This is a genomic window from Paraburkholderia metrosideri (assembly GCF_904848625.1).
Classification (GTDB): Bacteria; Pseudomonadota; Gammaproteobacteria; order Burkholderiales; family Burkholderiaceae; genus Paraburkholderia; species Paraburkholderia metrosideri.
This window is the reverse complement of sequence record NZ_CAJHCP010000012.1, coordinates 57,424-115,094: the sequence shown is the minus strand read 5'-3', so window position 1 is coordinate 115,094 and position 57,671 is coordinate 57,424. Positions and strand designations below refer to the sequence as shown.

The following is a 57,671-nucleotide window of genomic DNA, read 5'->3' as shown; positions in this document are numbered from 1 at the left end:
GCCTACGCGCCGTTTCCGCTCCATCCGTTACTCGACGAAACCGCGGAAGAAGTCCGCTCCGGTCTCGCCCGCTCACGCGGCGTGGAAGTGGCGGTCGATTCGCAACTTGCCACCGAACAACTCAATGGCGATCGCGAACGTCTCGCGGCCGCGCTCTGGGTCATGCTTGCATTTGCGGTCGAAGCGAGCGCTGAAGGCGCAGCTGTCAAGCTGACCGCGCACGTGGAAACCGGCGCGTGGCACGCTACCGTCGCATATGATTCAAACGAAGCCGCGCTGAACGATCCGGCGCTGCCTCATCTACTCGAAGCATTTGCGCGTAAGCAGGCAGGCGAGCCGCGCGAAGCGAAGCGGATCGCGTGGGTCTTCGCGTTGTGCAAACGGGTTGCGGAAGCGCACGGCGGCAGTTTCGAGCAAAGCGATACCAGCGGCGGTGAACCAGTCACGCTCACGTTGCGCGTGCCACTGAGCGCAGTCGCGCCGAAGTGAACGCACGCACGCCTGCCGTGCGCGCTTAACTTTTCATCAAGCTTTCACCCTCTATACTGACAACTTTTGTTGCCGGAGCCTTTTGCTTTGATCCAGGTTGTCGCTCTCATTGGTGCGTTGCTTCTCGTTGCCCTCAACGGCTTTTTTGTCGCCGCTGAATTCGGCCTGGTCAAACTCCGGCAGACGCGAGTGCAAAGCCTCGCCACGCGGTACGGTTTGCGCGGACGTTTGCTCGCGAAGGTCCACGGGCGTCTCGACGCTTATCTGTCCGCGTGTCAGTTGGGTATTACGCTCGCGTCGCTCGGGCTTGGCTGGATCGGCGAGCCTGCCTTTGCCGAGTTGATCACGCCGCTGTTCAAGCTGGCCGGCGTGGAATCGGAGCGGTTGATTCACGGCATTTCGCTGTTCTTTGCGTTCTCGTGCATCTCCTTCCTGCACATCGTGGTCGGCGAATTGGCGCCGAAGTCGCTGGCCCTTCGCGAGGCGGAGAAAGTATCGCTGTGGGCCGCGATGCCGCTGTACGGTTTTTACTGGGCGATGTATCCGTTCATCTGGGTGCTGAATTCGAGTGCCAACGCGGTATTGAGAATGGCGGGATTAGACGCCGATCACGGCCACGACTCGCATTACTCAACCGAAGAACTCAAGCTGATTCTGCGTGGCCGGCGCGCGCAAGTCGCGACCGAGATTGGTTCGCCCGAAGACGCTTATAGCCAGGACGAGTGGAACACGATCGCGCATTCGTTGGACTTCTCGCGCATGACGGTGTCGGATCTGATGCGTCCGGCGTTTGAGATGGTCGGCTTGCGGCGCGATCTGCCGTTGCGCGACAACATGCACATCGTCGCGCAGCACCGCTTTAGCCGCTATCCGCTGTTCGACGATGCGTCCGGTGAGCGCGTGACCGGCATGATCCATTTGAAGGATCTGCTGCTCGCGCGTCAGGCGGGCAGTACGCTCGACGATCTGTCGAAATACGCGCGGCCCGTACAGTACGTGAAGCCGGAAATGCCGGCCCTCGAACTGTTCCGGCGCTTCCGCACGGGCGCGCCGCATCTCGCGCTGGTCGGTCACAAGAATGCGAAGCCAATCGGCTTTCTGACGCTCGACAATCTGCTTGGCGCACTGGTCGGGCAGATTCACGACGAGTTCCGTCAGGGTGACGCCGACTGGACGCGCATGGACGACGGCACGTTGATGGGCAAGGGCAGCTTGCCGGTCGTGTCGCTGGAACGCGCGTTGGGGATCGATATCGACGAAGGTAAAGCAGAGTCGGTTGGCGGGCTGGTGATTCAGGCGTTGAACGATTTGCCTTCCGAGGGGCAGCGGGTGGAGTTCGATCGTTTCGACGTGGTGGTCAAGAAAATGAAGGGGCCGCGCATCGTACTCGTGCGTGTGTATCCGCGAATGTTTGATGATGAAGGCGGTTGAAGTACACGTTTGAAGTCCACGCAGCCAGCAAGAAAAGAGCACGCGACCCACGCGTGCTCTTTTTGCTTAAAAGTCCGCCAGGACGAACCCTCAGCTACGCGGCACCCCATCCTCTACCAGTACCGCAATCGGCATGGCCGCCAGCGCATCGCGCAGATACAGCAGGCCGTTTTCGTCAACCTTCGGCGCGGCGGGACTCAACCAGTCGAACAACGCCCGGGACGATAAATCGGACGGCATTTCCACCGCGGTATCCGCCCACTTCGCGGCATCCACTAGCGGCAGGTCGCCGTCGTCGCCGAGCAGGCCAGCCGCCAGGCGACTTGCCACCACCACCGCCCACGCATTGCCATGCCGCCGCGCAAACGCGATCACGCTCGACGCATGTGGGCCGCGCACCGTCAGCGGCAAATACGTGCTTTGGCTCAGCAACTCCGGCAAATGCTCGCGCAACGCGAGCACACGTTGCACGACGGCGAGCTTCACTTGGCCGTCGTGCCAGCTGGGCAGAAACTCCGACGGCGGCGTCTGAACCAGCAAGCTCTCACGTTTTGCGAAATCGACAGGACGGCGATTGTCGGGGTCGACCAGACTGAAGTCCCACAATTCGGTGCCCTGGTAGAGATCGGGAATCCCAGGTGACGCGAGTCGCAATACAGTTTGCTGCAAGCTGTTCAGCGCCCCCGCACGGCCGATTCGCGCGACAAAAGCGGCCAGCTCCTTCAGGAATCCATCGCGGCGCTGCGGCGCAAGAATGTCGAACAGGAAATCACGACAGCCCGTTTCGTAGGCCTCGTCGGGCGCTAGCCAGTTGGTTTGCAGTTTCGCTTCCCTGAGCGCCTTCAATTGCCATTGCGCGACGCGCTCGGCCAGTTCCTTGACGCCTGCTTCATCGTCCGGTTGCAGGTCGGGCGGCCAGCATCCCACCAACGTCTGATACAGCATCGCTTCGGCGGCCGCACCGGGCGCCCAGTCGTCGCTGCGATCCTGACCTACGCTGCTGAGCGGCTTGCCATCGAGTGCCCGCCGCTGCGGCGCATTCAGCGTCGACCACGCGCGCAACGTCGCGCTCCAATCGTCCGCGATTTCGCTCAGTACCGCGAGCCGCGCACGCACGTCTTCGCCGCGCTTGTGATCGTGCGTGGCCGTAGCGAGCAATGCATGCGGAAACCGTTGCGACCGTTCCAGATTTGCCGCATGAAATTGCTCAACCGACAACGCGAATTCGCCCGGATCAGAGCCGACCTCATTGCGCGACAACAGCCGCCCATAGCGATAGCACGCGGTATCTTCGACCGCCTTCGCGGCGACCGGCGCGGTCAGTTGCGAAAACAGCGTTTGCGCGGTGCGGCGCGACGAGCCCGCATGAGGCGGCGGCCCGCCGCCTTGACCTTGCTGCTGCGGCGGCGCGCCGGTTCGCGTGCCGGGTACTTCTTCAGCACTGCCGCCAAGCCACGCATTCACGCGATCGAGCACGACATGGTCCGCGCGCGACAGCGCTACTTGCGCGCCCGCCAAAGCCTGGTCGAAGTAAATGTTGTCGGTGGCACTGCGCAAACCGTTCTGCGGATAAATCCGGTACACCGGAAAATGCACGACAAGTTCGGTGAGCACGCGGCGCAAGGTCGTGAAAGTGAAGTCGCGTGTGGTCAGCGAATCGCGTGCAATGCGATGCAGCGCCCGCGCCGCGCGGTCCAGTTCCGCCGACAGGTTTTCCGCGAGAATCTTGCGGCGAGCTGCCAGCGCTTCGTCGGCGAAACGTGGGCTGCGACCGGTCAACTCAGCCCACGTGCGCGCGAGCGGTTCCGCGCCGGCAGGGTCGTGCAGCAGCGCGCCCACGTCGCTCATGAAGTCGTAGCCGGTGGTGCCGTCAACCGGCCAGTCATCGCGCAGCGGCTCGCCCCGGCCCAGAATCTTCTCGACCACCACATACGGCGCACTGTCGCGCAATTCGGTGAGCCGTTGCCGCAGGCGCTGACAGTATTCGCGCGGCTCAGCGAGTCCGTCGACGTGATCGATCCGCAGGCCGTCCACCACGCCTTCCTGATAAAGGCGGAAAGCCAGCGCATGCACCGCGTCGAAAACTTCGGGCCGCTCCACGCGCACGCCGGCCAGTGTCGAGATATCGAAGAAGCGCCGCCAGTTCACTTCATCGGATGCGGTGCGCCACCACGCCAGCCGGAAGTGCTGCCGTTCGATCAGCCGATGCAAGCGGTCACGCGTCACCGGATCTTCCGGCGCGTACGCCTCCAGCACGATCTCGATTGCCGAATTGCCGTTTTGCGCGACAAACTCACGCAATGCGTTGCGCGCCTCGGCGGCACGCGGTTGATCGGTGGGCTGCGTCGTCAGTCCCTGGAAGCGCTCGGCAAGCGCGCTGAGGTCGGCGCGATCCGCGCTTTGCAGGATCGACGCGTAATCGATCGGGCAAATGGGGAACACATGCGGCCCATAGCCGATGAAAAAGCGGCCGGTGTCCGACGCAAAATGCAGCGCGATGCGGCCCGCCGCGAGTTCCTCGCCATAGGGCGCGCCGAGTGTGGGTTGCAGCACCTTGCCGCGCAGTGCGGGGTCGGGCGAATGCCAGTCCACATCGAAATGGCGTGCATACGCGCTATGACGGCCCCATTCGAGAATGTCGAGCCACCACGCGTTGCTCGATCCGCCGACACCCATATGGTTCGGCACCATGTCGACGATCAGTCCCATGTTGTGCGCACGCAGTTTGTCGACGAGGCGCTTGAGGCCCGCCTCGCCGCCACATTCGGCACTCACCTGGGTGTAGTCGACGGTGTCGTAGCCGTGCATCGAGCCCGGCTCGGCGGTCGTGATCGGCGATGCATACACATGACTGATGCCGAGCGCGGCGAAGTAATCGACGTGCTTCGCGGCGTCGTCGAACGTAAAGCCACGGTGGAACTGTAGGCGAAGCGTGGAGCGCGGGACGGTCATGGCGTATCAGGCTCCGAAGAAGCGTTGGAAGAAGGGGGCGAAATAGGGGGCGCAATCCGCGGGGCAATCCGCGGGGCACTGCGCGCGCGGTCGACCGCCAGCAGGCGGTCGCAGAACGTATCGTCAGCGAACAATTCGTCGACCGGCAGGCTCAGCCGGCGCCGCCAGTTCGGATGCTCATCGATCGAACCGGGCAGATTCGGCTGGTCGACCAGCGCGAGCAGGTCTTCAAGCGGAAACGTGACGAGCGGGCCAGGCGTCGCCGCCACGAAGGCCAGCGCTTCGTCCACGGGCGCGCTTTCGGCGGGCGGTGCAGTGACGCCTGACGCGGCCACGCCGGCTTGCTGAAACGCGTGCCACAGTTTGGCGCGATCCTTCGCGCGTTCCTCCTGCGCGGCTTCCTCGGGGTCGCGGCCATCGGCGCGCGCCATCGTCTGCCCGATCTTGTTGCGCCACGTGATGTCGCTGCCGCGCCACCAGCCGGCCACGGTGGGCAGATCGTGGGTGGTGGTGGTGCCGACCGCGTTGCGGTCCCACTCGTACGGTGGCTTGAAGCCGTCGCCGTCTTGTGCGCCTTCGAACCACAGCACACGAATTCCGGCGATGCCGTGTTCGTCGAGTCGCTCGCGAAAACCCGGCGGCACGGTGCCGAGATCTTCGCCAATCACGATCGAGCGATGCCGCCACGATTCGAGCGCGATCAACCGCAACAGGTCTTCGAGCGGATAGCGCAAATACGCGCCGTTGCGCGCGCTTTCACCTTCGGGCACGAGCCACAGCCGCCGCAAGCCGAGAATGTGATCGATGCGGATGCCGCCCGCATGCGCGAACGCCGCGCGCAGCATGTCGATGAACGCGGAAAAGCCCTGCGTGCGCATCGCGCGCGGCGAGAAGGTGGTGAGGCCCCATGCCTGTCCGGCCTGGTTGAAGAGGTCGGGAGGCGCGCCGACGGATACGCCTTGCAGCATGTCGTCGCGATACGACCACGCGTGGCTGCCCGCGCTGTCGCAACCCACCGCGAGATCGGCGATCAGGCCGACCGCCATGCCGGCGTCGTGCGCGGCCTGTTGCGCGTGCGATAAACCCTTCGCGGCGAGCCATTGCAGGAATAGATGGAAATCGACTTCGTAGCGATGGGCTTCGGCAAACGCTTCGACTTCCGGGCTGCGCGGATCGCGCAATGCGTCGGGCCAGTCGCGCCAATGTCCGTGGCCGCCTTCCTGCGAAAGCTGCGCGGCTTGCAGCGCTTCGAATCGCGCGTGGTCCTCGAGTGCGCGTCCGGCACGTTCGCAGAAGCCATGAAATTCCAGCGCGCGCGGCGTGTGCTGGAGGCGTTCGTTTTGGCTGAAATGCTCGTACAGCGTGCGCAAGACCTTCAGCTTTAGCATGACCGCATTCGGCCAGTCGATCAGCTTCAGATCTTCCAGTTGCGACCAGGCGTCGGCGGCTTGCGCGGCGTTGAGCGCATCGCGCGCGGCGTCCGCGCCGAACACCGCAGCCGGATCGATATGGGTGACGTTCAACCACAACCGCGACGACGGCGAATAAGGGCTGAAGCGATTCGGCTCTGCGCTGAACATCGCGTGAGTCGGGCTGACGGCGAGCGCGTGCGCGCCGCGTTTGCCACTTTCCGTTGCCACCTGGGCAAGTGCCGAGTAATCGCCGATGCCGCCGTCGCCGGTGCGACGCAGTCCGTACAGCTGCGCGGCGACGCCCCACAGCGGCGGCGTTTTCTTCGTGTCGTCCGGATGCAGCGTGCGCCACGCGTCATCGGCGGTGTAGCAGCGGCGTGGCGCGACGGCCAGCGTCACCCGTTGCTCGTTGATCACGAGCGTGTGATAGCCGGGTTCGTCGATCGGCGCGAGCAACGCTTCTTCGCCTTTGGGCGCCGTAAAGCGGCCATCGATGATCGAACCGCTTTCCAGTTCGATCCGGTAATGGCTGCCGGACTTCACTGCCGCGGCAGGCAGCGCGATGCCGCGCCCGATCTCGGCCGTCATCAGCGGAGGCATTTTCCGGCCCGACAGTTCGGCCTCCAGAGCAGCCGCGCTTTGCCGGATCTGGGTAGCGTTGCCGCAGGGCAAGCCCATCCGGTCGAGCAGAACGGCAAGTGTGCTGTCGGGCACATGCTGCGTGGTGTGATGCGCGTCCTGCCACTCCACCTCGAAGCCGGCACGGGTGGCAAGAGTCACGATCGTTTCGTTGGGGCGTCGGGTTGTCACGCGTGGCGCTCCTGTTTTCCTGCGATGCGCGCATCGTGGCCGATCGCGTAGTCGCTGACGTCGCCGGTTAGCCACGCGACGAACGTGTCCGGCGGTAGCGTGCCAGCGGCGACCTGTTCGCGCACGCGCGGCGGCGTTTCGAAAATCACCTTGCCAGCGGGTATCTGTTCCAAAGCGACGTTTTCCTTCGACAGATTCAACGCCACCGACAGCGTCTCTCCATCACCCAGTTTCCAGCGTGCGACCAGTGCGTTGGCATCGCCGCCATTGGCCGCGCCGAGCACGCTCGCGCCCAGCGCCTTGCCGTGCTTCAGGCGCGGTGTGATCAGCTTCGCGCGCACGGCGAGCGCGGACTTGTAGAAGTGCATCCAGTCGAGGCGGTCTTTCGCTTGTGCGTCGTCGTTGGCCGCCGCCGCTTCGCCTGGTGCGGGCGGCGATGACGCATTAAACGTCCCGACATCGTTCGGATCGGGAATCTGCGCGCGTTTCTTCTCATCGCTGAACGAAGAAAAGCGCGCGAATTCACGGCGGCGTCCTTCGCGTACGGCGTTGGCTAAATCACCGGTGTAGTCGGTGAAGAAGAGGAAGGGCTGGGTCGAACCGTATTGCTCGTCCATGAAAAGCAGTGGGATTTGCGGCGACAACAGCAGCAGACCGGTGGCTGCGCGCAATGCCTGATCCGATGTCAGTTTGCGCAGGCGTTCGCCAAATGCACGATTGCCTATCTGATCGTGGTTCTGCAAAAACATCACGAACGACGTCGGCGATAAATGTCCGCTCGATTCACCGCGCGGCGCACCGTCGTGAATCGGCGATGGATCGCCCTGATACGCAAAGCCTTCCGACAACACGCGTGCAAGCCGGCGAACCGGCTGATCTTCGTACGCGTGGTAGTAGCCCTCTGTTTCGCCAGTGAGCAGAACGTGCAGCGTGTTGTGGGCGTCGTCGTTCCATTGCGCGTCGAAATGCGTGTCCAGCAGGCTCGCGCTGTTGTGCTCGTTCTCCAGCACCAGATGCACATGCCGCCCATGCTGCACGGCCGCGCGGATATGGTGGGACAATTTGCGCAGCCATTCGTGATTGTCGATTGCATGCACCGCGTCGAAGCGCAACCCGTCGATCCGGTACTCGTTGATCCAGTAGACGGCGTTATCGGTGAAGAAATCGCTCACTTCATTGCGATTGAAATCGATTGCCGGACCCCACGGCGTATGCGTGCCGTCGCGGAAAAACGAACTCGCATACGCGTGCAGATAGTTGCCGTCCGGGCCGAAGTGGTTGTAGACCACATCGAGAAACACCATCAGGCCGAGACCGTGCGCGGCGTCGATCAGTGCTTTGAGTTCTTCGGGGCGGCCATAGGCGGAATCGGGGGCGTAGGGCAGCACGCCGTCATAACCCCAGTTGTGCTTGCCGGGGAAGTCGTTCAACGGCATCAATTCGATCGCCGTGACGCCGAGCGCGGCGAGTTCGGGCAAACGCTTCTGCACGCCTGCATAACCGCCCATCGCGCCGACATGCAACTCGTACAGCACTGTTTCTTCCCACGGCCTGCCGTGCCAGCTCGTGTGTTCCCACCGATACGCCCGCGGGTCGATCACCTCGCTCGGCCCATGCACGTCCTGCGGCTGGAAGCGCGACGCCGGGTCCGGCACCAACTGCTCGCCGTCGAGCCGGAAGCGATACAACGTGCCCGCGCCGCAGTCGACGGTTGCTTCGAACCAGCCGTTGCCGGTCGGCGTCATGTCGTGCGCGCCCTGCGCAGCACCGCTCTCGACGGCGATCTGCACGCTCTTGCACGACGGCGCCCAGAAGCGGAACCGCGTGCGTGGTTTGGTGCCCGCCGCGCCGAGCAACTGCGCGCTGAACGGCAAACAATGCGCGTGATGATGCGCATGAGGATCAATCGGACTTTCGGACATGATTCTTCACCATTCGAATGTGCTGTCGAGCCGCGTTTTACACGTACCTTGTGCCAATGATTCCGCACGTGCGATACGTCACGCGCCGCATGCTGTTCGTACCGCGAAGCGACAACGCCAACCGCCGCGCTGCGCGTTGCGCCGTTCAAGTGCTCGGCGACGTATCGCTACTGGGCGGATGCGCACCGGGATCGGGCGGCAGCGCGGTCAGCAGCCGTGGCCCGTGCTGAGCGCCGGCCGCCCATCCAGCCTGCCAATCTGCCTCACCGACCGGTTGCGCGGCCAGCATCACAAGGCCGTGCGCGGCCACTTCAACGTCTGCCGCCGCCAGCCGATGCGGCGTGTTGACTGACTCAGCCGTGTCTAACAGCACATGCCATTCCAGGTGCGGCGCAGGCGGTATAAAACGTAGCGTTTCCTCGTTGGCGTTGAGCATCATTAACAATACTTCGGTTTCGCCATTCAAGCCTGGTCCCGCGCGACGCAAGGTAAACGCGCGTCCTTCGGGGTCCTGCCATGCCTCGATGGTCAGCGGATCGCCGTGTTCGTCGAACCAGCCGACATCGAATAAACCGGGCAATACTTCGCGGTCGCCGAACAGAAAGCGCGTTTCGCGCAGGAGCGGATGCTGCTTGCGCAGCGCGATGACCCGTGCGACGAAGTCGGTCATCTGACGGCCATCGGGCGAAGCGGCGTGCTCCCAGTTGATCCACGAAATTTCGTTGTCCTGGCAGTACGCGTTGTTGTTGCCGTTTTGCGTACGCAGCGATTCGTCGCCCGCCAGCATCATCGGCGTGCCGAGCGCCATCAGCAGCGTGGCGATCAGCGAGCGGGCCACACGCTTGCGCGTGGCGAGAATCGCGGGATCGTCAGTCGGGCCTTCGGCGCCCCAGTTGCGGCTGCAATTCTCGTTGTGCCCGTCGTTGTTATCTTCACGATTTGCTTCGTTGTGCTTCTGCTCGTACGCCGTCACATCCGCTAACGTAAATCCGTCATGTGACGTGACGAAGTTGATCGATGCCCACGGCTTTCTGAAACGCCGGTTGAACAGATCCGCCGAGCCGGTCAGACGCGCAGCGAGATCGGGCCGCAAGCCGGCGTCGCCGCGCCAGAAACGGCGCACGGTGTCGCGAAAACGGTCGTTCCATTCGCTGAATCCCGGCGGATGATTGCCGAGCTGATAACCGCCAGGCCCAATGTCCCATGGCTCGGAAATCAGCTTGCGTTGCGACAGCACGGGGTCCTGGCGCAACGCGTCGAAGAAACCGGAGCCGGGATCGAAACCATGTTGCTCGCGGCCGAGCGTCACGCCGAGGTCGAAACGGAAGCCGTCGATATTGAAAGCAGTCGACCAGTAACGCAGCGAATCCATCACCATCTGCAAGACACGCGGATGCGGCAGGTTCAGCGTATCGCCGCAACCGGTGTCGTTGATATGGTGACGTTCGTCGCCGGGAATCAGGCGGTAATAGCTGGCGTTGTCGAGTCCGCGCCACGAAACCGTGGGGCCCATCTCGCTGCCTTCGCAGGTGTGGTTGTAGACCACGTCGAGAAATACCTCGATGCCGGCAGCGTGCAGCTGACGCACGGCGATCCGCATTTCGTCGAGCCTATGCGTACTCAGATACGACGGTTCGGGCGCAAAAAACGCGGCGGTGTTGTAGCCCCAGTAATTGCGCAGCCCGCGCTCCACCAGAAAGCGATCGTTCAGAAACGCGTGAACGGGCAGCAATTCGACCGCAGTCACACCCAGCTTCAGCAAATGCTCGATGAATTCCGGCGACGCCAGCGCCGCAAACGTGCCGCGTTCGTGCTGACGCAAATCGGCGCGTAACATCGACGCGCCGCGCACATGCGTTTCGTAAATGACGGTCTCGCCCCACGGTACATTCGGGCGTTTATCGTGCGACCAGTCGAACGCTTCGTCGATCACGACGCATTTGGGCATCGCGGGCGCGGAATCGCGCCGGTCGATCGAAAGATCCGCGCGATTCGAATGCACGCGGTAGCCGAACAGCGCATCCGACCAGCGAAACTGTCCGACGAGCTTGCGCGCGTACGGATCGAGCAAGAGCTTGTGCGGATTGAAGCGGTGCCCCTGATGCGGCTGATACGGCCCGTGCGCGCGAAATCCATAAGCGGTGCCCGGATGCGCGTTGGGCAGGTAGCCGTGCCAGACTTCATCGGTACATTCGGGCAGCGTATAGCGTCTGATTTCCTTGCGGCCCGTGGGATCGAACAGGCAAAGCTCGATTTTCTGCGCGTTCGCCGAGAACACGGCGAAGTTGACGCCCAGGCCATCCCAGCTGGCACCGAGCGGATACGGCGAGCCCGGCAACAGCCGGTCGGGCATTGCATGCGACATGATTCCCCTTCCTGTTCTAGTTTGTGAACGCTCTCTTGGGTCTTCATGCAGCGGGCGCGCGGAGCCAAGGCCGCGCGCCCGCTTTTACGGCGCTTTTCTCGACCTCTGGCTCATTCGGCGCGCAATACAATGGTTGCGAGCGGTGGCAGCACCAGCGACGCCGAATGCGGTCTACCGTGACTCGACATTTCGTCGGTATGAATCGGGCCGCCGTTGCCCATATTCGAGCCGCCGTACACGCCTGCGTCGGTGTTCAGCACTTCGGCCCAGCGTCCACCGCGCGGCATGCCGATGCGATAGCCGACACGCGGCACGGGCGTCATATTGCAGACAATCACGAGTTCCTGGCCTGCGCCGTCGGTGCGTCGATACGCGTACACGCTGTTGCCGCTGTCATCGCCAACCAGCCATTCAAAGCCGCCTGGCTCACTGTCCAGCAGATGCAGCGCCGGCTCCCTGCTGTACAGATGGTTCAGATCGCGAACCAGCTTCTGCACGCCATGGTGGTTCGGATCGTCGAGCAGATGCCAATGCGGCGACGTGTCATGGTTGAATTCCGCCATCTGGCCGAATTCGCCGCCCATGAACAGCAGCTTCTTTCCCGGATGCGTCCACATGAAGCCGAAATACGCGCGCAGATTGGCAAAGCGTTGCCACGTGTCGCCCGGCATCTTGCCGAGCAGCGAGCCTTTGCCGTGCACTACTTCATCGTGTGACAGCGGCAGCACGAAACGCTCTGAATACGCGTACACCATCCCGAACGTCATCATGTGGTGATGGTATTGACGATAGACCGGGTCTTCTTCCATGTAGTGCAACGTGTCGTGCATCCAGCCCATGTTCCACTTGAACTGGAAGCCGAGCCCACCGTCCTGCACAGATGCCGTGACCCCCGGCCACGCGGTCGATTCTTCGGCAATCGTGATCGCACCCGGCACGCCCGGCACATAGCCGACTTCGTGATTCAGCCGCTTGAGGAACGCGATCGATTCGAGGTTTTCCCGTCCGCCGTAAATGTTCGGGACCCACTGATCGGCGGCGCGTGAATAGTCGCGATACAGCATCGACGCCACCGCATCCACCCGCAAACCGTCAACGTGATAGCGCTTCAGCCACGCCAGCCCCGATGCGACCAGGAACGCGCTCACCTCGTTGCGGCCGAGGTTGTAGATCATCGTGTTCCAGTCCTGGTGATAGCCTTCGCGCGGGTCTGCGTGCTCATAGAGCGGCGTGCCGTCGAAGTCGATCAGACCGTGGGCGTCGTTTGGAAAGTGCGCAGGTACCCAGTCGAGAATCACGCCGATTCCGGCCTCGTGCGCGCGGTCGACGAACCGCGCGAACTGTTCGGGCTTGCCGAAGCGCGCGGACGGCGCGAACTGCCCCAACGGCTGATAACCCCACGATCCGCCGAACGGATGTTCTGCGATCGGCATGAACTCGACGTGCGTGAAGCCCATGCTTTTCACGTACGGAATCAAGCGATCGGCGAGCTCTTCCCAATTGAGACCGCGCTGACCTTCTTCGGCGATACGCAGCCACGACTCCGCGTGCACTTCGTAGATCGTGATCGGCGAGCGAGCGGTCTGTTTCGCGGCGCGCGACTGAATCCAGTCGTGGTCGGTCCACGGAAACTGCTCGATCTCATCGACATGCGCGACCACGGACGCCGTGCCTGGCGGCTTTTCTGTTTGCATCGCACACGGGTCGGCCTTCAGCGGCAGCGGGTGGCCGTCGCGCGACAGCAACTCGTACTTGTAGCGCGTGCCTGCACCGACGCGCGGCACGAACAATTCCCACACGCCTGCCTGATGACGCAGCCGCATCGGATGACGCCGCCCGTCCCACGCATTGAAGTCGCCGACCACCGACACGCGTCGCGCATTCGGTGCCCATACGGCAAAGCGCACGCCTGGCACGCCATCCACTTCCATCGGACGCGAGCCGAGCAGTTCCAGCACCGCGTACGGGTCGCCGCCCGCCAGGCGGCCCAACGGTTCATCGCCGAGAACGGGGCCGAATGAATAGGTATCCTCGACTTCCTGAATCACGCCATGCCAGTCGATCCGCAGACGATAAGGCGCCGCCGACGTCACGCGGCCCGCGAACAGTCCTGGTCGCAATTGCTCGAGCTCGCCGAGCGTTGCGCCGTCGGTACGCGAAATCACCGTGACATGGGCAGCGTTCGGCAACAACGCACGCACCACTGGACCGATGTCCGTCTGATGCAGCCCAAGCTGCGAGAACGGATCGGGGTGACGCGCTTCGACTAGCGCGTCGATCTCGACAGGGTGGAGGCCAACGGCCGGATCATGCTCACTCATAATCGCCCTCAGCCGGGTTAGGCGGTGTGGCGGCGCCGGGCGCCGGGGTTGAAGGATCTTGCGACGATGCCCCAGTCGTGCCGCTCGCGCCTGTATCGCCGAGCAGACGGCTGGCGAGCGCAGCGAGGCCGCGCACCGGCAAGCTGAGCCACGTCGGACGATTGGCCGCTTCGTAGCGGATTTCGTACGCAGCCTTTTCGATCAGGAACAGATCGAGCAATGCCTGTTCCGCCTCTGGGGCGACCAGCGGTGTCGGTGATTCCGCGACGGCGGCGCGGTACTGACCCAGGAACGCCTCGGTGGCATGCACGCGGAAGCGCTCGAACAGCGCGCGCTTGCGATCCGCTGTCTGCTGCGTGGCGGCTTCTGTGGCGGATTGCGCCGCCGCGCTTGCATACGACAGCGATCGCATCAGGCCAGCCACGTCGCGCAACGGGCTCGATTTCTGCCGACGCTCTTCGAGCGAACGCGCCGGCTCGCCTTCGAAGTCGATCAGATACGCGTCGCCCTGTGCAACCAGGATCTGGCCGAGATGGAAGTCACCGTGAATGCGGATGCGCAGTGCTTCGGAGTCGCTCGACACGAGTTGGTCGACGACAGCCACCAGCGCCTCGCGACGGTCGATCAGGCTCTGCGCAAGCGCGCGGGTATCGGGATCGCTGATCTGTTCGATGCGCGGAGCGAGCAGATCGAGCGCGCTGGCCAGCATCGACTGCGTGCCGCTCACCCATGCCTTCACCTGCACGGCATCGGCCGGTTCGGGTGAGAACGCGGGGTCGTCGGTCGGCGACGCGAGTGCGACGTGCAACTCGCCCAGCCGTCTGCCGATGATGCCGGCCAGTTCGCTATAGCCTTCCATCAGAATCGCTTCTTTCTCGCGATCCGGCGCCGATGTCGCTTTTTCCGTATCGACCGCAATCGCGAGCTCGTCGACCGAGCGGCGCAGATAGTCGAGCGACCAGTTCCATGCATCGCCCTGATTGTCGATGAAGCCTTGCAGAATGCACAGCGTATGCGGCACGCCTTCAGGATCGACGCGCACGACTTCGCCATACAGCGGCGCGGTGTTCGCGTAACCGAGGTTCGTCAGATAGCGGCTGATTTCCGCTTCCGGATGAATGCCGCTCACGAGGCGGCGCACCAGCTTCAGCACGGCAGCGTCGGCGATGATCAGCGAACTGTTGCTCTGTTCCGCCGCGAGCCAGCGAATCTCCGGACGGTCGCCGAGTTTGTCCAGTTCGGCGAAACGTTCGGTTGGAAGGAACTTGATTTCGCTCTTCTGCACGGTCGGTACGACCGCGCGTTCGCGCAGTTTGCGCATCACGTTATGGGCGAAGATCGGCAGCGCGAACGCGTCGGTCAGATGACCGACATTGCGGCCGCGCCGCACGCGTGCCAACGCCAACTGTATAAACAGCGGCGTGGTGGTCTCGCCACCCCACGTGATCGCGATTGGAACGACGTAACGCTCGGTATGGTCGCCCACGTCCGCTTCGATTTCGGTGAACGCAAAGCCGCCATTCGGGATCGTGGTTAGCGCGGCAAGCCGCACCGCATGCATCTTCTGATCTTTCGACGCAAACCAGCGGCGCCGGCTGAGCCACGAAGGCAACACTTCCGATTCGAGCAGACGGACGTTCTCCGGCGTCGGCCCGGCTTGCCCTTCGCGAATCACGATCGTCGCGAATTCCGGCAGCGGTTCCGAATGCGCCTGAGCCCAGGTTGGACGCTGGCCACCCGGGCACAGCATGAACCACAGAAAGCCGTACGGCGGGAACGTCAGTAGATAGGTCAGTTGGCCGATCGCGGGGAATACGGAGTCGGCGGTCATTTCAATCGGCACCGAGCCGTTGAATTCGGACAGATCGAGTTCGACTGCCTGCGGCGCGCGCGACAGATTCGCGACGCAGAGGATCGGCGGCTCGCCCGGCATTTCCCGCAGATACGCGAGGATCTTGCGGTTTTCCGGCTTCAGGAAGCGGATCGTGCCGCGCCCGAACGTTTGCTTCGCGCGACGCGTGGCGAGCATGCGGCGCGTCCAGTTCAGCAGCGAATGCGGATCGCGGCTTTGCGCTTCGACATTAACCGCGTCGAAGCCGTATAGCGAGCCCATTACCGGCGGCAGCACCAGTTGCTCAGGATCGGCGCGCGAGAAACCGCCGTTACGATCCGACGACCACTGCATCGGCGTGCGCACACCGTCACGGTCGCCAAGGTGGATGTTGTCGCCCATGCCGAGTTCGTCGCCGTAGTAGATCACGGGCGTGCCGGGCATCGACAGCAGCAGCGAATTGATCAACTCGATGCGGCGGCGGTCACGCTCCATCAACGGTGCGAGGCGGCGGCGAATGCCGAGATTCAGCCGCGCGCGACGATCGCTTGCATAGGTATTCCACAAGTAATCGCGCTCGGAGTCCGTGACCATTTCGAGCGTGAGTTCGTCGTGATTGCGCAGGAAAATCGCCCATTGATTCGTCGAGGCGAGGTCCGGCGTTTGCCGCATGATGTCGGTGATCGGGAAACGGTCTTCGCTCGCAATCGACATATAGATGCGCGGCATCAACGGGAAGTGGAACGCCATATGGCATTCATCTTCGTCGCCGAAATATTCCTTCACGTCTTCCGGCCACTGGTTCGCTTCGGCGAGCAGCATCCGGTTCGGATATTCGGCGTCGATGGTCGCGCGAATCTTCTTCAGGATCGCGTGCGTTTCCGGCAGGTTCTCGTTATTGGTGCCCTCACGTTCGACCAGATATGGCACCGCGTCGAGCCGTAGCCCGTCAATGCCCATATCGAGCCAGAAGCGCATCACCTGAAGCACTTCTTTCAGCACCGCGGGATTGTCGAAGTTCAGATCAGGCTGGTGTGAATAGAAACGGTGCCAGTAGTAAGCGCCCGCGACAGGGTCATGCGACCAGTTCGACGGCTCCGAATCGATAAAGATGATCCGCGTTTCCTCGTACTTCTGATCGGTATCGGACCACACATAAAAATTGCGATGGTTCGAGCCCGGCTTCGCGCGCCGCGCGCGCTGAAACCACGGGTGTTGATCCGATGTGTGATTGATGACCAGCTCGGTGATCACGCGAATTCCGCGCGCATGCGCTTCCTGAATGAAGCGCTTCACGTCGGACAGCTGACCGTAGTCCGGATGCACGTTGCGATAGTCGGCGATGTCGTAACCATCGTCGCGCCGTGGCGACGGATAGAACGGCAGCAACCAGATCGCATTCACGCCGAGCTCGGCGATGTAGTCGAGCTTCGCAATCAGGCCGGGAAAATCGCCGACGCCGTCGTTATTCGCATCGAAGAACGATTTGATGTGCACCTGATAGATGATCGCGTCCTTGTACCAGAGCGGATCGTCGCTCAGCGCCGCAGGCTTGCCGCGCCGGTTCGAGCGCGGCTTGGCGGTATTGCCGGGAGCGTTGCCCACCGGCGACTGCACGGTGGTTTGGGCTGGATCGTCACGCTTCATATCGCACCTTCCGTAGGGGTTGGGTTGCCAGCGTCGGCGTGAAGAGCGCTGTCGGTGTCGCTGTCGCTTTCATCGGGACGTTCGGCGGGCAAACCGCCGAGCGGCGCGATGTGCCAGATCGAGAACGGCTGACCGGACCCGAGTTGAATGTGCTGCCTGCGGCCATGCCATTCGAAGCGCGCGCCGGTCATCTGATCGGTCACTTCCAGCGCTCCGTGATCGTGAAGATTCCATTTCTGGAAAGTCTCCCACGACAATTCAATATCCGCGCCCTGTTCGTTGAACGCGTCGAGATTGATTGCGACGACGATGACGTTGTCGCGTGCCTCGGTCGCTTTCTCGAAGACCAGGACGTGGTCATTGTGCGCCATCAGGAACGTGAGGCCGAGATGCGTTTGCAGCGCCGGGTTCGCACGGCGAATCCGGTTCAACGCAGTAATCTCACCCGTGATGTTGCCGGGCCGGTTCCAGTCCCACGCGCGCAGCTGATACTTCTCGGAGTCGAGATACTCCTCGCTATTGGGCAGCGCGGCCGCCTCGCACAATTCGAAACCGCTGTACACGCCCCACAAACCGGCGAGTGTCGAAGCCAACGCAGCGCGAATCAGAAAGCCCGAGCGTCCCTGCGATTGCAGATGCCGTGGGTTGATATCGGGCGTATTGACGAAAAAGTTCGGTCGATAGAAATCACGCGCACTGCTTTGCGTCAGTTCGCTCATGTACTCGATGAAGTCGCGCTTCGACTCGCGCCACGTGAAATACGTGTATGACTGCGAGAAGCCGATTTTGCCAAGCCGGTTCATCATGCGCGGACGCGTAAATGCTTCGGCGAGGAAAATCGTATCGGGAAAGCGCGAGCGCACATCGCCGATCACCCATTCCCAGAACGGCAACGGCTTCGTATGCGGATTGTCGATGCGGAAAATATGCACGCCAGCGTCGATCCAGAACAGGAACACGTCACGCAGTGCGAGCCACAGGTCGGGCTTGGCGTCGTGTGCGTAGAAGTCGGGGTTGACGATGTCCTGATACTTCTTCGGCGGATTTTCCGCGTAACGCAGGGTGCCGTCGGGACGCCACGCAAACCAGGTCGGATGCTCCTTCAGCCACGGATGATCCGGCGAACACTGCACCGCGAAGTCGAGTGCGATTTCCAGGCCATGCTGATGCGCGGCGGCGAGCATCGCTTTGAAGTCGTCGAGCGTGCCGAGTTGCGGATGCACGGCCGTGTGTCCACCTTCCACGCCGCCGATCGCGTACGGGCTGCCGACATCGCCTGGATGCGCGGTCAGCGTGTTATTGCGGCCTTTGCGATTGGCGACGCCGATAGGGTGAATCGGCGGGAAATACAGCACGTCGAAACCCATGTCGCGGATGCGCGGCAGTTTCGTGATCACATCGGCAAAGGTGCCGTGACGCGATTCGTCGTCGCTCATCGAACGCGGGAAGATTTCATACCAGCTTGCGAAACGTGCCGCGGTACGCTCGGCGTCGATCCGATAAATCACAGGATCGCGGCTCAGGAACGGCCGATGGCGCGCGGCGGTCATCGCCTTTGCGGTCGTCGGCGCAAGTAGCAGCGCGAGCTTGGTCGCGGCGTCGGCCTTCGTGAACACCTTGACGATGTGTTCGAGCGGCTCGGTGACCGCGCCTTCCACCGTCTCGACTTCGGCGAGCACCAGTGCGAACAGATGCGACGCTTCGTCCAGTTCCAGTTCGACGGTCTGGCCCGCCTTCAGCTTCTTTTGCACATGCTCGACGAGCGATGCGAAATCGTCGCGCCAGGCCATCACGGTGAACTCGTGGCGGCCCATGCGTTCCAGCGGAATCCGCGCCTTCCAGATATCGAGGCCGGCGGGCTGCGCGGGAGCCATCAACACTTCGTGCCACGCGGTTTCGTCGGCAGCTCGCCAGATCACGGCGGCGGCGATCTTGTCGTGACCTTCAGCAAAGATCGCCGCGCTGATCTCGGCATGCTCGCCGACGCTGCGCTTGACAGGAAAGCGGCCGTTATCGAACGACGGCATCACGCTTTCAATCGCCACGCGTGGCGCGGCAATCGCTTCGACCACGGTCTTGCGGCCACTGCGCTTGCTATTCGCTTTGTCGATGGGAGGCGCGAGCCGGATTGGCTTGTCCGCGAGCGCGCGGAACAGGCGCACCGCGCCAGGGCCGAGTGTGAACGGCGTCAACGTGGCAGGCGCTGTGTGGCCTGGCGCATCCAGCGGCACGAAGCGCGTGAAGTTGCCAGGCACGCCTGCGAGAAAGCGCGCAGGATCGACGCGCACCGGCGCGCCGAGTTCGGGATTGATGGCGATCAGGATCGACTCGTCCGCAACGCGCAGGTCGGCCTGGTCAGCGCGCAACAGGACCGCGGCGGGTGCACCGGGACCGCTGAGCGGGCGCAATTCACCGTTCGCGTGCAGCGTCTTCACCTGGCTCGCGACTTCGTTCACATGCGTGATCGCGCCGGTGAGATCGAATTTTTTCGCCTGGACCGCCAGCGCGAATTGCGACGCGTCGCCGCGCGTTTGCGACATCGGTTCGGCGACGCCGTATTCGAAACCCATCGGCATCATCCAGCCGGTGCCGATGACCGCCGAGGTGAACAACGCGCGCCGATACGCGCGCTCGACGAGCGTGGAATCGTGGACATCGGTCAGTTCCGCGACGAGGCGGGTGTCAAAAGGCGCTTCGGGGAAGGCAATCGGCGCACCGATGCGCGCGAGTGCGGCATGTTCTTCCACCATCCAGCTCGAGCGGAAGTCCCACCAGCGCACCGACGAGAACACGCTGTCGAAACCCGCGCTTTCCAGTCCGGGCAGATCGCCACGAGACAGACCTGGCGTCGCGGCGAGAAAGCGCACGTGAGGATGCTTCGCGCGTACCGCTTCGAAGAGTTGCCGCCAGACTTCGGCGGGTACGCGGTGCGGCGAATCGAACCTGAAGCCGCCGATGCCCGCATCAGCGAGCGCGAGCAACTGCTGCGTCCACCAGTCGACTAACGCGGTGCGGCTACCGGTATCGTTGAAATTGGCATACGCGACGTTGTCCTCGCGATGCACATGACGCGGATCGAGCCGCGACTCCTCCGATTCGGGCGGATGGAACCAGTCCGCATGCTCGCTGTAGAGCGCGCCATCGGCGGCCATCCGGTCGATCACCAGATCGGCCAGCACGGTCAAACCGCTTTGCGTGGCTGCGCTCGTCAGCGTCTGAATCGCCTCTGGCGCCGACTGCTGCGCCTCGAACACGGGATGCAGCCCGGCGTGATTGCCGACCACCTGCCCGTGGCCCGCCTGTCCGGGCTCGAACAGCCCGCTAATCAATGCATGATCGAAGCCTAGCGAAGCCGCATGAGCGAACTGCGCCGGCCATGCATCGAGTGGCCCCACGAGGAGTGAATGAAAAAAGTAAATCCGCGGCGCGTACCCGTTTGGAGATTCCATCGGTCGTTTCCAGATTTGTCCTGCTGCGGTGTGGATGCAATTGGCATGCGATCACAGCGCTCATTGGGCTTCCAGAGCCGTAGGCGCGCGACGCCGAAGCGAACGCGCGCACTGGTCAATGTAGTGCAAAGATCGTCACGCCGCTGGCCAGTCGCCAATGCTTTGACGCCAGACATCGGCTGCATGCGGCTCGCTGGAACTATCCGCAACACGCAGCAAACGGTGTGCCAGTTGGCCTGGCGCGGGATCGACGGAGGGGTGAAGCGGGTGCCCCGCAGCAGGATGCGCGGCGCCGACGGGAATGGGAGGGAGCGTGGGATTCACGCGCGCCGCATGTAAAACGGTCGGGGATTGTCCGGGTTTTACATGGCGCGCGGGAAGGGGTGTTGTTGTTACCGCAAAAGGCGAACTCGCGGCGGCCTGCTGATTGTGTCAGCCGCATTCATTTCATCTGTCAGCTGGGTTACGAGCCCAGCAATCCCGCTGCGATGTTCACGCATAAGCCGAGCACCGCGACGTTGAAATAGAACGACAGGATGGATTGCGCGAGTGTGGCGCGGCGAATCGTGCGCGACCGCAGCACAACGTCCGACGTCTGCGAGGCCACTGCAATCGTGAACGAGTAATACAGGAAGTCCCAATAGTTCGGTTTGAGCCCGTGATCGGGGAACAGCAACGCGGTTTCTTTTGCGTCGGTGTCGTAGTAGAGCCGCGCGTAATGCAGCGTGAAAATGGTCGGGATCAGAAACCATGCGCCGATCAGCGTGGCGCCGGTCAGCAGATAGTGCAACGCGCTCGACGTACCGCCGCCGCCTTTCGCCGACGCCAGTTCCAGCACGATCGCAGCAATGCTCGCGATGGTCGCCACGCAGATCACGAACAGCACGACGCCCGCGTTTTCGTCGTCGCGCACAGCGTATTCGCGGACCACGTGTTCGTCGGCGATGGCCATGTGTATCCAGATCATCGCCAGATAGCTCCAGATAGCCGCGTCCCAGCCGATCAGCACGCGCGCCATAGGCCGCGTGTGCGCGGGAATCAGCAACGTGACCACGATGCCGATTGCAAGGCCGATCACCGTGCGGGGTCGATTGCGGAGAACCTGGGGATAATATTTGATGAGCATGGAATCCAAAGTAGGGCCGTCAGTGTCGCGGATTCTACTCGCGCTTCAACGATTGTTTGTCGATCGGCCGAGTTGTCGGCGCGAGTCTTTCGCGGCTTCTTGCGTGCGGCTTTCAGTGGAGCTTCGCGTTTGCCATCGGCTTCCTTTCCGTTTCGTTTCGGCGCGCGATGCGAGCGGCAAGAGTGACTATCAAGCGATGGGTTGCTGGTGAGGCTTCCCCGAAATGCGCCACTTTTGCATCGTTTCTGGTCATTTCCGCCCAACCAGGCGCCTGGATACGATAGGCACCGCGCATACGGCACCACGTCGACCGAACTATCATGAGGAAATGGCTACCGTCTCCGTCAACCCTGTCGAGCATCATGCCGCCAACGCAAACGGCCGCGACTTCGTGGTCGGCGATCTGCATGGCTGCATGGATGCATTGCGTTACCTGCTACGCGTGATCGCATTCGATCCGACTCGTGACCGGCTGTTTTCGGTCGGCGATCTGGTGGATCGCGGCGAGCATTCCGAGCAGGCGCTGGCGCTGCTCGACAAGCCCTGGTTCTATTGCGTCCTCGGCAATCACGAGGACACGCTGTGCGCGGTCGCGGAGGGACGCTTGCGGCGCCAGTGGTGGTATGGAATCGGCGGCATGTGGGCGATGGATTTGCCCGATGAGCGATTGAAGCACTACGCGGAAAGGCTGCGGACGTTGCCACTCGTGCGTGTGGTGGGCAACGGCAAGGAGCGCTTCAATATTCTGCATGCCGAATTCTTCGGCTCGGACGCGGATCTCGATGCAGGGAATTTCTCGGACACGACCCGTCAGCAGATGCTGTGGGGCCGCGATCTGGCGTTAGGCAACAGCGATCCGCAGCGCCAACGCGGACTCTCGCTGACCTATTGCGGTCATACGCCGATGCCCGATATCAAGCAGATTGGCTCGCAGGTGTTTATCGACACCGGTGCCTTCAGCCCGGATGGCAAGCTGACTATCGTGCAGCCTCAAGCGTTGCGGCGCTGGTCGATTTCAGTCGACGAAGCGCGTGCGGAAGGCGCGGCGGCGCTGGCTTTGCCCTGATTGCGCCTGCCGTCGCCCTTCGCCCGTCGCTCAACCGACCTGGTTGAGTTCAAACACCATATCAACGCTCGTGCCGTTCCAGTTGTATTCCAGATAGGCCGCGTGATGGCAGTCGTGCAGCAGCGTCGTGCGGAACGCGGCAAGACATTCGCCTTCGCCGTCTCTCACCGACTGATAAACGATGCCCGGCGCACCCGCATCCCGTACCGCACGGCCGAGCGACTGGCCGGCCAGATAATCGTCCGGTGACAACACGGCGAGATCGAGCGAAGGGTCGTGGCGAATATCGACCACCCTGCCTTGCGCGACCACCGTGTAAAGCCGCATCTGCTGACGCATGGGCGGCTCGGCGGTTGCCTCCAGAAACTTGCCGGTGTGATAGCGCGTTTCGGCGATCGCCGTGGCGCGCGAACGGGCGCAATAGAACACGCCGTACGTGCCATCGGAAAAACGGCTGCCAAGCGGATTCAGATGCGTCAACGCGGCCATGATCGGGCCGTAACCCGGACCAAAACGACGTTCCTCGCGCGGCACCAGATCGAGTTCGCCGACTTCGGTTCGCAGGCGGTCGTTGGTCATCGCCTCAAGTGCGTACAGCGCGTCGAAATCTTCGGGCGATGCGACGCGATCGAATAAATTCACCGCCGGAAAGCGTGTGGGAATCACCCGATAAGCGGGCGACCAGTCGAGCGGCGCAACGGGCCAGCGGTCCTGCCAATGCGGTTTTGTCACGCCCAGCCGCCTCGCATTGCGTCGAGATATTGGCGCACGGCCACGAGATCGCTGATGTTGCCCGCCAGCATGCGGTCGAGCGCGCGACGGCCGCCGAACGGCGGCGCGCTATTGGGGCGCTTGACCCAGACGTCGGCGGCATTGGGTTGCGGCAGCAGGATTTGCAGCGCCTTGTAGATGCCGAGCAACAGCGATAGGCGCTCCAGCGTGTCGCGCCCAAGGCGGGCCGTTTCAGGCGACGACTTCCATTTGAAGTAAGTGGAGCGGCCCGGTGAGCCGAGCAGCACGATCTGCTCTTCCGCGTTCAGGTCCCAGTCGCGCGCGATGTTGAAGAAAGCGCGCAGACCCGCTGCGGACATTTCCGTTAGCGAGGGTGCTGCAGCGGGCCGTGGAATCGGCGCCTCAGGCGTGGAAAGGCGGGCAGCGTGAGCCATGATCTGATTAGTCCTAATTTGTACTTGTTGAAGATATTAGTCCAAATATAGATTTATGCAAGAGAATATAATCCCGGCTCGTCAAGAAGCCGAAAGGTCAGGAGAAGCAGGTGATGTGGGTTCGAGCAGTAGCGGCGGCGCTGGCCGTCTGGTGTGCATCCGGCGCGGCAATGGCTGCGGGGTATACGGAAGAGTGGAATCCACCGGAGGCGAGCGGACATGCAGCGGGGAAGCTCGCCAAGAAGAAGCCGGCGGCGGTTAAGGCTAAGCCTCAGACCGGCGCGGGTCTCAAACCGGATCCGAAGCATGCGGCCGGCGGGCCGCATAAGGCGGTGAGGGCTGCCTCGACGACGCGACACGGCGGCGAGAAAACGGCGATGCGCGGCGGCGTGCAAAAAGTGTCGTCGACGGGGACGAAGCACGGCGTCAGGCAAGCGGGCGTGGGCCTGAGTGCGAATGCGGGCAAGGCCAGGCCGAAAACTGCTGTGATGGCGCAGGCGAAAAAGCCGCGCACCCAGCCGCACACCCAACTCGTTCACGCGAAAGTGGCGCAAGGCAAGGTCGTGCGCGCCGATCTCGCGCATCCAGCTCGTCCGCACGCAGTTAGCGTCGTGGCGAAAAGCGGTGCGGTGAAGCCGGCGGGGGCTCACCTGAACGCGAACACGCCGGTTGCATCCGCTAACTTCAACGGCGGCTCAGCGAATGCGTCGACGAACCCCGCTACCGCGAGCAGCGGTTCATTGCCGCCGATCATCCACTGATCAACGCTGACGCCAGCGTCATTGCTGGGTATTGCCGCCGAGCGGTGCTTTGAAACCGCGCGGCGGTCTATCCAGAATTCCGGCCTTTCGCGCTGACCGCGGGTTGGCGGTCAAACCGTGCCATTGCGGTTTTGGGCGATGTCGCCGCAGGAGCGGCGCAAGGTCGAACCGACCTGCCACGCCGCGTCACTGCGACGCCAACCCATTCGTCACCAGCTTCAACGTCTCCACCGACTGTCTGTCGCGCACTCGCGAATGCAGTGTCACGCGGGACTCCGGCATCGTCGGCAGACCTAGCCGCGCGCCGACATCGACGAGCCCGCGCGGGGCCACCCGACGCGCCAGTGGCGACACCGCCAACCCGGCCGCCACCGCCGCGCCGACAGCCGCAACCCCGCCGCCGACGAACACCTCCTGCCAGCCAATCCCGGTCTCAGTGAGGGTCCGCAGTGCGATATCGCGGACATTGCATGGCGGGCTCAGCAGCGCCAGCGGCAAAGGCTCCCCGACCCTTGGCAACCACGCCGGCGTCGCGAGCCAGACAAGCGGCTCGCTGAACAGTACTTGGGTGTCGTCACGCGCAGGTTCGTCGGCGCCATACCGGATGATCACCGCATCGAGCCGGCGCTCGTCGAATTGCGCAAGCAGCGTGGCCGACGAGCCAAGATGCAACTCGACCACCAGCCGCGGATCGTGCGCATTGAGCCGGCCGAGCAACTGCGGCAAATCCGGCCCCGCGACGTGTTCGCTCAACCCCAGCGCGAGCCGCCGACGCTCCACCGACAACGACCCCAACGCGCGCTCATGCGCATTCAGCAGCTCGCGCGCCGCGCCGAGAAAAGCATTGCCGTCGACGGAAAGCCGCACGACGCGCGGCGTGCGCTCCAGCAATTGCTTGCCCAGATGCGCTTCCAGCCGTTTCAGCTTGAGGCTGACGGCCGATTGCGTGGTGTCAAGCGCGTCGGCGGCGCGCGTGAAACTGCTCAGGTCGGCGACCAGCACGAAGGCTCGCACAGCATCGAGATCGAGTACTTTCATTTCGATTGAATATAGATGAAATAGTCAGTGATGTCTGTTTATTATGAATGAGCGCGCCTAAGCTGTGTTTCACCAACCCAGCAAAACGAAGGAGTTTCATCATGCCGCTCACCCGAATTTCACTGCGCGCGGGCCAATCCGCCGAGTACCGGAAGGCGTTGACCGAGGGTATTCAGCGTTCGCTAGTAGAGATTTTCAATGTGCCGAAGGACGACATCTTCATGCTGATCACCGAGCATGAGGCCGCCAATCTGATCTACGACCGGCAGTACCTGAATATCGAGCGGAGCGACGATTTCGTGGCGATCCAGCTCGCGGTGACCAATTCGCGCACGCTTGAGCAGAAGAAGGCGCTGTATAAGCGGATCGTCGATGAACTGGCGGAATCGCCGGGGGTGCGACGAGAGGATGTGTTCATCAATCTCGTTGAGGTCGCGAAGGAGAACTGGTCGTTTGGAAATGGCATAGCGCAGTACGCGCTATGAGCGTGATGACGGTGGTGTCGTGAACGCTTTGCCGGAAAGCCGGCGTTGGGTCGATTGATCGCCATTGCAACTGCATCTTCAATCGACCCGGCCAGCAACGCTCAGCCTCGATGACTCAAGCGCTCAGGCAATCGTATCGATCACGCCACCATCCACGCGCAACGCTGCGCCGGTCGTCGCCGACGCTTGCGGCGAGCAAACGTACACGACCATATTCGCCACTTCTTCGGTACTCGCGGCCCGCTGAATGATCGAGCTACTGCGATGCTCGCGCACGAACTCGGTGGCGACCTGTTCGACGGTCTTGCCTTGCTCCTTCGCGGTGTCTTCGACCATCGCGCGGAATCCGTCCGACAACGTCGGCCCGGGCAAAACCGAATTCACCGTCACGCCGCTGCCCGCCACCTGCTTTGCGATGCCGCGCGCAATGCTCAACTGCGCGGTCTTCGAGAAACCGTATGCAAGCATGTCAGGCGGAATGTTCAACGCCGATTCCGACGAGATGAATACGACACGGCCCCATTGGCGCTCCACCATTCCTTTGAGGTAATGCCGCGTGAGCCGCACGCCCGACATCACGTTGACCTGGAAATAGCGCTCCCAATCGTCGTCTTCGGTGGAGAAGAGGTCGCCGGGTCCGAAAATGCCCAGGCTGTTGACCAGAATGTCGGCTTGCGGCACGGCCTTCGCCAGCGCCTCGCAGCCTTCGGGTGAGCCGAGGTCGCCGGCGAATCCCTGCAGCTTCGCTTGCGGCGCAGTTTTTAGGATAGTGTCGATGGCACGGTCGACCGCATCCTGCTTGCGGCCGTTGATCACCGTCTGCGCGCCGGACGCGGCAATGCCGGTGGCAATGGCGAGGCCGATACCGGCCGTGGATGCGCTGACAATCGCGGTCTTGCCCGTTAGATCGATATTCACTGTGCTGCTCCTTGTTGATGTTGCGGGGCCCCAAGCGTGGGCGTGCCGAAAAATGTAAAGGGCGGAGTGTTCGAAAACGTTTGAAGCGTTGAACGGAAAGTATCCCATCGAAGCGCTTTTGAGGTCGGCGAGTGCACGTCTTCACGTACGCATTTGCGTGAGATGGCGTCGCTATAATGATTCGCTGCCTTTTACAAACTTTCCGCCGCCCTACGTTCAAGCTCTCTGCCATGACATCCGACAGCACCGATCATTCCCGCGAATCACTCGAACTCAGCGGCTCCGTCTGGTTTCAGTCCGGCGAACACACGCTCGGCGGTGCGTCGCGGATCGCGCTGCTGGCGGCCATCGGCGACACCGGCTCGATCACGAGCGCGGCGAAAGCCGTCGGCATCAGCTACAAAGGCGCGTGGGATGCCGTGGACACCATGAACAACCTCGCCGGCGAGCCGCTCGTCGTGCGCCTGACCGGCGGCAAAGGCGGTGGCGGCACCACGCTGACGCCGCGTGCGCTGAAGCTGATCGACACGTTTCGTGCGATCGAGCGTGAGCATCGGCGCTTTCTTGAGCGCGCGAGTGCGGCGATTGACGGCTTCGAAACGGATTGGGACCTGATCGGCCGCATCGGCGTGAAGACGAGTGCGCGCAACCAGTTCTATGGCACGGTGTCGGCGATCACACGCGGCACCGTCAACGACGAAGTGACGCTGACGCTCCCCGGCGGTCATGCAATTGTCTCTGTGCTGACGCATGAAAGCACCGAGGCGCTAGGTCTCGCTGAAGGCGTGGCAGCGTTTGCGCTGATCAAGGCGTCGTGGATCGTCCTGTTCGTCGACGATGACAACGTCGCACCGCTCAGGCTATCGGCGCGCAATCAATTGCGCGGCACGGTGCAGAGCGTGAAGCGTGGGGCGGTGAACGCGGAGGTGTCGTTGGGACTGGAAGGCGGAGCGGTTGTCACGGCGGTCGTCACCAATGCAAGCGCCGACACGCTCGGTCTCGTGGAAGGCGCAAGCGCTGTCGCCGTGTTCAAGGCGTCGAGTGTGATACTCGGCGTAAAAGACTAAGGGTGAAAGACCAGGCTTCGCGTCATGTCCCGCTGCGTGCATAACCCGTGAACGTCTGGGTTTCGCGCACACAGCCGTCGCTGACCTGTACCACCTGATCGCCGAATGCGGCGACATCGTCGGGATCGTGCGTGATCAGTACCATCGGAATATCGAGCCGCGTCTGCAGATCGAGCAATTCGCGCCGCATGCGTTGACGCAACGCGCTATCGAGTGCGGAAAAGGGTTCGTCCAGCAGCAGCAGGCGGGGTTGCGAAACGAGCGCCCGAGCCAACGCCGCGCGCTGCTTTTGTCCGCCTGAAAGCTGCGCCGGATGATTGCCCGCCACGCTTCTCAATTCCAGCGCATCGAGCCAGTAATCCACTTGCGGATGCGCGCGCCGTGCACCGGGATTGAACCAGCCCTGCCGCAAACCAAAGCCGATGTTCTGCCGCACGTTCAGATGCGGAAATAGCGCGAGGTCCTGAAACAGAAACGCGATCCGGCGTGCTTGCGGTTTCAGATCGATGTCGCGCGCGCTGTCGAAGAGCGCGTCGCCATGCAGCGTGATTGCGCCTTCATCGGGGCGCAGCAAACCGGCAATTGCCTGCAAGGTCAGACTCTTCCCCGAGCCGGACGGCCCGAACAGCACGACGCGCTGCGTGGTCGCCCGGAACGACACGTCGAGCAGAAAGCGCCGCTCCGCGCTCTCGAGGGTCTTGCGGATATCGACGGCGAGCGGCATGTCAGCGGGAAGTCAGAAGCGTGTGCTGCGGCACTAGCCGGCCCGCGAGCAGCAGGATCACGACGCACGTCACCGAGGTCACGAGCACGAGGAAATTCGCGGTACGGTCGTCGCCGGCCTGGACGGCGGCATAGACCGCGACCGAGAGCGTTTGCGTGCGTCCCGGCAGGTTACCCGCGATCATCAGCGTCGCGCCGAATTCGCCGAGCGCGCGGGCGAACGCCAGCAGGCCGCCGGCGAGAATGCCGCGTGAAGCCAGCGGCAAGGTCACGCGAAAAAACAGCGCTGCTTCGCTGACGCCCAGCGTGCGGGCGGCGCGTTCGAGTTGCGGATCGACCGCTTCGAATGCGGCGCGCGCGGACTTCAGCACGAGCGGAAAAGCCACCACCGTCGACGCAATCACCGCACCCTGCCACGTGAACACCAACTGGATATCGAAACGGTCGAGCCATGAGCCGATCAGGCCGCGTCGTCCGAGCAGCACCAGCAGGTAATAGCCGAGCACGGTGGGTGGCATCACGAGCGGCAGCGTGAGCAGCGAATCGACCAGATCGCGCGCACCGGAACGCCAGCGCGACAAACCGAAACCCGCCGCTACGCCGAACACCAGATTGAGCGCGGTCGCCCAGCCCGCCACTTTCAGCGACAGCATCAGCGGAATCCACGCGTGTTCCATGGGCTTGGGTTGCGCGCCGGAGTTAGTGTGCGGGCTTGAAACCGTACTTCGCGAGCACGGCCTGGCCAGCCGGCGACAACACGAAGTCCATGAAGGCCTGAGCGTCGGCCGCATGATGGCTGCCCTCCACCTGCGCGATCGGATAGGTGATTGGCGTTTGCGTCGGCACGTTCAGCGCGACTTTGACCTTGTCGGGCATGATCGCCGCGTCGGTGCTGAACACGAAACCGGCGTCGACTTCACCGCGCGACACGTAGTCGAGGCTTTGCCGTACGTTCGACGCCAGCACGGCTTTCGCGGACACCGCGTCCCACACGCCCGCCGCTTGTAACGCGCCCTGCGTGTAACGGCCGACCGGCACGGAGGCCGGATCGCCGAACGCTACGCGTCTCACGGTTGCGGCCGTCAGATCGTTGAGCGTGGCCGGCGCAAAACGACTGTCGGCGGGCACGATCAGCACGAGTGAATTGGCTGCGAAGTCGCGGCGCGTGGACGGCACGATCACCTTTTCGGCGGCGGCTTTGTCCATCGCTTTCTGATCTGCGGAGGCAAACACATCGGCGGGCGCGCCTTTGACGATTTGCAGCATCAGCACGTCGGACGCGCCGAAGTTCAGCAATACCCTGGTGCCCGGACGCTGCTGCTCGAACGCGTCGCTGACGGCCCTGAACGCATTGGTCAGACTGGCGGCAGCGGAGACGATCAGTTCGTCGGCGCGCGCCTGCACGCTGATGACCAGGGAGAGCGCGCTGGCAACGAACAGCGCGTGTTTCAGAAGGCGACGGGACAGGGTCATGGCGGCCTTGAGGTCCGACGTGGAACCGGACCGATGGGTTCGGTGGGCTAGAACACTATCGTAATATACGAAAAGATATAACGCACACCATGACAATTATTTAGCCGGACGCATACACTGGCTTGTGAATCAGCGGGGGAAATACGTGCGGCGTGAGGCGCGAGCCTTGAGGCGTCAGGCGTCAGGCGTCGGACGACGAGTGTGGCGCCAATGTGTTGAGCGTTTGCGATAACGGCGCGATCGACGGACGAACGTCGCGCACCGCCCGCCACTTGGCGCGGATGTAAGGGCGGTCACGCCCGGACACCTTCAGCGCGATGTCGGTCACCCAGCGCTGGGTCGGCACGTGCACGCCGTGCATCAACACTGCGAGAACCAGCATGCTGACAGTAACCGGCAGCACCGACAGACGACCCGGCTCCGCGTCCCACGCCATGCGCACGAACAGGAGCGCGGCGAGTGCGCCGACCAGACATCCGGTGACGGCTTCAGACGGCGAATGCGCGCTCAGTACGACGCGCGACAAACCGACCGCGATACCTGCAGCAAGCCCGACCAGAACCCCGATCAGCCGAACCGCGGGGCGCGCTGGCAGGAGCAGCAGGAACAGCGAGACCGGATAGACAGCAGTGGACAACATGGCATGACCGCTGACGCCGGTGAAATCCAGCTCCTTCACGCCGACTCCCCAGCCGAGAAACGCCAGCTTGGTCACAGTGACCACGCCAATCGCCGCGCCCAGCAGCACCAGCCAGCCGGCGGCCATGCGCCAGGAGTAGCCGACCGCCAGCCAGATCGCAATGGCGAACGCGAGCGGCAGCGTCATGCCTGCGCCGCCGAGGCTGGTGATGGCGTACCACAAATGGACAGGTAAATCGGGCATGGCAGGGTAGCGGTTCAGGCCGCGTGGATTCGGGTTGGCAAAAACGAGGTCGGCAATCATTCAACACGCGAGCGGCGCAAATTGCCGACGCGGAGCGAATCTGCAATCGAAGGTTAAGCGTCAGTATAGACGGGTGTTGCAGCGCGGTCTTGCGATGCGACGCGCATTTCGGGCGCCGCGTGAGGGCTAACGAACAGGTCGTGCTGCGGTTTGACGCTGGAGCCCCGCCAAGATTCGTTTCTCAGAAATTTCGACGGGTAAAGGGGGCGTGGACCTCCAGCATCGCATCTCGAATGATGTTATTGTGCATTGCACAAGATGCGCCGTTCGGCTTTCATCGGGCGGTATTTGTCCCTTTTTGCGAGGTTTTCCGCCGATGGCAAAAAGCCTATCGAAAATCTGGCTGCGTGGTCTGAAGCGGCTGCTGGCGATCCAGACCGAGCACGTTCAGAAGACCACCAAGCGTACCGCAGCGCGTCCGGCGCGGGCTGCCACCAGCAAGCCGTCCGCCAAGGCGCGTCCGCTGAAGCCGGCAGCGGCGGTGCGTGCGCCCGCCAAGCGCGAAACTCCGCGCCCAACGGCACGCGAATCGCGGGTTCGTCCGCGTGCGTCCGCGTGGGCAAGCGGCTCGTGGACCCGCTCGTTTCACTCGGCACCGGCTGCGCCGGGCCGACTGGTCAATCATCTGCAATACGGCTTGTATGTGCCGTCGGGGCATGCGCTCGAATCCATGCCGCTGGTCGTGATGCTCCATGGCTGTACCCAGTCAATCGACGAATTCGCCGAGGGCACGCGGATGAACGTGCTCGCTGACCGCTTCGGTTTTGCGGTGGTGTATCCGGAGCAATCGAAACATGCGCACTCGCACCGCTGCTGGCATTGGTACGACGCCGGCGACAGCGCGGGCGGCGCCGAGGCGCGCGCGGTTGTGTCGCTGGTAGACGCGCTGGTCGCGCAGCATGGTTTTGATCCCGAGCGCGTCTATGTTGCCGGCATTTCCGCTGGTGCTGGCCTGACGGCACTCTTAGCCGTCAATTATCCCGGGCATTTCGCCGCAGTTGCGTTGCATTCCGGTCCCGCTTTCGGTGAAGCACGTTCCGGCATTACCGCCATGGACGTGATGCGCCGCGGTGCGCGCCGCGATCCGGCCGAACTGGTCGACGAAGTGACCGATGTGGCCCTTTATCCCGGCATGCCGGCCATTGTGATTCACGGCGATGCCGACCACGTGGTCGCACCGGCCAACGCAGACCAATTGGCCGAACAATTTCTCCGTCTGAATCGTATGGTCGACGCGAATGGCGCGCGCAAATCCGGCGAAGTGCGCGAAGAGCGCAAAGGTGGAGTGGTGATGCGCGACTACGTGCGCGGTGGCCGGCGCGTAGTGCGGATTTGCCGGGTGCAGGGCTTGGCCCACGCATGGAGCGGCGGTGACGAGGCTGTGCCGTTTCATTCCGCCAAAGGTCCGGACGCCAGCGCGATGATCTGGGAATTCTTCAAGCATCAGCGTCGCACGGGCGCGGGTCAGATCGCCGAGACCGCCGCCGCAGCGGGCTCTACCGCCGGACGGTGACAGTGGAGCAACACTTCGAAATGAATAGTGGCGTAGAGCTAGGGTTTTCCCTATAATACGGGTTATCCCTTAGGAGTTAACGCCTAAATTCATTGCCGAGGTAGACCATGTACCTGCTTAGCCGCCTTTTCCTGTTTCTGACCAAATCGCCCGACCAACTCGCAAAAGAACGCGCTGACGCATTCCTCGCCGAAGCGACCGATCTGTACGATCTGGAATTCCGTATGCGCAAGCTGGATCGTGAAGCGAATGTCCGCCAGCCGTCCTGGATGAGCCAGCACTAAGCTTCAGGTAGTAGAAGTGAAAGCATCGGCGGGTCGTGAGACGCCGGTGTTTGGGCACGAGTCAGTCGCCCATGCTGTTTCGAGCGCTCAGTCGAACTGAAGCCTGCTCAAACAGGCGGATTCAATTGCCATAACGCGTGATTCAACACCGCCGCAAACGCCACCCAGGCGACGTAGGGCACCAGTAGTCCGCCAGCCCAGCGGTCCCGTCGCCAGAATGCGAATGTCAATGCGACGATCAGGACCAGCAGAATCACGATATCGACCAATGCAGTTCCGGGTCGATGCAGGCCGAAAAATAGCCACATCCACGCTGCGTTGAACAGCAGTTGAACCACCCATAAGACGATCGCCGCGCTTAGTCCGTCGCGTTTCCACACGCGCCACGCGGAAATCGCCATCAGCACGTAGAGCACGGTCCACGCCGGCGGGAACACCCAGTTCGGCGGATTAAACGCGGGTTTTTGCAAGCCCGCGTACCATGCGTCGGGCAGAAAACGGCTTCCGACAAGAGCGGCCGCCAGCGTCAATAGAAGAAAAACCAGTAACGACGGCAAACGACGCACGCTTCACCTCCTCCAGTTATTACCAATCAATTGATGTAAGCGAGCATTCACTTGCCGAATCGGGCCAGTGTGCGTGCGCGTGCTTCAGCATGGTCCACGATGGGTTCGGGGTAATCCTTGCCCAACACCACACCGAACTCCGCTAGTCGCTCCGGGCCTGCCAGCCATGGAGCGTGAATCCATTTGGCGGGCACTTTTTCAAGCTGGGGCAGATAGCGTCTGATGAAGCGTCCTTCAGCGTCGAACTTCTCGGATTGCGTGATCGGGTTGAAAATCCGGAAATATGGCTGTGCGTCGCATCCCGTCGACGCCGCCCATTGCCAGCCGCCGTTATTGGCCGAAAAGTCGAAGTCGTTCAGCAGGTCGGCAAAATAACGTTCGCCAAGGCGCCAGTCGACGCCCAGATCCTTCACCAGAAAACTCGCTGTCACCATCCGCAAACGGTTATGCATGTAGCCGGTGCGGTTCAGTTGCAGCATGGCGGCGTCGACTAAAGGGTAGCCGGTACGGCCGTCGCACCAGGCGGCGAAGGCGTCGTCGGCTTCGGGACCTCGCTCCCAGCGCAGCCGGTCGTACTCCTCCTTGAACGAGGCGCCGCTCGCCAGACGCGGATGGTGCGCCAGGATCATGAAGTAGAAATCCCGCCAGATCAGCTCCGATAGCCACGTGGCCGACCCTTTGCCGTCGGGCTGCAATGACATCTCATGCGCGATCCGCGCAAGCGTGCGGATCGAGACGGTGCCGAAGCGCAGATGCATCGACAGATAGCTCGGGCCCTTGGCGGCAGGAAAGTCACGCCGATCGGCGTAACTGTCGATGCGGCTCATGAAGTCGTCGAGCAGACTCTGCGCGCCACTCATGCCTGTCGGCATTTTCAATTCCGCGAGGTTGCTCGGCGCGAAGCCGAGTTGCTCGAGCGTCGGCAACTGACGATGCAGTTTCCGCGGCACCTCAGCCAGATGCTTCGCGTACTTTTCGACGGGATAGGGCTTCAGATCGAACGCCGTCAACTGCTTGAGCCACGCATTCTTGTACGGGGTGAATACGGTGAACGGCTTGTTCTGGCCAGTCAGCACTTCGTCGCGCTCGAAAATTACCTGATCCTTGAACGTCAGCCATTGCCGGCCGGCTTCGGCGAGTTGCGTGCTTACCTTCTCGTCGCGCTCGATCGCGACCGGCTCGTAGTCGTGATTCGTGAATACCGTGTCGATGCCGAGTTCGGTTGCCAGCTTTGGAATCAGATCAGCCGGATCGCCATACAGGACGATCAGGCCGCCGCCGTTGGCGCGTAGCGCCTCGTCCAGTTCGTTCAGTGCCGCAAGAATGAGTTCGATTCGCCGGTCCTGCACCTGTTGATCTGGATGACGGGTTTGCCAGGTATCCAGCAACGGCTGCAGGATGGTCGTATCGAACACGAACACGCACCAGACACGCTCGCAATGCTTGAGTGCGTAGTAAAGCGCGGCGTTGTCCGTGTGGCGAAGATCGCGGCGGAACCAGACCAGACCGGTGTCGAAAGAATCGTTCAGGCGTCGGACGCGTGTCATTAGGATGTAAGTCGAAGATGAGGCGGTGCTATGCGAATGGCAAAGGGCAAAGCGCAAAGGTCAACTGCCGCCACGCGGCGGCACACGACCTGCGTCGCAGATTACATGCCGCGCCTGCAAAACGGAACAGCGCCCGTTCCTGATGAAGCAGGGACGGGCGCTGTTCACGGTGACGCGGTAATGCCACGCCGCCTTTTGCAGGCGAGTGCAAATTCGTCGGCGCTTCGCCGACGCCGCGGCTTACGCAACTTGCAAACGAACTTCAACGTTGTTCCGGGTCGCGTTCGAATACGGGCAGACCTGATGCGCCGCGTCGACCAGTTCCTTGGCCGCGTCGGCGGCGAGGCCCGGCAGCGAGACGCGCAGATCGATGTCGAGCGCGAAGCCGCCCTTATCGTTCGGGCCGATGCCGACGTCTGCGCTCACTTGCGTGTCGGCCGGCAAAGTCTGCTTGCGCTGGCCGGCGACAAACTTCATCGCGCTCAGAAAACACGCCGAATAACCAGCGGCGAAGAGCTGTTCCGGATTCGTGCCCGCGGCGCCGGTGCCGCCCAGTTCACGCGGTGCCGCCAGTTTGACGTCCAGCGCATTGTCCGACGACACAGCACGGCCATCGCGGCCACCGGTACTCGTTGCGGTTGCTTTGTAGAGGATGTTCATGGTGTTGCTCCTTAATCTGGATTATCAGGATTTGCATGCTCGCCGCCGTTAGGGCCGCCTTTCTGGCGGAGTGCTGTTGAAGCGGCATGTCGTTAAGATAGTGCACAAATCATTTGTGTGCAAACTAATTTTTAAATGAACCCGATAGCGGTCTATTCGCAGGCGGTTCCTTCAGTCGTCCGTTTGCTCCATGTAATCGTTGAGCGTTGCGCGCAGGCGGGTCAGATCGTCACGCAGACGCAGCAGGAATTCCGGCGTCTGCTGGGTCGCGCAAAAAATTTCCGCAGGCACTTCGCGCGCCTGGCGTTTGAGAGCCGTGCCGGCTTTGGTGAGGCGGATATAGACGAGGCGCTCATCGTCGACGCCACGTACGCGCTCCAGCAGACCTTGCGCCTCCAGTCGTTTGAGCAACGGCGTGACGGTCGCCGGGTCGAGATTCAGGCGCGCGGCCATCTCCTTGACGGTGACGTCATCGGCTTCCCACAGCACCAGCATAGTCAGATATTGCGGATACGTGAGTCCCAATTTTTCGAGCAATGGCTTGTACGCCTTGGTCATGGCCAGCGACGTCGAATAAAGGGCGAAGCAGAGTTGCTCGTCGAGCGTGAAGGGTAAGGTAGCGGGGCGCTGGGTCATGATGCATCTCGTATAGAAGAGCGTGCAAATGGATTGCGCGCAAACCATTGTGCCGCAAATCGATGCGGATTGACGAGCGTGCAGCGAACCAGGGCGAGAGACGGCGGAAGCCGGCGGAGGCCGCAAGAGCAGACGAGGAGTAAAGGCGGACGCCAGAGCAGCGTCCGCCCAGGCCGCAACTCAGGCCGCCGGTGTAGTCGGCAGATCCGGTGCTTCGGGCGACTGCACGCCGAAGCAACCGCGATAAGTCGCGTAAAACGAGCAATACAGCATGGTCGTAACGATCATGGTCGCCGGCATCAGGATCGCGAACGCAAAGTCTCCGGCGCCCAACGCCTGCATCAGCGTGGAGAGGCCGAGCGATACCGTCATTGCAACCGCGAACCACAGTGCGCCGAACACGATAAATGCGCCACGATTGCGCCAGCAACTGACGATGCTGAAGAACATCGCCTTGACAGGCGGCACGTCATGCCATGCAGCGAGAATCGGCGAAAACCAGAAAATCATTGCCACTGGAATGTAGAACACGAAGGCCGTGATGACCGCCAGCGGAATATTGCTGTTGGCAATCGCATCCTGGTCCATCGTCGCGCCGCCGAGCATGACCTTCAGCAGCAAGCCGCCGTCAGCGAGCGCCGACCCGGCCAGCACCAGGCCCATCGCGACGACGTAAAGCACCCCGAGCACCAGCAGGCGTTTGGCGACGACCGGTCCGTAAGAGTGAAAACCGTCTACCAGAATGGTCGGGAACACCGGTTTGCCCGCAATCGTATTGCGGCACGCTGCCATGAAGCCGACCGCGACGCCCGGAATGAACGCCAGCGGCAACACGCCGCCAATGACCGGAATCTGCGCGACGAGCGTCATCACCAGCAGATAGGTGAAGAACAGCGTCAGGAACGCGAGCGGATTCTTGCGGAACAGCCAGATACCCTGGCGGAACCACACATAGCCGGTTTTCGCGGGGACTTCGATCAGTTGCATGAGGTATGAATGCCTGGATGTGGAACGCCGGACAGGCGTTCGCGCAAAATGCGCTCGAAATGGCCCGGGTCGTGCGGTTTGAGCAGCTCGGCCGCACGCGGCAGGTGAAAATCATACAGACGCGAGACCCAGAAGCGGTACGCGCCGGCTCGCAGCATATCGCCCCAGTGACGATTTTCTTCAGCGGTGAACGGGCGCACGGTCTGGTATGCGCGCAGCATCGCTTCGGTGCGCGCTTCGTCCAGCTTGCCCGTGGCGAGGTCGACGCACCAGTCGTTGACCGTCACCGCGACGTCGAACAGCCACTTGTCGCAACCGGCGAAATAGAAATCGAAGAAGCCGCCGAGGCGCACTTCGTGGCCCGATTCCGGCGCAGCATGCGCGAACATCGCATTGTCGCGGAACAGGTCAGCGTGGCACGGGCCTTCGGGCAAGGCGGCGTAATCGGCAGAGGCGAAAAAGGCTTCCTGATACGCGAGTTCGGACGACAACAGATCGCGTTGCGCGCCTTCCAGAAACGGCAGCACGGTCGGCACGGTTTCACGCCACCACGGCAGACTGCGCAGATTCGGTTGATAACCGGTGTAATCGCGCCCCGCCAGATGCATGCGCGCCAGCATTTGCCCGACCTCGATGCAGTGTTCGATGCCCGGCGCCATTTCCGGCGCGCCTTCGAGCTTGGTGACGATCGCGGCGGGTTTGCCCAGCAGCATGCCGAACAACGCACCGTCTTCGCGTGGCATCGGGTCTGGGACCGGCACGCGATGCGCGGCCAGATGGCGCATCAGGTCGAGGTAGAAGGGCAGTTGTTCAGCCGTCAGCTTTTCGAAAATCGTCAGGACGTATTCGCCGCGCGTCGTCGTCAGAAAGAAGTTGCTGTTTTCAATACCGGATGAAATGCCGCGAAACCCGACGACATCGCCGAGATCGTAGTGACGCATCCATTCTGCTAGTTGGGGTTCGTTGACAGCGGTGAAGACAGCCATGCGGGAAACGTCAGATCAGGTTGGTCGGGCTGGCGCGGTGCGGCCAGTGCGATTTGAGGCAAATTCGGTGGCGATGGCGGCGGCAGATGCGGTTAGCAAATGCTGTGGCAATACGGCGAGGAAAACGCTGTCGAGCAGATGCCCGATTACGGTGTCGCTGGCGAGCGTTGCATATCAATGCCATTTCGCCCGCATGAAGCCCCGCAAAACCGGTTGAAAAACCCGGCCGCCGCTTCGCGACCCTCACGACACCGGGACGACGGCCACGCCGGGCCGTCACCCCAGCCTGAATCAATAACTCAAATGGACCGACGGCAAACGCGTGCTCGCCCGGCCATTGTCGCGCACCGTAGGCGACGTGTCGGCGGGCGCGCTCATCTGGTAACGCGTGCCGAAATTCGACTTCACGTTGATTTCAACCGGCTTGCCCTTGTCGCGATACTCGGTGATTTCAGTGCCATTGGGGCTGGTCTCCTGAAAGCTCGGCGTACGCGGCACGTTGATTTCGACCTTCGAACTGACCTCGGCGGCCGGACGATTGATCTTCGCCAGGTCGGGCAGACCGGCCCGCTCGTTGGCGGACTGAGGAGCGTCTGGCGAGGGCGTGTCGTCGACAGGCTGGGCAGCCATCGCGGCGTTGCCAAAGGCGAGGGCCAGTGCAACGGCGACGGGAAGGAGCGGCTTCATGGTGATTCTCCGATTTGGTGCCCCGATTCTAGCAAATCCAGCCTGGCGTACGGGGCGCGATCGCCTTATTTTGCGCCGCTTTCACGCGATGTGCCCGCAATCTTGCCGGGCCGCCGTGACATGTGTTGCAACGCCGCCAGGTCATTTGGCGATCACAGGTTCCGTGGTAATGTCGTCTCATCAATAGGGGCACATGAAGATGAAGAACGATACCAATCAACGCGCAGTGCAAACTCCTGCCAACAGCTTCCCAACTGAATCGTTCGACGACGCGACCGAGGCCGTCACCCGTCTCTCGGCCATTTACGAAGCGAACACGTCGTTTTTGCGCGACGCATTCGCGCGCTATCGCCGCAACGAATTGTTCGAGCGCCGCGTGCGTGCGTGTTATCCGTTCGTGCGCGTGTGTACCGAGGTCAACACGCATATCGACTCGCGTCGCTCGTATGGTTTTGTTGCGGGGCCCGGCGAGTTCGAAACGACCGTGACGCGGCCCGATCTGTTCGGCGACTACTACCGCGAGCAGTTGCGTTTGCTGGCGAAAAACCATCATGTGAAGATCGAAGTGGGTGTGTCGGATCAGCCTATTCCGATTCATTTCGCGTTCGCGGAAGGCATCCATCTTGAAGGCGATCTCGACCGCGAGCGCCTGTTCCTGATGCGCGACGTGTTCGACACGCCGGACCTCGCGTTGCTCGACGACCGCATTGTCAACGGCACGTATGAACCGGCGCCGGGCGAGCCGCATCCGCTTGCGCTGTTCACGGCGGCGCGGGTCGATTTCTCGCTGCATCGGCTGAAGCATTACACCGCTACGTCGCCCACGCACTGCCAGAATTACGTGCTGTACACGAACTACCAGTTTTATATCGACGAGTTCGTCAAGCTCGGCCGCACGATGATGGCCCATACCGACGACGCCGAATTGCGTGCCTATCGCAGCGAATACACGTCGTTTGTCGAACCGGGCGATGTCGTCACGTACAACGAAAATCTCGGCGAGCAATCGCAGGAAGGTTCGGCACCGCCGCGTCTGCCGCAGATGCCCGCGTATCACCTGAAGCGCGCGGACGGCAGCGGTATCACGATGGTCAATATCGGCGTCGGGCCGTCGAACGCGAAGACGATTACCGATCACATTGCCGTGCTGCGTCCGCATGCGTGGATCATGCTCGGTCACTGCGCGGGCCTGCGTAATACACAGCGTCTGGGCGACTACGTGCTCGCGCACGGTTATGTCCGCGAGGACCATGTGCTCGACGACGATTTGCCGCTGTGGGTGCCGATTCCGGCACTCGCTGAAGTGCAGGTCGCGCTGGAGCGCGCGGTCGCGCAGGTCACGCAACTGGACGGTGCCGAGTTGAAGCGCGTGATGCGCACGGGTACGGTGGCGAGTGTCGATAACCGCAACTGGGAGTTGCGCGATCATCGCGAGCCGGTGCAGCGGCTGTCGCAAAGCCGCGCGATTGCGCTCGACATGGAAAGCGCGACGATTGCCGCAAACGGCTTCCGTTTCCGCGTGCCTTACGGCACCTTACTCTGCGTGTCGGACAAGCCCTTGCATGGCGAACTGAAATTGCCTGGCATGGCGGATCAGTTTTATCGCGCGCAGGTCGATCAGCATTTGCAGATCGGCGTGAAGGCGATGGAGTTGCTGCGGATGAATGGGCTGCATCGCTTGCATAGCCGGAAGCTGCGTAGTTTTGCGGAAGTGGCGTTCCAGTAAGCGAGAGTTGGCTTGTTAGCACGCGAGGGGCGAGCGCGATTCGGCTCGCCGCTCGCGCTGCCGGCGTGCTCGTTTCGCAAGGGCAAGCCGTGTTGCCGCGCTAGAACTGCCCGAACCCCGTCAACCCGATCAGGCTACCCACGGCGAGCAACCACAACGGATGAATCCGCGTTTTCAACGCCATCACGGCGGTGAACGCGCTGATCGCCCACGCAATCGCGGTCGGGTCCGACGCCCTGGCGATCAACGCCGCGCTCGCCGCGACTATGCCGGCCGTTACCGGCACCAAACCCAATTGCGCGTAACGTCGCCACGGACGGTCCTTGAACCGCTCCCACGCATGCAGCGCGAGGACCGTCACGATCGACGACGGTCCGAACTTCGCGATCGACGTCACCAGCATCCCTGACCAGCCGGCCACATGCCAGCCGATCAACGTAACGATCATCAGATTCGGCCCTGGCGCGGCCTGCGCGAGCGCGAACAACGCGCTGAACTCACTGGCTGGCATCCAGTGATGGACGTCCACGACCTGACGTTGCATCTCCGGAAGAATCGTATTGCCGCCACCGAACGCCAGCAGCGAAAGCTGGCTGAAAATAACCGCAAGCGAAATGAGCGTATCGTTCACCGCGCGCTCCGCGATGCGATAAAGATGCTGAGCGGCGTCAGCACCAGCATGGTCGGCAGAAGCGGTAATCGCAAAACAGCAATCGCGACGAAACCGAGCGCCGCGATCAGCGCGGCCAGCGGTTTATTGCGCAACGGCAGCACGATCTTGACGGCCATCGAGATCAACAGGCCCGCAGCCGCAGCGGCAAGGCCCGCGAACAGATGACGAATGTGCGGATCGTTTTGCGTGCGTTCATACAACACGCCGAGTCCGATCACCACCAGCGAAGGCCCTGCGATCAGGCCCAGCAGGCCGGCCAACGCGCCAGGCACACCACGAAAGCGCATCCCCATGGCCACGGAGAGATTGATCACGTTGCCGCCCGGCAGGAATTGGCATAGGCCGAGCAGGTCGGTGAATTCGTCGGCACTTAGCCAGCGGCGCTGTTCGACCAGTGCGCGGCGCGCGAGCGGCAGTGCGCCGCCAAAAGAGATCAGCCCAAGGCCGAGAAAGCCGCCGAAAATTTGCCGCAGCGTAGGCGTAGGTGCCAGTGCGGGTTCGGACGAAGTGAGATCGTGATTCATGTCGCTGAGCTTCCGGTTCAAGCTCAGGAGGTTAGCGCCGAATGGCCGGCGAGCGGAAGGATTTTTTGAGTGCGACGCGGTGCTGCTGATGGCCTGGCAAACTGAAATGGGCGGCCTTTGCGTCACGCCTGAGCGCCGTTGAAACGAAAACGGGCAACCAGAACCTGGTTGCCCGTTAGAGCCTGCTTGCCGTGCTTACCGCATGCTCACTTTGCGCCAGGGGAGCAAACAAGCGCATTCCAGCAGCCTCTCAACCTCACAGATAAAACATCCGGTCTTCATCCGACTTGGTTGGTTGCGGCTCGGTCTCTTCACGGTCTTCATAGAACTTCAGCACCGCTTCGAGCACCTGATCCGGATCGTCGATCACCTGCATCAAGTCCATGTCGGTCGGATTGATCAGGCCCATCGGCGTGAGCGAATTCTTGAACCACGCGAGCAGACCTTCCCAGAACTCGGCGCCTACGAGAATGATCGGCACGTGGCGCGACTTCTTCGTTTGAATCAGCGTGAGCACTTCGGCGAGTTCGTCGAGCGTGCCGAAACCGCCCGGCATCACGATGACCGCGTCGGAGTTCTTCACGAACGTGACCTTGCGCGTGAAGAAATGGCGGAAGCGCAACGAGATGTCCTGCCACTGATTGCCGGATTGCTCGTGCGGCAGCTCGATATTCAGACCCACCGACGGCGCCTTGCCCGCATGTGCGCCCTTGTTGGCCGCTTCCATGATGCCGGGGCCGCCGCCCGAGATGACCGCGAAGCCCGCGTCCGACAACTTGCGCGCGATTTGCGTGGCGAGTTTGTAGTACGGCGAGTTCGGTTTCAGGCGCGCTGAACCGTAGATGCTGACAGCGGGGCGAATCTCCGAGAGGTACTCGGTCGCCTCGATAAACTCTGCCATAATCGTGAACATCTGCCACGATGCGCGGGCCTTCTTGGCCGTTGCGCGCTCTTGATCTGCGAGTGATCGCAGGCTCGGAATCACTTTTCTCTTAGTCATAATGCCTGAAGAACGAAGCCTTGAAGGTAAGACCCTGCTATTGGTCGACGGTTCGAGTTATCTGTACCGGGCCTACCATGCGATGCCAGATCTCCGTGGCCCCGATGGTGGTCCAACGGGTGCGCTCTACGGAATGATCAACATGCTGCGGCGCATGCGCAAGGAAGTCACAGCAGAGTATAGCGCGTGCGTGTTCGACGCCAAGGGCAAAACATTTCGCGACGACTGGTATCCCGACTATAAGGCGAACCGCCCGTCGATGCCGGACGATCTGTCGCGTCAGATCGAACCGATTCATGTGGCCGTGCGTGCGCTCGGCTGGCCGTTGCTGATGATCGAAGGCGTCGAGGCCGACGACGTGATCGGCACGCTCAGCACCGAAGCCGAGAAGCGCGGCATGAACGTGATCGTGTCGACTGGGGACAAGGATCTGGCGCAGCTCGTGTCGGATCATGTCACCCTCATCAATACGATGACGAACGAAAAGCTCGACCGCGCCGGCGTGATCGCCAAGTTCGGCGTACCGCCGGAGCGCATCATCGACTACCTGTCGCTGATCGGCGATACCGTCGACAACGTGCCGGGCGTCGATAAATGCGGGCCGAAAACCGCGCTCAAATGGCTCACGCAATTTGACTCGCTAGATGGCATCGTCGCACATGCGGACGAGATAAAAGGTGCGGTAGGAGACAATCTGCGACGGGCTCTCGACTTTTTGCCGATGGCGCGCAAACTCGTCACCGTCGAGCGCAATTGCAATATGACCGACCATATCGTGTCGATTGAAGAGAGCCTGGAAAGCCGGCCGGAATCGCGCGAGGAATTGCGCGACGTGTTCACGCGGCACGGCTTCAAGACCTGGCTGCGCGAAGTCGAAATCGCCGACGCGGTCGAAGGTCCGGAAACGGACGTGCCGCCGGCGCTGTCGGTGGATCACGAGAAGCACTACGACACCGTGCAGACGTGGGAGCAGTTCGACGCGTGGCTCGAAAAAATCAACGCGGCCGAGATCACCTCCTTCGACACCGAAACCACGTCGCTCGATCCGATGACCGCGCAGATCGTGGGTCTGTCGTTCTCCGTCGAACCGGGCCGTGCCGCCTACGTGCCGGTCGCGCATCGCGGCCCGGACGCGCCGGTGCAACTTCCGCGCGACGAAGTGCTCGCGAAGCTCAAGCCGTGGCTCGAAAGCGCCGATCGCAAGAAGGTCGGGCAGCATCTGAAATACGACGAGCAGGTGCTGGCGAACTACGGCATCGAAATGCACGGCATCGAACACGACACGCTGTTGCAATCGTACGTGCTCGAATCGCATCGCACGCATGATATGGACAGTCTCGCGCTGCGCCATCTCGGCATGAAGACGATCAAGTACGAAGAGGTCGCGGGCAAGGGCGCATCGCAGATCGGCTTCGACGAAGTCGCGCTCGAACAGGCCGCCGAATACGCGGCGGAAGACGCCGACATTACGTTGCGTCTGCATCAGGCGATGTATCCGCAAGTGGCTGCCGAGAAGGCGCTCGATCATGTGTACCAGGCGATCGAGGTGCCCACGTCGCGTGTTTTGCGCAAGATGGAACGCACCGGCGTGCTGATCGACGCTGACAAATTGCGCGCGCAAAGCAGCGAAATCGCCACGCGTCTGATCCAGTTGGAAAGCGAAGCGTATGTGCTGGCCGGCGGCGAATTCAATCTCGGTTCACCCAAACAGATCGGACAGATTTTCTTCGAGAAGCTGGAATTGCCGGTGATCAAGAAGACGCCGAGCGGCGCGCCGTCCACCGACGAAGAAGTGCTGCAAAAGCTCGCAGAAGATTATCCGCTGCCGAAGATTCTGCTCGAACATCGTGGTCTGTCGAAGCTGAAGTCGACTTACACAGACAAGCTCCCGCGCATGGTCAACGTGCAAACGGGCCGCGTGCATACGAACTATGCGCAAGCCGTTGCGGTGACGGGGCGTCTTGCATCGAACGATCCGAATTTGCAGAACATCCCCGTGCGTACCGGCGAAGGCCGTCGTATTCGTGAAGCGTTCATTGCACCGCCTGGACACAAGCTGGTGTCCGCGGATTATTCGCAGATCGAATTGCGCATCATGGCGCATATTTCCGGCGACGAATCGTTGCTGCGTGCGTTCTCGCAGGGTGAAGACATTCACCGCGCGACCGCCGCGGAAATCTTCAGCGTGACGCCGCTCGAAGTGTCGAACGATCAGCGCCGTGTGGCGAAGGTCATCAACTTCGGGCTGATCTACGGCATGAGCGCGTTCGGTCTCGCGGCGAACCTCGGCATCACGCGCGACGCGGCGAAGATGTATATCGACCGTTATTTCGCACGTTATCCGGGCGTCGCGCGATACATGGAAGAAACGCGTCTGAGCGCAAAGGCGAAGGGCTACGTCGAAACGGTATTCGGCCGCCGCCTGTGGTTGCCGGAGATCAACGGCGGCAATGGTCCGCGTCGTCAGGGCGCCGAGCGCGCCGCCATTAACGCGCCGATGCAAGGCACGGCCGCCGATCTGATCAAGCTGTCGATGATCGCGGTGCAGAAGTGGATCGAAGAGTCGAAGATCGGCACGCGCATGATCATGCAGGTACACGATGAACTGATCCTCGAAGTGCCGGATGCGGAATTGTCTGAAGTGCGCAAACGTCTGCCGGAACTGATGTGCGGTGTCGCCCAGCTGAAAGTGCCGCTGGTCGCCGAAGTGGGCGCCGGTCTGAACTGGGAAGAAGCGCATTGATGCGCAGGTAGCCACGCGCGATAACGTCGTGCGCATGTCACACATGTGCGTTGACGGCTTGTGACACCCGTGCTGCTCGCGGACAATCGCTGGAAGGCGGCGCGCCCAGGCGCGTCGTCACGACGGATAATTCATCGGCAAACACGGAGAGTGCAATGCATCGATTTATCGTCGTTGGCGGAGGAGCGGGAGGGCTGGAACTGGCGACACGTCTTGGCGATCGCTATGGCGCCAACAAGAAGCGCGGTGCGCGCGCGTTGGTCACGCTGGTCGACCGCAACCCCACGCATATCTGGAAACCGCTGCTGCATGAAGTGGCAGCCGGCAGCATGGACCCGTTCACGCAGGAACTCGAGTACGCGGCGCAAGCCCGCTGGCACGGCTTCGAGTTTCAGCAGGGCGAACTCACCGGTCTTGATCGCACGAATAAACGTCTCACGCTCGGCACCGTGCTCGACGACGACGGCGCCGAACTGCTGCCCGAACGCGAACTCGAGTACGACACGCTGGTGATTGCGATCGGCAGCACCACGGCATTCTTCGGCGTAAAAGGCGCGCCAGAATTTTCCCTCGCACTCGACACGGTCGGCCAGGCCGAGCGTTTCCGCAAACGCCTGATTGCGGCGTGCATGCGCGCCGAGCATCAGGTGCATGAACCGGTCGAATCGCGGCCGGGGCCGGGCACGTCGACGGCCAGCGAGCCGCGTATTCAGGTGGCGATTGTCGGCGGCGGGGCGACCGGTGTCGAACTGTCGGCGGAGTTGCGCAATACGGCGCAGGTGCTGTCCGCGTATGGCCTGCACAAGCTCGATCCGCGGCATGACGTCGGCATCGTGCTGATCGAGGCAGGGCCGCGCATTTTGCCCGCGTTGCAGGAACGCGTTTCCACAGCAACTGCCGAATTGCTCACCAAACTCGGCGTGAAACTGATGATCGGCGAGACGGTCGCGGAAGTCGCGCCGGGCATTATCCGCACAGCAAGCGGCCATACGGTGCGCGCCGATCTGACCGTGTGGGCGGCCGGCATCAAGGCGCCGGCAATCCTCGGACAACTCGACGGCCTGCCGGTCAACCGGCTCGGCCAGCTCGTCGTGCGCCGTACGCTGCAAACCGAAATCGACGACGACATTTTCGCGCTCGGCGATTGTGCCGCGTGCCCATGGCCTGGCAACGAGCGCAATGTGCCGCCGCGTGCGCAGGCCGCGCATCAGCAGGCGAGCTTTCTGCTGAAGGCGTTGGCGGCGCGGCTCGACAACCAGCCGCTGCCGGAATTTACCTATCGCGACTTCGGTTCGCTCGTGTCGCTCGGTCACTTCAGCGCGGTCGGCAATCTGATGGGCGGGGTGATCGGCGGCAATATGTTGATCGAGGGGCTGTTCGCGCGCTTCATGTACATGTCGCTGTACCGGCTGCATATCGCCGCGCTGCACGGCTATGCGCGGATGGTGCTCGATACCTTCGCGCACTGGCTGCGCCGCTCTACGTTGCCGCGCGTCAAGTTGCACTGACGGGCTCGCGGACGGTTGCTTGCTTCTGCAACGGGATGCGCGTCCGGCGTATCCTGTTGCATCGAATAATCAATCTAGGAGCGCTGCATGCTGAAGCCTGAAATCGACAGCCTGGTCCCGCACGTCCCTTTCAATCGACGCACCTTTATCAAGGCCGCGCTCGGCACCGGTTTTGCGGCGGCCGTGCTGCCGGTGTCGGCGCAAACCATCCATACCGATAGCGACGGCCTCGAAGCCGGCGAAATCGCCGTGCATTCGGGCGACACGCTGGTGCCGGCGTATCGCGCACAACCGAAGGGCAAGACGCATTTGCCGGTGATCATCGTCGTGCATGAGATTTTCGGCGTGCACGAACATATCGCCGATGTCTGCCGCCGGTTCGCCAAACAGGGTTATCTGGCGATCGCGCCCGACCTGTACCAGCGCGAGGGCGATCCGACGGTATTCACGAGCATGCAACAGCTCAATGAGCAACTGGTCAGCAAAGTGCCGGACGAGCAGGTGCTGGCCGACCTCGACGCAACAGTCGCGTGGGCCGGCGAGAACGGCGGGGATCTGAACCGGCTAGGCGTGAACGGGTTTTGCTGGGGCGGACGGATTGCATGGCTGTACGCCGAGCACAACCCGCGGCTGAAGGCGGGTGTGGCATGGTACGGCCGTGTCACGGGGCAGAAGACCGCCAACACGCCTGAGAATCCGCTCGATGAAGTGGCGCAGTTGCATGCGCCGGTGTTGGGTTTATACGGGCGCCAGGATCAAAGCATTCCGCAAGACACGCTCGAACAGATGAAGCAGGCCATTGCGCAAGGCCCGCAAGCGGGGCGCGGTTCGCAATTCGTCGTCTATGACGATGCGGGCCATGCGTTTTTCGCGGACTATCGGCCGAGCTATAAGAAGGCCGATGCGGAAGATGGCTGGCGTCGCGCGCTGGTGTGGTTCAAGCAGCATGGGGTGGGTTGACGCGGGGCGCGTTGGCATTGAGCAACGGGCGCCGCTAAAAGCGCCCGGCGTGTGATGAGCTTGCTCGCCAGCAAAAAAGGCCGTTGACGCATAGTTGCATCAACGGCCTTTTGCTTTCTACTTGCAGCAGTGCGCGCTTACGGATTCGGACCCGTTGCAACCGGCCGCTTCGAGTCCGAGCTCCACTCGCTCCACGAACCCGCATACAACGCGGCGCCGTGCAGGCCGGCTACTTCCATCGCCACCGCATTGACGCACGCCGTCACGCCCGATCCGCATTGCAGCACCACGTGCTCCGGCGTCGTGTCGCCCAGCAATGCGTAGAATTCCTCGCGCAGCGTGTGCGCCGGTTTGAAGCGGCCGTCGGCGGCGAGGTTGTCCTTGAAGAAGCGGTTCAGCGCGCCCGGAATGTGACCGCCGACCCGATCCATCGTCTCGTTCTCGCCACGGTATCGATCTGCCGCGCGCGCGTCGACCACCACACGTTCTTTCGATCCGATATTGCGCTCCACTGCCTGCGCGTCGACCGTCACGGCGAGTGGCGCGCCCGCCTTGAAGTCACCGGTGTTCTGTGCCGGCACGTCTTGCGTCAATGGTTGATTAGCGGCTTGCCATGCTTGCAATCCACCGTCGAGCAGCGCCACCGCGTCGTGTCCGAGCCAACGCAGCAGCCACCACGCGCGCGCGGCGTACATGCCGCCTTGCGCGTCATAGGCGACCACCTGTTGACCCTGCTTCAGTCCGCGCGACTCCAGCGTTTCCACCAGCCGGGCACGATCCGGTAGCGGATGCCGTCCGTTCGTACCGTTCTTCGGACCGGACAGATCGCGATCGAGGTGCAGATAATGAGCGCCGGGCAGATGCCCGGCCAGATAGGCTTTTTCGCCCGCTTCGGGATCGGCCAGATCGAACCGGCAGTCGATAACGAACACGCTGCCGGGCGCGGCCGTGAGCCGTTCCGCGAGATTGGTCGCGGATATCAGCGTGGTGTAGTGAGTGTGGGGCATGACGTCTCCTGTCGACCAGAGTTGGCACTTTAGCGCCTTACTCTGCTCCGATGCAAAGCCCGGTACGGGCGATGGCGACTCCGGTACGACGTACTGGTGCCCAGACGCTGCAAACGGATGGCCAAGCTATCTCGTTAGTCTAAACAAAAAAAGACGGGCCGAAGCCCGTCTTTCTCTGTCGATAAGGTGTTTCGAAGCAGCACATCAAACGCAAATGACGTCAGCGTGGAATGCTTTTGGAGCGGATCAGATCTCGCCCAACTCGCGCCGCAGAAACTCGTGGAAGTGCTGCATGCCGTCTTCCATCGGGCTTTGATACGGGCCGACCTGCGATTCGCCGCGATTCATCAGCGCGCGGCGGCCAGCGTCCATGCGCTCGGCGATCTCGTCGTCTTCGCGGGCCGTTTCCATATAGGCGGCGCGCTCGGCCTCGACGAAATCACGCTCGAACAGCGCGATTTCCTCGGGGTAATAGAACTCCACCACATTGGTGGTTTTCTGCGGACCACGTGGAATCAGCCACGACACCACCAGCACATGCGGATACCACTCGATCATGATGCCGGGGTAGTACACCATCCAGATCGCGCCGAATTCCGGCGGATTGCCGTCGCGGAAACGCAGCACCTGGTCGTGCCACTTCCGGTACGTCGGGCTGCCCGGCTGTTCCAGATCCTTATGCACGCCAACCGTCTGGACGCTGTACCAGTCGCCGAACTCCCAGGTCAGGTCGTCGCAATTGACGAAGCTGCCGAGGCCCGGATGGAACGGCGCGACGTGGTAGTCCTCCAGATAGACCTCGATAAAGGTCTTCCAGTTGTAATTGCACTCGTGAACTTCGACATGATCGAACATGAAGCCCGAAAAATCGAAGTGCTGTTTGGTGCCAAGACGAGCCAGATCGCGTGCGACGTCGCGGCCTTGTGCTTCGAACAGCAGCCCTTGCCAGTTCTGTAGCGGCGTGGCGCCGAGATTCAGGCAAGGGTTGTCCGCGAAATGCGGAGCGCCGAGAAGTTCGCCTTTGAGATCGTACGTCCAGCGATGCAGCGGGCAGACGATGTTCTCAGTCTGGCCGCGACCGTTGAGCATGATGGCCTGCCGGTGGCGGCACACGTTCGACAGCAATTCGACTTGCGACTGCTGGTTACGGACGAGCACGCGCCCCTCGCTTTCGCTGGGCAAGGCAAAAAAATTCCCCGCTTCGGGCACCATGAGATCGTGGCCGATGTAACGAGGACCTTTCTTGAAAAGGGTTTCGATTTCGCGCGTAAGGAGCGCATCGTCAAAGTAAGCCGTGACTGGCAGCTGGCTGTGAATAGACCGCAACTGCAATGCATTGCTCAGATTGGACATTCCCACTCCCGTGAAGACGTGAAAGCAGTGAACAACCCAACCATCGATAGATTCGATTTAGGGAGCCTGCGATTATAACAGTTTCGCGATGTCTGGGGCGCTTAAGTGCCTGATTTGGGTCAAAAAAGTCATGAAAGTTCGACTTTTTCGCCGCAGACTGAACGTTTTTTTTCTGCGAGACTGCTGGGGCGGCGCGGGATTCGCGGGAGATGAGGAAGGCGGCGAGCGGATCGGAAATGTCGCTTTTGCCGTAGAATGTCCGACTTGTTTTAATTTTGCGACTATACATGGCAAAAACCGCTTCGAAAGAACCTGCTGCCGTGCCAGCCGAAGGCGTCGATACCACGCCGCTGCCGGCGAACTACGAGGCCGCGCAGGCAGAGCTGGAAGAGCTGGTTGCGCGCATGGAAGGCGGCAGCCTGAGCCTCGATGAGTCGCTCACCGCCTATCGGCGCGGCGCGGCTCTCGTGGCGTTTTGTCAGCAGCAGCTCGAAAAGGTCGAGCAGCAGGTACGCGTGCTCGATGGCGAGACGCTCAAACCGCTGCCCATGAATACCGCAGGCACAGCCGCTACTGAAAGCGGGGACGACCTATGACATTCGAACAATGGACACGCTCGGTACTCGAGCGTGTCGAAACGGCACTAGAACACTATCTGCCGACCGAGGCGACGGAGCCCGTCAAACTGCATGAGGCCATGCGCTATGCGGTGCTGGGCGGCGGCAAGCGGGTTCGTCCGCTGCTGTGCCATGCGGCTGGCGAGTTGACCGGCGCGCGCGCTGAATGCCTGGATGCGGCAGCGGCGGCGCTGGAAATGATCCACGTGTACTCGCTCGTGCACGACGATATGCCCTGTATGGACGACGACGCGTTGCGTCGCGGCAAGCCGACGGTACACGTCAAATATGACGAAGCGACGGCATTGCTGGTCGGCGACGCGCTGCAATCACAAGCTTTCGTTGCGCTGACGTCCGAGGTTCTGACGCCGGCACAACAGGCTTCGCTGGTGCGCGAACTGGCCCTGGCTAGCGGCTCGATCGGCATGTGCGGCGGTCAGGCAATCGATCTCGCGAGCGTTGGCCACACGCTGACACGCCCGCAACTCGAGACCATGCACCGGCTGAAAACCGGTGCGTTGCTGCGCGCCGCGGTACGCATGGGCGCGCTGGCCGGTGAAACGCCGGACGCGGACGCCATGCGTGCGCTCGACGCTTATTCGGCCGCTGTCGGCCTCGCGTTTCAGGTTGTCGACGACATTCTCGACGTCACGACCGATTCCGCGACGCTCGGCAAGACCGCAGGTAAGGACGCGAAGGACGGCAAGCCGACCTACGTGTCAATTATTGGGCTTGACGCATCCCGCGCGCTCGCAGCGCAACTGCGCAGCGACGCCCATGCCGCGATTGCGCCGTTTGGCGCCCGCGCGCAGCGTCTGGCCGAATTGGCCGACCTGGTGGTGAACCGGGTTAGCTAAACGCGAAAGCCCGCCGCCGCGCACCTTCTTCCCCGGGTGCATGTATGAAGTGCGGGCGCGTAAGTTTTCCTACAATGGAACGACGATGTACGACTTGCTGAAAACCATTGACGACCCGGCAGCCTTGCGCCGCCTCGATCGCCGCCAATTGCAACCGCTTGCCGACGAGTTGCGTGCCTTTGTGCTCGACAGCGTATCGCAGACGGGCGGCCATCTTTCGTCCAACCTCGGCACGGTCGAGTTGACCATTGCTCTGCATTACGTGTTCGACACACCGCGCGACCGGATTGTCTGGGACGTCGGTCATCAAACCTATCCGCACAAGATCCTGACGGGCCGCCGCGACAAGATGCACACGCTGCGTCAACTCGACGGGATTTCGGGCTTCCCGAAGCGCGACGAGTCGGAATACGACACGTTCGGCACAGCGCACTCCAGCACGTCCATTTCAGCTGCGCTCGGCATGGCGGTCGCGAGCAAGCTGCAGGGCGATAACCGCATGGGCATCGCGGTGATCGGCGACGGCGCGATGACCGCCGGTATGGCGTTCGAGGCGATGAACAATGCCGGCGTCGAAGACGACGTGCCGCTGCTGGTCATCCTGAACGACAACGACATGTCGATTTCGCCGCCGGTCGGCGCGCTGAATCGCCATCTCGCGCGCCTGATGTCGGGCCGCTTCTACGCTGCCGCGCGGGCGGGCGTCGAGCGCGTGCTGCGCGTCGCCCCGCCTATGCTCGACCTGGCTCGCAAGCTCGAAGAGCACGCGAAGGGCATGATCGTGCCGGCCACGCTGTTCGAAGAGTTTGGCTTTAATTACATCGGCCCGATCGACGGTCACGATCTCGACTCGCTAATCCCCACGCTGCAAAACATCAAGGAACTGCGTGGTCCGCAATTCCTGCACGTCGTGACCAAGAAGGGTCAAGGCTACAAGCTGGCCGAGGCCGATCCGGTGCTGTACCACGGTCCGGGCAAATTCAATCCGGCTGAAGGTATCAAGCCGGCTACCACGCCGTCGAAGAAGACCTACACGCAGGTGTTCGGCGAATGGTTGTGCGACGCGGCCGAGCTGGACTCGCGCGTCGTCGGTATCACGCCGGCCATGCGCGAAGGCTCGGGCATGGTCGAGTTCGAGAAGCGCTTCCCGGAGCGGTACTTCGACGTCGGCATCGCCGAGCAGCACGCGGTAACGTTCGCCGGCGGCTTGGCGGCGGACGGCATGAAGCCGGTTGTCGCGATTTACTCGACCTTCCTGCAACGTGCATACGATCAGCTGATCCACGACGTCGCGCTGCAGAATCTGCCAGTGGTGTTCGCCATCGACCGCGCGGGTCTGGTCGGTGCGGACGGTGCCACGCACGCGGGCGCATACGATCTCGCGTTCCTGCGCTGCATCCCGAACATGACGGTGATGGCGGCATCGGACGAAAACGAATGTCGCCAGATGCTGTACACGGCGTTGCAGCAGCCGAATCCGACCGCGGTGCGTTATCCGCGCGGTGCCGGTACGGGTGTCGCTACCGTCAAGCAGATGGCTGCGTTGCCGATCGGCAAGGGCGAAGTGCGTCGCGAAACGTCGCAGCCGGCTGGCAAGCGTATTGCCATTCTGGCGTTCGGCACGATGGTCGCGCCGTCGCTCGCAGCTGCCGAGCAACTCGACGCGACGGTCGCAAACATGCGCTTCGTCAAGCCGCTCGACGCTGAACTGGTTCGCCAACTGGCCGACACGCACGACGCCATCGTCACCGTCGAAGAAGGCTGCGTGATGGGCGGCGCGGGTTCGGCTTGCGTCGAAGCCCTGCTTGAAAGTGGGGTTATCCGTCCCGTACTACAATTGGGCCTCCCTGACCGGTTCATCGATCATGGGGACCCGGCCAAGCTGCTCGCCGCGTGCGGTCTCGACGCTGCGGGTATCGCCAAGTCGATTCGCGAACGCTTTCTGGCGAGCGGCGCGGTCGGCGGTCAATCGTCGGTGAAGCGCGTCGCCTGATTGCGCTGCCGTTTGGCATGTCGCCGCTGCTATGGCGGCATGGCAATCTCACACTTGAATCGATGAGGCTTCGGCCCATCTGGTAACGCCGGCCCAGGCCGGCGTTCGCCGTTGCGTAGGCTGATTCGCCCGGTCGCTGCGAGCCCCCAACCGTCGCTTCGCGACGGCGCCCAACGAGGCGATCTCCTCTCCACCCAAGGAACCTCTTGCAGGGAGCGGGATTGCCAGCGGTGTGGAAAACCTGGTTCGGCCCGGCGTTTCTTGAAAGGACAAAAAAATGAATCAGATGAACCCCGCCTTTGTGATGCCCGACGTGCAAAGCACGCCCGATACGCGTCAAATCCCGATCCAGCGAGTTGGCGTCAAGGGCGTGCGTCATCCGTTGACCGTGCGCACACAAGGTGGCGAAGTGCAGCCGACGGTCGGTACGTGGAATCTCGACGTGCATCTGCCGGCTGAGCAGAAGGGCACGCACATGTCGCGTTTTGTCGCGTTGCTCGAAGAGAACAAGACGCCGCTCGAACCGGTAACGTTCCGCACGATGCTCGCGGCGATGCTCGAAAAGCTCGAAGCCGAAGCCGGCCGCATCGAAGTGTCATTCCCGTATTTCGTGAACAAGACCGCGCCGGTATCGGGTGTGCAAAGCCTGCTCGACTACGAAGTCACGTTGACGGGCGATACCCGCAACGGCGCAACGCGTCTGTTCCTGAAAGTGCTGGTGCCGGTCACGAGCCTGTGCCCGTGTTCGAAGAAAATCTCGCAGTACGGCGCGCATAACCAGCGCTCGCACGTCACGATCAATGCCGAACTGGTGGGCGATGTGGCTGTGGAAGAACTGGTGCGTATTGCTGAAGAGGAAGCGTCGTGCGAACTGTGGGGCTTGCTCAAGCGCCCGGATGAAAAGTTCGTCACCGAACGTGCGTATGAAAATCCGAAGTTCGTCGAAGATCTCGTGCGCGATGTTGCGCAGCGTCTGAATACGGACGAGCGGATCGTTGCGTATTCGCTTGAAGCAGAGAATTTCGAGTCGATTCACAATCACAGCGCGTATGCGGTGATCGAGCGGGATAAGCGGGTGGGTTGATCGACCTTTGCGTCTGCTGTCTTGCATTGAAAAAGCCGCTTTAAAAAGCGGCTTTTTTTACGGCTGTGCGCTGATTGGCGGCTTAGCGGGCAAGTGAAGTGAGATCCCAGCGCGGCTTTACCGTGAACGCGTAGTCCTTGCCCGACTGATCAGGCCAGCGTTGCAGACGCAGCGCGCCAGCCAGCGCGATCATCGCGCCATTGTCCGTGCACAGCGACAGATCCGGGTAATGCACATAGAAGTTGCGCTTCTTCGCGGCGGCGGACAGCGCTTCGCGCAGTTGCCGGTTCGCGCCAACGCCGCCAGCCACAACCAGCCGGTTAAGCTTGGTCTTCTTCAGCGCGGCCAGCGATTTCGCGGCCAGCACTTCCACAGCCGCATCGACGAAACCGCGCGCCAGATCGGCCTTCGCCTGTTCGCAGATATTCGCGCCGCCAAGCTTTTTCGCGTTCGTGAGCACCGCCGTTTTCAGCCCGCTGAAGCTGAAGTCCAGGTCGCCGGAATGCAGCATGGGGCGCGGCAGGACGACGGCGCCTGGCGTGCCGAATTCCGCCATGCGCGAGACTTCTGGGCCGCCAGGATAGCCGAGGCCGAGCAGCTTCGCCGTTTTGTCGAAGGCTTCCCCGGCGGCGTCGTCGAGCGTTTCGCCGAGCGTCTCGTAGACGCCCACGTCGGTCACACGCATCAATTGCGTATGACCGCCGGACACCAGCAACGCAACGAACGGGAACGGCGGCGGCTCATCCACGAGTAACGGCGACAGCAAATGCCCTTCCAGGTGATGAATGCCGATGGTCGGTTTGTCCCACGCCATGGCCAGCGAATTCGCAACGCTCGCGCCGACCAGCAGCGCGCCCGCTAGCCCCGGCCCTTGGGTGTACGCAATCGCGTCGATGTCGCTGCGCACGGCGCCTGCGCGTTCCATCACCTCTTCAAGCAACGGCAGCGCACGCCGGATGTGGTCGCGCGACGCCAGTTCCGGCACGACGCCGCCGTACTCCCGGTGCATCGCAATTTGCGAATGCAACGCGTGCGCGAGCAGACCGCGCTCTGTGTCGTAGAGCGCGAGACCGGTTTCGTCGCAGGAGCTTTCGATGCCGAGAACGAGCATGATGGGGTGGGGTTTGAACGGGCGCGAAGGCGGGGACACCAGCGCGCTCGAAAGAAAAAGGTAAGCCTCAAAGTATAGCAGCGCGGGCGAGGGGCCGCCGGCGCGCGGGTACAATGCGGCCCCATGGAATCCTTTGATATCGCAGTGATCGGCGCGGGCGCGGCCGGCATGATGTGCGCGGCTGTAGCTGGGCAACTCGGCCGTCGCGTGGTGCTGATCGACCATTCGCAGCGTCTCGCGGAAAAAATCCGCATCTCCGGCGGCGGCCGGTGCAATTTCACGAATCTGTATGCGGGGCCCGGCAATTATCTGTCGGCGAATCCGCATTTCTGCCGGTCGGCGCTGGCGCGCTATACGCCACGCGACTTCATGGCACTGCTCAAACGCCATCATGTGACGTGGCACGAGAAGCACAAAGGGCAGCTTTTCTGCGATCAGTCGAGCGACGCGATCATCAACGTGCTGAAGAACGAGTGCGACGCGGGTCAGATTGCGTGGCGCACGCCGCTGTCGGTGGAAGAAGTTCGGCGCGACGCGGAGGGCCGTTTTACGCTGGATACCCAGTCGGGCCCGATCACCGCACGCGCGTTGGTCGTGGCGACCGGCGGCCTGTCGATTCCCAAGATCGGCGCGACTGATTTCGCGTATCGGATCGCCAGGCAGTTTGGCCACAAGCTGATCGATACGCGTCCAGCGCTGGTTCCGCTGACCTTCGCCGCCGCCGACTGGGCGCCATTTGCGGCGCTGTCCGGCGTGTCGCTCGAAGTCCAGTTGGCGACCGGTAACAAGAAGACGGGTGCTGAATTCAACGAAGACCTGCTGCTCACGCACCGTGGTTTGTCCGGACCCGGCGTCCTGCAGATTTCGAGCTACTGGCAGCCCGGCGAGCCGATTCATATCAACCTGCTGCCCGAGCGCGACGCCACGACCGAGTTGCTGGAGTCGAAAACGGGCACCAGGCGTCAGATTGCCAATCTGCTATCCGAATGGGTGCCGCAACGGCTCGCTCATGTGTGGCTGGAAACTCACCAGATTCCCGCGGATGCCCGTGTGGCCGATCTGCCGGACAAAACGCTGCGGCGCGTGGGTGACGCTCTGTCGCGCTGGACGCTGACGCCGAATGGCACTGAAGGCTATCGCAAGGCCGAAGTGACGCGCGGCGGCGTCGACACCCGCGGCCTGTCGTCGACGACGATGATGAGCGAGCGCACGCCGGGGTTGTACTTCATCGGCGAGGCGGTCGACGTAACCGGC

The 57,671-nt window shown here is 62.3% G+C and carries 46 protein-coding genes (2 of these 46 only partly in view); 17 read left to right on the top strand and 29 right to left on the bottom strand.

Features of this window, described 5'->3' with window-relative positions; all coding sequences use genetic code 11:
* Both LMG28727_RS25420 and LMG28727_RS25415 read left to right on the top strand, forming a co-directional pair.
* Positions 1 to 489 carry the 3' portion of a sensor histidine kinase gene (locus tag LMG28727_RS25420; protein WP_201645067.1) on the top strand. 321 nt of this gene lie to the left of the window's left edge, so 489 of the gene's 810 nt are visible here — the last part of the coding sequence; its start codon lies off the left edge, out of view; it ends in the stop codon at positions 487 to 489.
* 87 nt (positions 490 to 576) lie between these two features.
* The gene (locus LMG28727_RS25415; protein ID WP_201645066.1) at positions 577 to 1,920 is read left to right on the top strand and encodes a hemolysin family protein; all 1,344 of its coding nucleotides are present in this window, start codon (positions 577 to 579) and stop codon (positions 1,918 to 1,920) included.
* 90 nt (positions 1,921 to 2,010) lie between these two features.
* Here the strand turns inward: LMG28727_RS25415 and treY are convergent, their stop codons facing one another.
* The 8 genes from treY to LMG28727_RS25375 form a co-directional block, all read right to left on the bottom strand.
* A complete protein-coding gene (gene treY, locus LMG28727_RS25410; protein WP_201645065.1) occupies positions 2,011 to 4,872 on the bottom strand; it encodes a malto-oligosyltrehalose synthase in 2,862 nt (953 codons plus the stop codon).
* Entirely contained in the window at positions 4,869 to 7,094 is a 2,226-nt protein-coding gene (malQ, locus tag LMG28727_RS25405) for a 4-alpha-glucanotransferase (RefSeq protein WP_201645064.1), read from the bottom strand. The genes treY and malQ overlap by 4 nt, the downstream gene beginning before the upstream one ends.
* Positions 7,091 to 9,016 (bottom strand): malto-oligosyltrehalose trehalohydrolase, encoded by a 1,926-nt coding sequence (gene treZ, locus LMG28727_RS25400; RefSeq protein ID WP_201645063.1) that lies wholly within the window; start codon positions 9,014 to 9,016, stop codon positions 7,091 to 7,093. Before treZ ends, malQ begins: the two co-directional genes overlap by 4 nt.
* Positions 9,017 to 9,161: 145 nt before the next feature.
* Complete coding sequence (gene glgX / locus LMG28727_RS25395) at positions 9,162 to 11,381, bottom strand: glycogen debranching protein GlgX (RefSeq protein ID WP_201645062.1); 2,220 nt, start codon at positions 11,379 to 11,381, stop codon at positions 9,162 to 9,164.
* 110 nt (positions 11,382 to 11,491) lie between these two features.
* Entirely contained in the window at positions 11,492 to 13,702 is a 2,211-nt protein-coding gene (gene glgB / locus LMG28727_RS25390) for a 1,4-alpha-glucan branching protein GlgB (protein WP_201645061.1), read from the bottom strand.
* Positions 13,695 to 17,180 carry a maltose alpha-D-glucosyltransferase gene (gene treS, locus LMG28727_RS25385; RefSeq protein WP_201645060.1) on the bottom strand — a complete coding sequence of 1,162 codons (3,486 nt, stop codon included), beginning with the start codon at positions 17,178 to 17,180 and terminating at the stop codon, positions 13,695 to 13,697. The genes glgB and treS overlap by 8 nt, the downstream gene beginning before the upstream one ends.
* Positions 17,177 to 20,629 carry a maltotransferase domain-containing protein gene (locus tag LMG28727_RS25380; RefSeq protein ID WP_201645059.1) on the bottom strand — a complete coding sequence of 1,151 codons (3,453 nt, stop codon included), beginning with the start codon at positions 20,627 to 20,629 and terminating at the stop codon, positions 17,177 to 17,179. Before LMG28727_RS25380 ends, treS begins: the two co-directional genes overlap by 4 nt.
* Positions 20,630 to 21,092: 463 nt before the next feature.
* Positions 21,093 to 21,755 carry a DUF1345 domain-containing protein gene (locus LMG28727_RS25375; protein ID WP_201645058.1) on the bottom strand — a complete coding sequence of 221 codons (663 nt, stop codon included), beginning with the start codon at positions 21,753 to 21,755 and terminating at the stop codon, positions 21,093 to 21,095.
* Between the two features lie 328 nt (positions 21,756 to 22,083).
* Here LMG28727_RS25375 and LMG28727_RS25370 point away from each other — a divergent pair, with 328 nt between their 5' ends.
* A complete protein-coding gene (locus LMG28727_RS25370) occupies positions 22,084 to 22,821 on the top strand; it encodes a metallophosphoesterase (RefSeq protein ID WP_201645057.1) in 738 nt (245 codons plus the stop codon).
* Between the two features lie 30 nt (positions 22,822 to 22,851).
* Here the strand turns inward: LMG28727_RS25370 and LMG28727_RS25365 are convergent, their stop codons facing one another.
* Together LMG28727_RS25365 and LMG28727_RS25360 are read right to left on the bottom strand one after the other, a co-directional pair.
* On the bottom strand, positions 22,852 to 23,553 hold the full coding sequence (locus tag LMG28727_RS25365) for an RES family NAD+ phosphorylase (protein ID WP_201645056.1): 702 nt from the start codon (positions 23,551 to 23,553) through the stop codon (positions 22,852 to 22,854).
* Entirely contained in the window at positions 23,550 to 23,987 is a 438-nt protein-coding gene (locus tag LMG28727_RS25360) for an MbcA/ParS/Xre antitoxin family protein (protein WP_201645055.1), read from the bottom strand. The genes LMG28727_RS25365 and LMG28727_RS25360 overlap by 4 nt, the downstream gene beginning before the upstream one ends.
* Before the next feature lie 113 nt (positions 23,988 to 24,100).
* On the opposite strand from LMG28727_RS25360, the gene LMG28727_RS25355 reads away from it, so the two are divergent.
* Positions 24,101 to 24,748 carry a hypothetical protein gene (locus LMG28727_RS25355; protein ID WP_201645054.1) on the top strand — a complete coding sequence of 216 codons (648 nt, stop codon included), beginning with the start codon at positions 24,101 to 24,103 and terminating at the stop codon, positions 24,746 to 24,748.
* Positions 24,749 to 24,934: 186 nt separating this feature from the next.
* Here the strand turns inward: LMG28727_RS25355 and LMG28727_RS25350 are convergent, their stop codons facing one another.
* On the bottom strand, positions 24,935 to 25,786 hold the full coding sequence (locus LMG28727_RS25350) for a LysR family transcriptional regulator (RefSeq protein WP_201645053.1): 852 nt from the start codon (positions 25,784 to 25,786) through the stop codon (positions 24,935 to 24,937).
* Positions 25,787 to 25,887: 101 nt separating this feature from the next.
* Here LMG28727_RS25350 and LMG28727_RS25345 point away from each other — a divergent pair, with 101 nt between their 5' ends.
* Positions 25,888 to 26,271: a tautomerase family protein gene (locus LMG28727_RS25345; RefSeq protein WP_201645052.1), complete on the top strand. Its 384-nt coding sequence runs from the start codon at positions 25,888 to 25,890 to the stop codon at positions 26,269 to 26,271.
* Between the two features lie 123 nt (positions 26,272 to 26,394).
* On the opposite strand, the gene LMG28727_RS25340 is transcribed toward LMG28727_RS25345, so the two are convergent.
* Entirely contained in the window at positions 26,395 to 27,189 is a 795-nt protein-coding gene (locus LMG28727_RS25340; protein WP_201645051.1) for an SDR family NAD(P)-dependent oxidoreductase, read from the bottom strand.
* Between the two features lie 230 nt (positions 27,190 to 27,419).
* Between LMG28727_RS25340 and LMG28727_RS25335 the strand changes: the two genes are divergently transcribed.
* Positions 27,420 to 28,256, top strand: coding sequence for a TOBE domain-containing protein (locus LMG28727_RS25335; protein WP_201645050.1), 837 nt, complete (start codon positions 27,420 to 27,422; stop codon positions 28,254 to 28,256).
* A gap of 22 nt (positions 28,257 to 28,278) precedes the next feature.
* Here LMG28727_RS25335 and LMG28727_RS25330 read toward each other — a convergent pair whose 3' ends face one another.
* The 4 genes from LMG28727_RS25330 to LMG28727_RS25315 all read right to left on the bottom strand — a co-directional run bounded on the left by LMG28727_RS25330 (position 28,279) and on the right by LMG28727_RS25315 (position 31,335).
* Positions 28,279 to 28,980: a sulfate/molybdate ABC transporter ATP-binding protein gene (locus tag LMG28727_RS25330; protein ID WP_201645049.1), complete on the bottom strand. Its 702-nt coding sequence runs from the start codon at positions 28,978 to 28,980 to the stop codon at positions 28,279 to 28,281.
* Between the two features lies 1 nt (position 28,981).
* Positions 28,982 to 29,656 carry a molybdate ABC transporter permease subunit gene (gene modB, locus LMG28727_RS25325; protein ID WP_201645048.1) on the bottom strand — a complete coding sequence of 225 codons (675 nt, stop codon included), beginning with the start codon at positions 29,654 to 29,656 and terminating at the stop codon, positions 28,982 to 28,984.
* 22 nt (positions 29,657 to 29,678) lie between these two features.
* Positions 29,679 to 30,452 (bottom strand): molybdate ABC transporter substrate-binding protein, encoded by a 774-nt coding sequence (modA, locus tag LMG28727_RS25320; RefSeq protein ID WP_201645047.1) that lies wholly within the window; start codon positions 30,450 to 30,452, stop codon positions 29,679 to 29,681.
* Positions 30,453 to 30,633: 181 nt separating this feature from the next.
* Complete coding sequence (locus LMG28727_RS25315; RefSeq protein WP_201645175.1) at positions 30,634 to 31,335, bottom strand: phosphatase PAP2 family protein; 702 nt, start codon at positions 31,333 to 31,335, stop codon at positions 30,634 to 30,636.
* Positions 31,336 to 31,711: 376 nt separating this feature from the next.
* Here LMG28727_RS25315 and LMG28727_RS25310 point away from each other — a divergent pair, with 376 nt between their 5' ends.
* Positions 31,712 to 32,908, top strand: a complete 1,197-nt coding sequence (locus LMG28727_RS25310) for an extracellular catalytic domain type 1 short-chain-length polyhydroxyalkanoate depolymerase (protein ID WP_201645046.1) — start codon at positions 31,712 to 31,714, stop codon at positions 32,906 to 32,908.
* 107 nt (positions 32,909 to 33,015) lie between these two features.
* A complete protein-coding gene (locus tag LMG28727_RS25305) occupies positions 33,016 to 33,192 on the top strand; it encodes a DUF3563 family protein (RefSeq protein WP_074766744.1) in 177 nt (58 codons plus the stop codon).
* 107 nt (positions 33,193 to 33,299) lie between these two features.
* Here LMG28727_RS25305 and LMG28727_RS25300 read toward each other — a convergent pair whose 3' ends face one another.
* The 7 genes from LMG28727_RS25300 to LMG28727_RS25270 form a co-directional block, all read right to left on the bottom strand.
* On the bottom strand, positions 33,300 to 33,758 hold the full coding sequence (locus LMG28727_RS25300) for a TspO/MBR family protein (protein ID WP_201645045.1): 459 nt from the start codon (positions 33,756 to 33,758) through the stop codon (positions 33,300 to 33,302).
* 47 nt (positions 33,759 to 33,805) lie between these two features.
* Positions 33,806 to 35,305 carry a cryptochrome/photolyase family protein gene (locus LMG28727_RS25295; protein WP_201645044.1) on the bottom strand — a complete coding sequence of 500 codons (1,500 nt, stop codon included), beginning with the start codon at positions 35,303 to 35,305 and terminating at the stop codon, positions 33,806 to 33,808.
* Between the two features lie 240 nt (positions 35,306 to 35,545).
* The gene (locus tag LMG28727_RS25290) at positions 35,546 to 35,965 is read right to left on the bottom strand and encodes an organic hydroperoxide resistance protein (protein WP_201645043.1); all 420 of its coding nucleotides are present in this window, start codon (positions 35,963 to 35,965) and stop codon (positions 35,546 to 35,548) included.
* A gap of 171 nt (positions 35,966 to 36,136) precedes the next feature.
* The gene (locus LMG28727_RS25285; protein WP_201645042.1) at positions 36,137 to 36,601 is read right to left on the bottom strand and encodes a MarR family winged helix-turn-helix transcriptional regulator; all 465 of its coding nucleotides are present in this window, start codon (positions 36,599 to 36,601) and stop codon (positions 36,137 to 36,139) included.
* Between the two features lie 180 nt (positions 36,602 to 36,781).
* Positions 36,782 to 37,588, bottom strand: a complete 807-nt coding sequence (locus LMG28727_RS25280) for a BPSS1780 family membrane protein (protein ID WP_201645041.1) — start codon at positions 37,586 to 37,588, stop codon at positions 36,782 to 36,784.
* The gene (locus tag LMG28727_RS25275) at positions 37,579 to 38,574 is read right to left on the bottom strand and encodes a homoserine kinase (RefSeq protein WP_201645040.1); all 996 of its coding nucleotides are present in this window, start codon (positions 38,572 to 38,574) and stop codon (positions 37,579 to 37,581) included. Before LMG28727_RS25275 ends, LMG28727_RS25280 begins: the two co-directional genes overlap by 10 nt.
* Before the next feature lie 291 nt (positions 38,575 to 38,865).
* Positions 38,866 to 39,261: a hypothetical protein gene (locus LMG28727_RS25270; protein ID WP_201645039.1), complete on the bottom strand. Its 396-nt coding sequence runs from the start codon at positions 39,259 to 39,261 to the stop codon at positions 38,866 to 38,868.
* Between the two features lie 199 nt (positions 39,262 to 39,460).
* Here LMG28727_RS25270 and LMG28727_RS25265 point away from each other — a divergent pair, with 199 nt between their 5' ends.
* Entirely contained in the window at positions 39,461 to 40,987 is a 1,527-nt protein-coding gene (locus LMG28727_RS25265; RefSeq protein WP_201645038.1) for an AMP nucleosidase, read from the top strand.
* A 100-nt stretch (positions 40,988 to 41,087) separates the two neighbouring features.
* On the opposite strand, the gene LMG28727_RS25260 is transcribed toward LMG28727_RS25265, so the two are convergent.
* The 3 genes from LMG28727_RS25260 to LMG28727_RS25250 form a co-directional block, all read right to left on the bottom strand.
* Complete coding sequence (locus LMG28727_RS25260) at positions 41,088 to 41,618, bottom strand: chromate transporter (RefSeq protein WP_201645037.1); 531 nt, start codon at positions 41,616 to 41,618, stop codon at positions 41,088 to 41,090.
* The gene (locus LMG28727_RS25255; RefSeq protein ID WP_201645036.1) at positions 41,615 to 42,184 is read right to left on the bottom strand and encodes a chromate transporter; all 570 of its coding nucleotides are present in this window, start codon (positions 42,182 to 42,184) and stop codon (positions 41,615 to 41,617) included. The genes LMG28727_RS25260 and LMG28727_RS25255 overlap by 4 nt, the downstream gene beginning before the upstream one ends.
* Before the next feature lie 256 nt (positions 42,185 to 42,440).
* Entirely contained in the window at positions 42,441 to 43,184 is a 744-nt protein-coding gene (locus LMG28727_RS25250; protein WP_106282655.1) for an LOG family protein, read from the bottom strand.
* Between the two features lies 1 nt (position 43,185).
* On the opposite strand from LMG28727_RS25250, the gene polA reads away from it, so the two are divergent.
* The 3 genes from polA to LMG28727_RS25235 all read left to right on the top strand — a co-directional run bounded on the left by polA (position 43,186) and on the right by LMG28727_RS25235 (position 48,395).
* Positions 43,186 to 45,927, top strand: a complete 2,742-nt coding sequence (polA, locus tag LMG28727_RS25245) for a DNA polymerase I (protein WP_201645035.1) — start codon at positions 43,186 to 43,188, stop codon at positions 45,925 to 45,927.
* Positions 45,928 to 46,082: 155 nt separating this feature from the next.
* Positions 46,083 to 47,435 carry an NAD(P)/FAD-dependent oxidoreductase gene (locus LMG28727_RS25240; protein ID WP_201645034.1) on the top strand — a complete coding sequence of 451 codons (1,353 nt, stop codon included), beginning with the start codon at positions 46,083 to 46,085 and terminating at the stop codon, positions 47,433 to 47,435.
* Between the two features lie 87 nt (positions 47,436 to 47,522).
* Positions 47,523 to 48,395: a dienelactone hydrolase family protein gene (locus LMG28727_RS25235; RefSeq protein WP_201645033.1), complete on the top strand. Its 873-nt coding sequence runs from the start codon at positions 47,523 to 47,525 to the stop codon at positions 48,393 to 48,395.
* A gap of 137 nt (positions 48,396 to 48,532) precedes the next feature.
* Here LMG28727_RS25235 and LMG28727_RS25230 read toward each other — a convergent pair whose 3' ends face one another.
* Both LMG28727_RS25230 and LMG28727_RS25225 read right to left on the bottom strand, forming a co-directional pair.
* Entirely contained in the window at positions 48,533 to 49,402 is an 870-nt protein-coding gene (locus LMG28727_RS25230; protein WP_201645032.1) for a sulfurtransferase, read from the bottom strand.
* 246 nt (positions 49,403 to 49,648) lie between these two features.
* The gene (locus tag LMG28727_RS25225) at positions 49,649 to 50,755 is read right to left on the bottom strand and encodes an aromatic ring-hydroxylating oxygenase subunit alpha (RefSeq protein WP_201645031.1); all 1,107 of its coding nucleotides are present in this window, start codon (positions 50,753 to 50,755) and stop codon (positions 49,649 to 49,651) included.
* 287 nt (positions 50,756 to 51,042) lie between these two features.
* Between LMG28727_RS25225 and LMG28727_RS25220 the strand changes: the two genes are divergently transcribed.
* From LMG28727_RS25220 to folE2, 4 genes are all read left to right on the top strand, one after another.
* The gene (locus LMG28727_RS25220; RefSeq protein ID WP_201645030.1) at positions 51,043 to 51,351 is read left to right on the top strand and encodes an exodeoxyribonuclease VII small subunit; all 309 of its coding nucleotides are present in this window, start codon (positions 51,043 to 51,045) and stop codon (positions 51,349 to 51,351) included.
* Positions 51,348 to 52,229 (top strand): polyprenyl synthetase family protein, encoded by an 882-nt coding sequence (locus LMG28727_RS25215; protein ID WP_201645029.1) that lies wholly within the window; start codon positions 51,348 to 51,350, stop codon positions 52,227 to 52,229. The genes LMG28727_RS25220 and LMG28727_RS25215 overlap by 4 nt, the downstream gene beginning before the upstream one ends.
* An 85-nt stretch (positions 52,230 to 52,314) precedes the next feature.
* Positions 52,315 to 54,222: a 1-deoxy-D-xylulose-5-phosphate synthase gene (dxs, locus tag LMG28727_RS25210; protein ID WP_201645028.1), complete on the top strand. Its 1,908-nt coding sequence runs from the start codon at positions 52,315 to 52,317 to the stop codon at positions 54,220 to 54,222.
* A gap of 277 nt (positions 54,223 to 54,499) precedes the next feature.
* A complete protein-coding gene (folE2, locus tag LMG28727_RS25205) occupies positions 54,500 to 55,306 on the top strand; it encodes a GTP cyclohydrolase FolE2 (RefSeq protein ID WP_201645027.1) in 807 nt (268 codons plus the stop codon).
* 82 nt (positions 55,307 to 55,388) lie between these two features.
* On the opposite strand, the gene tsaD is transcribed toward folE2, so the two are convergent.
* Positions 55,389 to 56,417, bottom strand: coding sequence for a tRNA (adenosine(37)-N6)-threonylcarbamoyltransferase complex transferase subunit TsaD (gene tsaD / locus LMG28727_RS25200; RefSeq protein ID WP_201645174.1), 1,029 nt, complete (start codon positions 56,415 to 56,417; stop codon positions 55,389 to 55,391).
* A 123-nt stretch (positions 56,418 to 56,540) separates the two neighbouring features.
* Here tsaD and LMG28727_RS25195 point away from each other — a divergent pair, with 123 nt between their 5' ends.
* Positions 56,541 to 57,671, top strand: the 5' portion of a protein-coding gene (locus LMG28727_RS25195) for a BaiN/RdsA family NAD(P)/FAD-dependent oxidoreductase (RefSeq protein WP_201645026.1). Its footprint extends 87 nt past the window's final position; only the first 1,131 of its 1,218 coding nucleotides appear in the window; the start codon lies at positions 56,541 to 56,543; the stop codon falls past the right edge of the window.

What these genes read in the sequence shown, in the direction of transcription:
- LMG28727_RS25285 (WP_201645042.1), bottom strand. Translation starts at nt 36,601, where the DNA reads ATGACCCAGCGCCCCGCTACCTTACCCTTCACGCTCGACGAGCAACTC.
- LMG28727_RS25315 (WP_201645175.1), bottom strand. Translation starts at nt 31,335, where the DNA reads ATGCCCGATTTACCTGTCCATTTGTGGTACGCCATCACCAGCCTCGGC.
- LMG28727_RS25215 (WP_201645029.1), top strand. Translation starts at nt 51,348, where the DNA reads ATGACATTCGAACAATGGACACGCTCGGTACTCGAGCGTGTCGAAACG.
- treS (WP_201645060.1), bottom strand. Translation starts at nt 17,180, where the DNA reads ATGAAGCGTGACGATCCAGCCCAAACCACCGTGCAGTCGCCGGTGGGC.
- LMG28727_RS25275 (WP_201645040.1), bottom strand. Translation starts at nt 38,574, where the DNA reads ATGGCTGTCTTCACCGCTGTCAACGAACCCCAACTAGCAGAATGGATG.
- LMG28727_RS25265 (WP_201645038.1), top strand. Translation starts at nt 39,461, where the DNA reads ATGAAGAACGATACCAATCAACGCGCAGTGCAAACTCCTGCCAACAGC.
- LMG28727_RS25370 (WP_201645057.1), top strand. Translation starts at nt 22,084, where the DNA reads ATGGCTACCGTCTCCGTCAACCCTGTCGAGCATCATGCCGCCAACGCA.
- polA (WP_201645035.1), top strand. Translation starts at nt 43,186, where the DNA reads ATGCCTGAAGAACGAAGCCTTGAAGGTAAGACCCTGCTATTGGTCGAC.
- LMG28727_RS25350 (WP_201645053.1), bottom strand. Translation starts at nt 25,786, where the DNA reads ATGAAAGTACTCGATCTCGATGCTGTGCGAGCCTTCGTGCTGGTCGCC.
- glgX (WP_201645062.1), bottom strand. Translation starts at nt 11,381, where the DNA reads ATGTCGCATGCAATGCCCGACCGGCTGTTGCCGGGCTCGCCGTATCCG.
- LMG28727_RS25355 (WP_201645054.1), top strand. Translation starts at nt 24,101, where the DNA reads ATGTGGGTTCGAGCAGTAGCGGCGGCGCTGGCCGTCTGGTGTGCATCC.
- LMG28727_RS25305 (WP_074766744.1), top strand. Translation starts at nt 33,016, where the DNA reads ATGTACCTGCTTAGCCGCCTTTTCCTGTTTCTGACCAAATCGCCCGAC.
- LMG28727_RS25280 (WP_201645041.1), bottom strand. Translation starts at nt 37,588, where the DNA reads ATGCAACTGATCGAAGTCCCCGCGAAAACCGGCTATGTGTGGTTCCGC.
- LMG28727_RS25270 (WP_201645039.1), bottom strand. Translation starts at nt 39,261, where the DNA reads ATGAAGCCGCTCCTTCCCGTCGCCGTTGCACTGGCCCTCGCCTTTGGC.
- treY (WP_201645065.1), bottom strand. Translation starts at nt 4,872, where the DNA reads ATGACCGTCCCGCGCTCCACGCTTCGCCTACAGTTCCACCGTGGCTTT.
- dxs (WP_201645028.1), top strand. Translation starts at nt 52,315, where the DNA reads ATGTACGACTTGCTGAAAACCATTGACGACCCGGCAGCCTTGCGCCGC.
- LMG28727_RS25290 (WP_201645043.1), bottom strand. Translation starts at nt 35,965, where the DNA reads ATGAACATCCTCTACAAAGCAACCGCAACGAGTACCGGTGGCCGCGAT.
- folE2 (WP_201645027.1), top strand. Translation starts at nt 54,500, where the DNA reads ATGAATCAGATGAACCCCGCCTTTGTGATGCCCGACGTGCAAAGCACG.
- LMG28727_RS25235 (WP_201645033.1), top strand. Translation starts at nt 47,523, where the DNA reads ATGCTGAAGCCTGAAATCGACAGCCTGGTCCCGCACGTCCCTTTCAAT.
- glgB (WP_201645061.1), bottom strand. Translation starts at nt 13,702, where the DNA reads ATGAGTGAGCATGATCCGGCCGTTGGCCTCCACCCTGTCGAGATCGAC.
- LMG28727_RS25335 (WP_201645050.1), top strand. Translation starts at nt 27,420, where the DNA reads ATGACATCCGACAGCACCGATCATTCCCGCGAATCACTCGAACTCAGC.
- LMG28727_RS25250 (WP_106282655.1), bottom strand. Translation starts at nt 43,184, where the DNA reads ATGACTAAGAGAAAAGTGATTCCGAGCCTGCGATCACTCGCAGATCAA.
- LMG28727_RS25345 (WP_201645052.1), top strand. Translation starts at nt 25,888, where the DNA reads ATGCCGCTCACCCGAATTTCACTGCGCGCGGGCCAATCCGCCGAGTAC.
- LMG28727_RS25255 (WP_201645036.1), bottom strand. Translation starts at nt 42,184, where the DNA reads ATGAATCACGATCTCACTTCGTCCGAACCCGCACTGGCACCTACGCCT.
- LMG28727_RS25240 (WP_201645034.1), top strand. Translation starts at nt 46,083, where the DNA reads ATGCATCGATTTATCGTCGTTGGCGGAGGAGCGGGAGGGCTGGAACTG.
- LMG28727_RS25330 (WP_201645049.1), bottom strand. Translation starts at nt 28,980, where the DNA reads ATGCCGCTCGCCGTCGATATCCGCAAGACCCTCGAGAGCGCGGAGCGG.
- modA (WP_201645047.1), bottom strand. Translation starts at nt 30,452, where the DNA reads ATGACCCTGTCCCGTCGCCTTCTGAAACACGCGCTGTTCGTTGCCAGC.
- LMG28727_RS25220 (WP_201645030.1), top strand. Translation starts at nt 51,043, where the DNA reads ATGGCAAAAACCGCTTCGAAAGAACCTGCTGCCGTGCCAGCCGAAGGC.
- LMG28727_RS25375 (WP_201645058.1), bottom strand. Translation starts at nt 21,755, where the DNA reads ATGCTCATCAAATATTATCCCCAGGTTCTCCGCAATCGACCCCGCACG.
- LMG28727_RS25230 (WP_201645032.1), bottom strand. Translation starts at nt 49,402, where the DNA reads ATGCCCCACACTCACTACACCACGCTGATATCCGCGACCAATCTCGCG.
- modB (WP_201645048.1), bottom strand. Translation starts at nt 29,656, where the DNA reads ATGGAACACGCGTGGATTCCGCTGATGCTGTCGCTGAAAGTGGCGGGC.
- tsaD (WP_201645174.1), bottom strand. Translation starts at nt 56,417, where the DNA reads ATGCTCGTTCTCGGCATCGAAAGCTCCTGCGACGAAACCGGTCTCGCG.
- LMG28727_RS25380 (WP_201645059.1), bottom strand. Translation starts at nt 20,629, where the DNA reads ATGGAATCTCCAAACGGGTACGCGCCGCGGATTTACTTTTTTCATTCA.
- LMG28727_RS25310 (WP_201645046.1), top strand. Translation starts at nt 31,712, where the DNA reads ATGGCAAAAAGCCTATCGAAAATCTGGCTGCGTGGTCTGAAGCGGCTG.
- LMG28727_RS25295 (WP_201645044.1), bottom strand. Translation starts at nt 35,305, where the DNA reads ATGACACGCGTCCGACGCCTGAACGATTCTTTCGACACCGGTCTGGTC.
- LMG28727_RS25225 (WP_201645031.1), bottom strand. Translation starts at nt 50,755, where the DNA reads ATGTCCAATCTGAGCAATGCATTGCAGTTGCGGTCTATTCACAGCCAG.
- LMG28727_RS25360 (WP_201645055.1), bottom strand. Translation starts at nt 23,987, where the DNA reads ATGGCTCACGCTGCCCGCCTTTCCACGCCTGAGGCGCCGATTCCACGG.
- treZ (WP_201645063.1), bottom strand. Translation starts at nt 9,016, where the DNA reads ATGTCCGAAAGTCCGATTGATCCTCATGCGCATCATCACGCGCATTGT.